This window comes from Asticcacaulis sp. P4_H10, from assembly GCF_056400965.1.
On the sequence record NZ_JBFUKH010000004.1, the window covers coordinates 1 to 57671 of the forward strand.

Sequence of the window (57671 nt, forward strand, 5' to 3'; positions counted from 1 at the left end):
CCGTATTCGCTTTTGCCGAGGGCTTTTGCGAGGACTTCGGCCGAGGGCTTTTGCGAGGACTTCGAGCTGGGCATTGTCGATGAAGTCCTGACGCCAGGCGATTTCCTCGGGGCAGCAGATTTTCATGCCCTGGCGTTTTTCGAGGACGCGAACGAACTCGGCAGCATCAAGCAGGCTGTCGGGCGTGCCGGTATCGAGCCAGGCATAGCCGCGGCCGATGGGCTGGACGGAGAGCTGGCCGCGCTCGAGATAGACGCGATTGACGTCGGTGATCTCAAACTCACCGCGGGCCGACGGCTTGAGGTTGGCGGCGATGTCGACGACCTGGCTGTCGTAGAAGTAGAGGCCGGTAATCGCCCAGTTCGACTTCGGCTGCGCCGGCTTCTCGTCAACCGACAGGGCCTTGAAGCTGTTGTCGAACTCGACGACGCCATAGCGTTCCGGGTCGGAGACCTGATAGGCGAAGACCGACGCGCCAGAGGTCAGCTTGGAGGCTTCATCGAGCGTCTCGGTCAGGTTGGAGCCATAATAGATGTTGTCGCCCAGGATCAGGCACGACGGTTCGGAGCCGACGAAGTCGGCGCCGATCATATAGGCCTGGGCCAGGCCGTCGGGGCTTGGTTGTTCGGCATAGGTCAGCGATATGCCCCACTTCTGCCCGTCGCCCAGCAGCTTCTGGAACAGGGGCAGGTCGTGCGGTGTCGAGATGATCAGGATATCGCGGATGCCGGCCATCATCAGGGTCGACAGCGGATAGTAGATCATCGGCTTGTCGTAGACCGGCATCATCTGCTTGGAGACGCCGATCGTCATGGGATGCAGGCGCGTGCCACTGCCGCCGGCGAGGATAATGCCCTTCATGTGTTTAGTCTCCTAACCTGCCGCCACGCCCGTCAGGCGCGTCAGGCAGTCGTTCAAGGATGTGCGCCACGGATCGAGGCGCAGGTCATAGGTGGCTGCCAGCTTCTCGCCCGACAGGCGGGAGTTGGCCGGTCGGCTGGCCGGGGTCGGATAGGCCGAGGTCGGGATCGGGTTGACCTTGACCAGTTTGCCGCCGCGCATCGAGCTACCGGCGAAGATGGCCTCGGCAAAGCCCGCCCAGGTCGTCTCGCCCTGGCCGGTCAGGTGGAAGGTACCGCGTAGGCCTGCATCGCTGTCCTTKGYRACGCGCTGTGCGATGGTCAGAAGCGCGCGGGCGATCTCCGGCGCATAGGTCGGGCAGCCGTTCTGGTCAGCGACGACATTCAGTTCATCGCGCGTCTCACCCAGACGCAGCATGGTCTTGACGAAGTTATTGCCATAGGGCGAGTAGACCCAGGCGGTGCGCAGRATGACGTGGTYKKGCGTGGCCGCCCTGATCTGCTCTTCGCCCGACAGCTTGGTCTTGCCGTAGACGCTGACCGGRGCMGGCGTGTCGCTCTCATCGTAGATGCCGTCCTTGTCGCCSGMRAAGACATAGTCGGTCGACAGGTGCAGGATGGGGATGTTGAGCTGGGCCGCGATGCGCGCCAGCTGGCCCGGTCCGTCGCCATTGATGGCCTGGGCCAGTTCCGCTTCACTTTCGGCCTTGTCGACCGCCGTATAGGCTGCCGACGAGATGATGACGTCGGGCTTAGCGGCGTTTATCGGCTCTGCCAGGGTTTCCGGCTTCGACAGGTCGATTTCCGGCAGGCCGACGCGGATCACTTCGATGCCCATCGTTTCGCCAAGCTCTGCGAGCGAGGTATCGACCTGGCCTTCCTTGCCTGTGACGACGATGCGCATGATCAGGCCTTCGCTTCGGCCAGGACACCCAGGCGCTCGCCGGTGTAGACTTCACCGCGCAGCGGGCGCCACCAGGCCTCGTTGTCGAGATACCAGCGGATAGTCTTGTCGATGCCGGTGTCGAAGTTTTCGCGCGCCTTCCAGCCCAGCTCGGTCTCAAGCTTGGTGGCGTCGATGGCGTAGCGGTGATCGTGGCCCGGACGGTCGGTCACATAGGTGATCAGGCGCTCATGCGGGGCGCCATTGGGACGCAGCTCGTCCATGATGGTGCAGATGCGGCGCACGACGTCGATATTCTTGCGTTCGTTGCGACCGCCGACATTGTAGGTCTCGCCCAGGCGGCCCTTTGAGGCGATCAGGTGCAGGGCRCGGGCGTGGTCGTCGACATACAGCCAGTCGCGGATGTTGGAGCCGTCGCCGTAGACYGGCAGCGACTTGCCTTCCAGCGCATTGAGGATGTTGAGCGGGATCAGCTTTTCCGGGAAGTGGAAGGGGCCGTAATTGTTCGAGCAGTTCGACACSACGATCGGCATGCCRTAGGTGCGGTGCCAGGCCTTGGCCAGGTGGTCSGAYGCYGCCTTCGACGCCGAATAGGGCGAGGACGGGTCATAGGGCGTGGTCTCTTCGAACAGGCCGGTTTCGCCGAGGCTGCCATAGACCTCATCGGTCGAGACGTGCAGGAAGCGGAAGTTCGCCTTGGCGTCACCCGTCAGGCCATTCCAGTAGTGGCGCGCGGCCTCCAGCATKGTGAAGGTGCCAACGACATTGGTCTGCACAAAATCGCCGGCGCCGGTGATCGAGCGGTCGACATGGCTTTCGGCCGCCAGGTGCATGATGTGGTCGGGCCTGAAGCCTTCGATAGCCGCGACAACCGCATTGCGGTCGCAGATATCGGCCTGGACGAAGCTGTAATTATTGGCGCCTTCGATGGGCTTCAGAGAGTCGAGATTGCCGGCATAGGTCAGCTTGTCGAGGTTCAGCACCTCGGCCTTTTCCTCTGYCACCAGATACCGCACCAGCGCCGAGCCGATGAAGCCCGCGCCACCCGTTACCAATATACGCATGTCATGCCTCTTATAGTCAGGTCCGCCGCGGATCAACGCAGGCTGGAAAGTTTCGGTTGGGCCTTGTCCTTGTCCGACAGGACTGCCGTGGACAGATCGACCGGCCATTCAATGCCGATCTCCGGATCGTCGAACGCTATGCCGCGGTCGTGTTCTGCGCTGTAGGGATTGGTCACCTTGTACAGCACCTCGGTGTCGGGCTCTAAMGTGCAGAAGCCGTGCAGGAAGCCTTCAGGCACCCACAGCTGGCCGGCATTCTCAGGCGTCAATGTCTCGGCGATCCATTGGCCGAACGTGGCCGATCCCGGCCGCACATCGACGGCAACGTCGAAGATCGAGCCCTTCAGGCAGCGCACCAGCTTCCCCTGGCCCATCGGCGGCGCCTGATAGTGCAGGCCGCGAATGGTGGCGGTTTGCGCCGACAGAGACTGGTTGTCCTGAACGAAACCCGTATCCGCGACGTTCTCACGAAACCAAGCGTCCTTGAACGCTTCCATGAAGTAGCCGCGGCTGTCGCCAAACTTCTTAGGCGTGATCAAAACAGGCCCGGAAATCGCATAAGTCTTTATCTGCATAGTAATGTCGTCCGAAAGCGAGCAGCAAGCGTCCCGAGAGCAGGCAATTTATATTGCACTGCAAAATGAAGCTGTCCAATAAAATTGCGTGTCTAGCGGCGTGTTTCTGGCCGATTGGGCTGTGGCCGCGGCCGTAGCTGCGGCCTTGCGGCGGGACGGCGCAGGGCCATCTCCGGACGCGGGCTGGGGTTTACCTGGGCGCGGGCTGCAAGGCTTTCCTGCAACGCATTGCGCTGGCGTCTTGAAAAAAGCTGGTCATAGATGGCGAGGGCAACGACCATCATGATGTAAGTCATCAGCTGTGCGCGGGTAAATGCATTGGATGTCATCCACAGCAGAATGGTTCCGGCCATGAAGGGGTACATGACGAGACCCAGGGTCTGGCCTTTGAGGGCTTGCTTCCAGAAAATGCAGGCCAGGGCACCCATCAGCACGAAGAACGGGTAATACCAGGCGCCGAGGTCCATGTAATAGTAGCCAAAAGCCGTGACCCAGTTGTAGGCGGCGTTCAGGCCGGCCTGGCGTGTGGCGTCAAATTCCGAGTCGAAGACCATTACAGGGTCGGGCAGGCCCAGAATGGCCTGGAAGTTGATGAATTTGTACAGGAACGGCGCCCGGGACAGAAACTCCAGGGTATAGGTGCCGGTGCCGGCATAGGGGAACTTCAAGCGCCCGTCGATCACGGCAGCCAGGTGATTGACCGCGGTCGGGCCATAGCCATAAAGGTTCTGTTCGACGCCCTGGCTGGTATTGCCGCGCAGAAGCGAGAATCCGATAAAAATGGCGACGACGGCAACGAGGCAGCTGAGGCCAATGGCGGTGAGCTTTTTCACGTCCATCGTGCCGCGCCGGGCTGACAGCACAAGATAGACGATCAGCGAACCAACCAGCAAGGGGATCACTTCGTAGCGCGCCACCTTCAGGATCGAAATCAGCACCGCCAGGCACAGGGAGCTGCCGATCAGCGCCGCCGACACCTTGGCTCCGGTCGTTTTCAGGTTGGGGAAAACTACCATGTGCTTGCCCATCGCCCACCAGATCATGGCAATCAGCAGGGGCTGCGCACCCGCCAGCCCGCCCGTGGTGTCGATCACCTGCTTGGCCGTATTGCCGTTTGCAGACAGTACGAGATTAAGCAGGCCCGGCGTGTTCTTCATCATGATCATGACGGAGTAGACGTTTAGCACCGCGACGGCCAGCAAAGGGAAAACGTGGTAGAGCTTGTTGACATTGCCGTCGACGCCGCTACTGCTTTTGAGAAGGCGGCTATTGCCGGAATTACCCCCCAGCAGGAAGAATCCGGCAAGAAAGGCCAGACAGGTTAGGGAAATGAAGCCGATGAGGCTCCAGTTCATGTGCATCAGGTTGGGTTCCTTGACGACAACCTGATAGGACTCAGGGGAGACAAACGTCGATCCGACCAGGAACAAAAAAGCGATCAGAACCATTCCGACCGGCGAAATGGCAGTCAGAATATTGAAGCCTGTACCTCTGAAAATGCCGAACATCTATCACCTGCTCATTGCCTGTGGCGAAATACGTACAGAATATGCTTACGCTAATAGGGTTTCACGCGTTTTCATTTTTGGAGAGGTAAACCGCCTCCTGGAATACGCCGAAGTATTACGTCTCGCAGATGCGAAGGGCAAGGCGTGTAAATTTATCTAAATGACGCCAAGTAAGTCTTGCTTTTTTACAATTCGAGCCGGCGCGCCTACGGCTACGGTATGGGGCGGTATACTGTTCAATACAACCGAATTGGCGCCGATCATAGCACCGTCACCGATTGTGATATCGCCCATGATCTTGACGCCGGGGCTAAGATAGGCGCCGTCGCCGATGCGTGGGGCCGTATGGGTATCGGGCCGGATCCGGCCAATCGTCACCTGGTGCAGCAGGCTGACATTGCGGCCGATGACGACATCTGCGCCGACAACGATGCCGGTCGGATGCGGCACGAACAGTCCGCCGCCGATCATCACGCGCCGTGCCATGTCGCAGGCGAAGAAGCGGTTGGTCCAGTATTGCAGCACCAGCGACAGGAAGGCGCCTATCAGCGGGACGCGGTCCGAAGCTTCGACGATGCGCAGCAGGGTGACGAACTGAAAGCCGCCCTCGAACAGCAGAAGCCGTACGACCATGCCGGCGGATGCCTTTTTCTGCCAGGCGATTTCCCACATGGCGACATCACGTTTCAGCTTGGCGAAAAAACGGTCTTCCGCGGCGCGTGTCGTCATGCGGCGGCCTTTAGCGCAGGCCCATGGCCGCGCAGCAAATCGCCCTGATACAGGCGGTCGAGCAGCTTTTGTGCGCTGCCGTGCCAAGTGTAGGTCGCGACGCGTGCCTGGCCCTTGGCGCTTAAGGCCTTGGCGGTTTCCGGCTCGGCCACAATGTGTGCCATAAGTGCGGTCAGGGCGTTCGCGTCATCCGGCGCAAAGAACAGGGCGGCGTCGGCACAGACCTCGCGGCACGAGCCGATGTCTGATGCCAGAACGGGGCAGTCGTGGACCATGGCTTCGAGCGGCGGAATGCCGAAGCCTTCGTAGAAGCTCGGGAAAACAAAGGCCGCCGCCTGGCGGTACAGACCGGCGATTTCGGCATCGCTGAGACGCCCGGTAAAGACGACATTGTCGGGCACGTCCAGGCCGCCATCGCCAAAGACCTTTGACTTGGCGGCGCCGACCACGACGAAGGTCATGGTGGCGTCGCCCAGTTGGCTAAACGCCTTGAGCGCGGTGGCGAGGTTCTTGTGCGGCGCCGGCGAACCGACGAACAGGAAGTAGCGGCCGCGTTCAAGACCCTTTCGCGCCGTTACGCTGTCATCGGGCGTGACGCGGGCGATATGGTCCGTGCCATTGGGAATGACGGCGATGCGCGCGGCGTCGAGGTCTAGAACCTGGCTCAGCTCGCCCTGTGAAAAATGCGACACCGTGGCGAGGCGCGAGCCCCGGCTGAGCACCCGGCCCAAGGTCTGGTGAAGGCGGCGGTAATTGGCCGAAAAATGCCCCGGCATGCGATAGACGACGGCGTCGTGGATGACGGTCAGTGAGCGTGGATGCAGGACAGGGCCGCTATTGCACAGATTGACCAGCACGCCGCCTGACGCGGCCGCGGCCAGCCAAGTCTGCTCCCACGGATGACCGTTCAAGGGGCCGCCCGTGGCGAAGTCCATGGCTCTGAGCCCGAGATGCCCCGCATCGGCACCCTTGGGCGCCAGAAGGCGGCAGGCAGGTGCATCAGGACCGGCGGCCAGCAGCAATTCATCGAGCGACTTGACGATTTCCGACGCGTAGCGCTGGACGCCGGTCAGGTCCTGCGTCAGGAAGCGGCCATTGATGAACAGGTCGGGCTTGTCACGCGACATCGGCCAAGGCCTTTTCGTCGGCCTTGTCGCGCAGGGCTTCGTCGAACAGCTCTGTCGTCTGGCGGATAATGACGTCGTGGGTAAAGCGCGTCAGCACGTGTTCGCGCGCGTTGGCGGTCAGGCGGTCACGCAATCCCTCATCCTCACGCAGACGGGCAATGGCGGCCGTCAGTTGTTCGGAATTGCCGGGCTCGATGAGCAGCGCCGTCTCTTCGTGGATGGCGACATCGGTGACGCCCGTGCGCAGGTTCGATGCCACGACCGGCACGCCCATGAGCATGGCTTCCAGCTGCGAGATCCCGAAGGTCTCGGTAACTTCGGTCGACGGGAAGACGAAGACGCCGATCGAGCGGTAGAAGGCGATCTTGTCCTTCATGTTGCGGATGTCGCCCAGGAAATCGGCGCGGTCCTTGACCTTGAGCGTATCGGCCAGTTCCTCGGCTTCGGCGCGATAGGGACCGTCGCCGGCGATCCTGGCGCGGACGCCTGGCAGTTTCGACAGGGCATTGAGCATGACACCCAGGCCCTTGTAGCGGGCATGGCGGCCAAGAAAGCCGATCGGCTTGGGACCGGGTGCGGGCGCCTTCAGGGTTTCGACGGCAAATTGCGCCGGATCGATACCGAGCGGAATCACCCGATAGTTTGGCCCATCGTGCAGTTCGTCGGAAATCTCGATCAGCTTGCCTGACGTCACGATGACGAAGGTGCTCCGGTTCAGCACGAAGCGGTACAGCGGCATCAGCAGGTTTTTCAGGAACTTGCGTCCGAAAATGTCGGTGTGATGCGTAATGACGATCTTTGGACGCTTGCCCGTCAGCAGCATCAGGCAGAGACCGGCATTGGCGACGAAGTTCGGCGCATGGAAATGCACGATGTCCGGGTTGGCGCGAGCGATCTCGAAGATCATAGACAGGCTGACAGGCTGGCTTTTCACATTGGCCAGCATGCCGAATCGTTTGACGCGGACGCCGTTGATCGTTTCCGTCTTCGTGCCGCGTTCATGATTGAAGCAGAACACTCTGACATCATGCCCCTTGGCCAGGGCCTCGCTGACATCGCGGGTATTTACCTCGATGCCACCGGAAAATGGTGGATAATATTTTCCGAGAACCAGGACTTGGGGCATGGGGGTCAGCCTCGTGTTCAGGACGCCTTGTTGTTGTACGCGCGGAACCAGTCAACAAAGGCCGTCACGCCCTGCTTGACATCGATACTAGGTAGGAAGCCGGTGAGCGCCTGCAGCAGCCTGGGGCTGGCATAGGTGCGCGGCACGTCGCCCTTTTGCATGGGCAGCATATTCTTGCTCAGCGGCTTGCCCAGCGCTTCTTCGATAGTGTCGATGAAGGGCATCAGGCCGACCGGTTGGCCGCCGCCGAGATTGACGATCCGGAAGGGACCAAGCTTGGACAGGGTTTCGCGCGCCTTGTCGTCCGACACGCGGTTGTCTTCCGACGGAACGACCGGGATCAGCTTGACGATCGCTTCGACCAGGTCGTCGATATAGGTGAAGTCGCGTTCCTGCTGGCCCATGCCATAGACGTCGATGGCTTCGTCCTTGCCGGCGGCGGCGACGAACTTGAACAGGGCCATGTCCGGGCGGCCGTAGGGACCGTAGACCGTGAAGAAACGGAAGGCGGTCGTCGGGATCTTCCACAGATGGGCGTAGGAGTGCGCCATGACTTCCATCGACTTCTTGGTCGCGGCGTACAGTGTCATGGGCTCGTCCGTCTTGTCGGCTTCTTCGAACGGCACTTTTTCATTGGCGCCGTAGACCGACGAGGTCGAGGCCAGCATCAGATGCTTCGGCTTCAGGATGCGGGCGATTTCAAGGATGTTGAACGAGCCGACCAGGTTCGAGCTGACATAGGTGCGCGGCTGTTCGAGGCTGTAGCGGACGCCCGCCTGGGCTGCCAGGTGGACGATCACGTCGGGCTGACAGGCGGTGGCGGCCGTGGTCAGCGTCTCCATGTCTTCCAGCATTGCTTCGGTATGGGTGTAGTTCGCCTCGGCCTTCAGGATGTCGAGGCGGGCGTGCTTCAGGCGCAGGTCGTAATATTCCGTCATGGCGTCATAGCCATGGACAGTGTGACCTTCGCTCAGCAGGCGACGCGCCAGATGAAAGCCGATGAAGCCAGCCGTTCCGGTAATGAAAACGTTCATATTAGTACCGCTCCGTCGTGGCTGTATCGTTATGAGTCAACGCGGTCGCGAAAGATACGCGCGCCCACGGGGCGAAAATAAGGCAAGAAACGAGCATGAAACCCTTTTGGAATGCGGTTTTGGTCTTTAGAGCATCATAACAGTGTAATGTTGCGGCGCAACATAAAACATTGTCAGATGGCTCCGGTGGGTATGTCCGTGCCTTGCAAGGCACGGGCCGGAAATGCTTAGTACAGAACCTTCATTTTTAGCTTAAACGGCGAATATTGAATGCGGTAGGCGTAAATGACGTTTGAAATCGCCAGGCCGGCCAAGAGCAGAATTTCCGGGCCTTCGTTGCTGGTGGCGAAACTGAAGGGGACGAGTGCGGCGAACATGGCGAAGGCCGTGCCCTCGGCCTTGGTGGCGACCCGGGCTAGCAGATAATAAAGCGCCAGGGCCAGCAGCCCGCAGATGGCAAAGTGGTAGAGCATGAAGTTGTCGACAGCCGAGGTGGTCAGGACGTACTTGCCGCTGTAGACCGACGGGCTGCCGAAGGAGCCGTAGCCTGTACCCCACAGATAGGCGCCATCTCCGCCAATTTCCCGCATGCGCAGCAGGGAGGATGGCCAGGTGAAATTCACGCGGTCCTGGAAGCTGTTGTAGGCGAAATAGGGGACGGGCTCACGGGAAAAGCCGATGATCATCGGGATGATGCCCACGGCCAGGAAGAGATAGGACATGCCCTGCTGCACGATGGGTTTTATGTCGAACGACAACATCTGGCGCAGGCGTTCCGGCGGGCTGACCAGATTGCCAGCGATGAAGATCATCGGCAGGCAGATATAGGTGGTCTTGCTGTCGGTCAGGTAGACGCCGTAGGCGCAGGCAGCTACGACCAGCAGCTCGACCCAGATGTTTTTCAGGCGCGTGCGGATCAGGCAGTAGAACATGACGATCAGCGCTGCCGCCGACACGCTGGCCACCGAGGCGCCGGCCAGGCGCACGACGGTCACGCGTTCGGTGGTGCCGTCCTTGAGATAGCCAGCATACCATTGACGGGACATGTCGCGCTCGACGCCGAACTGCGAGAATTTGCTGCCGACCCAGGGATAGTCCATGAACTGGTTGACCGCCAGGAAGATGATCGTCGCGGCCAGCAGGACGCACCACAGGATAAAGTAGCGGCGCGTCATTTCCCTCAGCAGGAAGGGTGTGTTCATACAGAAGACCAGGGGCGCGATGATCTTGTAGCCCGATATGATCGAGAGCGGATTGTTGCCGTTGAGATAGCCTATGACCGCTGGCACCAGCATGAAGGCGATCGACAGGATCATGACATTGCGGCGAAGAGGATCGCGTGACCGGTAGGCTGCCACGAAGCACATGGCGATCCCTACGGATATCAGAGCGTCGGGAATGAACCAGACGAAGTTGAGGCCAAAATTCTGCAGCAACATGCGGATCGCGCCGCCAAAGGTATGCCTCACCAGCAGGATGGCGATAACCGCAGCGCCGAATTTTGCGATGAAAGGAGTGCGGCGGACCGCCTTGCCTTCTGACATGTGTTACCACCTCAAGGTCATTGCGCGACAAAATCAGGCATTGGATCGGTAGCCGCGGCGAAGACCGGATCTTCGGACAGGCCAGGCAAAATTAGAAAGCGTCGAACGAAGCACCCTTGCGGGCAGACCGGCACGTCCTGAACGGCTTGGAAACGCAGTCTTGCTACAAAATCTCGTATATCGGCAATATCATTGTAATGATTGGATATGTTGCTGCCGTCAAGAGTGTAGGCGGCTATGGCCGGTCTGTGAAGGGCAAAAATTTCGCAGATGCGAAAGCTTTGTTGACAGCCGGACGGAAGCGGCTAACGTCCGCCGGTCAGATCGTTCTGCTACCGGTTCGGAGAGACAATGGCCGATTCCAGGAGATTAGCATCCATCGACGTCCTGCGGGGTCTGGCGGCCATCCTGGTGGTCATCCAGCATTCCGTCGAGCACTACGACAACGCCCTCATTCATTATGTCCAGCAGAACGTAATCAATTTCGGCCAGATCGGCGTCCTGGTCTTTTTCATGATCAGTGGCTACGTCATCCCCTATTCGCAGACGGGGTCCGGGCGCGACCTTGGATCCTTCTGGCTGGCGCGGGTCTTCCGCATCTATCCGCTCTATATCTTCGTCATCCTGGTCAACCTGTTCATCACCTTCGCGCTTTTCCGCAGCGTGGTGCCCAATCTGGGCGGGACCTTGCTGGCACATGTGATCTTCGCGCAGGAATGGATCGGGCTGCCGAATTTTGGCGGGCCGAGCTGGACGCTGTTTCTCGAACTGATCTGGTACGGCCTGTTCGCCGTCCTGGTCTTCGCGCGCCGGGAAAAGGACGCCAGCCTGCTATATTGGGGCCTGATGGCCTGCCTTGCCGCGTTCCTTGTCGTCAATCTGGTGCTGCAGCGTCAGTTGCCGTTCGGCAAGATCGCTTTCCTGGTCAGCTTCTTCCTGGGCTACGTTACCTATCTGTTCCGGACAGGAACGTTACCGTTTGCTCGCTACCGGCTCTATTTCAGCACATCGCTTGCGCTGACCCTGGTCATCATGTGCGTTTCCTACGCCGTCTTCCGCGACGATGCGAAGCCGGGCATCTCGTTCCTCTGCATTGTCCTGAACTGGCTAACGGCGACAGCGGTCTTTCTGGGCCTGCTGTTCCTTAAGAGCGGTGGTTACAGCCGCGTCCTGGTCTATCTCGGGACAATCAGCTATTCGATCTATCTGCTGCACGACACCGTGGTTTACCTGTTCCGCTATTCACGCATCGACAGCATGATCTACGTTCCACTGACCCTGCCGATCACGGTCGCGCTGGCCCATCTGACCTATACCTATGTGGAGCGGCCGGGCATCCGGGTGGGCAAGATACTGACGGGCCGGCCCAAGGCGCAGGTGCCGGCGGCGAAGCTCCCGCGGGATTAGGTCGGAATGGTGTTTCCACCATTCCGATCTAGGCCCACGATCTTTACCAGACGGCAGGCACAAAAAAACCCGGTGAACCCCCGGGTTTTTCGTATTTCGTCTGGCATTTGAACTTAGTAAGCGTTCTTGTCCTTGAAGATCATCGGAACCGTCTTGGCCATGATCATGACATCACTCCAGATCGACCAGCTCTCGATATATTCGTTGTCCGCATTGACGCGGCCTTCGATGCAGGCGTGGCTCTTGATTTCGCCGCGGTAGCCGCGGATGGCGGCCAGACCGGTCAGGCCCGGACGCGCCTGGAAGCGGCCCTGATAGGTTGGCACCTTGATGGCGAATTCGCCGTCATGGGCCAGGGCGTGCGGGCGCGGGCCGACCAGCGACATGTCGCCTTTCAGCACGTTAAGGAGCTGAGGCAGTTCATCGATCGAGGTCTTGCGAATGAAACGGCCGACCATGGTGACGCGATCATCATTCTGCTTGGCCTGCACGACCTTGTCGCCATCTTCGGCAACGCGCATGCTGCGGAACTTGTAAATCAGGAAGATCTTGCCGTTCAGGCCAGTGCGGCGTTGCATGAAGAGGGCGCCGCCCTTGGATTCCAGTTTGATCAGCGCGGCAACGATAACAAACACTGGCAACAAAAAGGCCAGCGCCATCGAAGCCACGGCGATATCGAGGGCACGCTTGCAGATGCTACGTGCGACAAGGGGTTCGCTCATTTTGGCCGCCTTTTTCTTCTCACCGCTGTGGGCGATCGGTTGTGCGGCATACAGGGTATGCGTAGACTCAACGGTATCCGGCATGACACACCTCTCGCGTTATCATCGCCCCTTCAAGAATTATGCCGCTATGCATAAAATATTGCAATAGCGAAGGGCGGAAACGCTTTAATTTATTTTTTACGACGTTTCATGATGGCAGGGTTAACGCATTCACCCCTGGCGAAGCCCTTCAGGCTTTTGCCCTCCAGCCGCACCCAATCTTATAACGCATTGAAATTAATCTGCATACGAGACTGGTTGTCGGCAGGGCTTTTCCTGTTTTTCAAACAGCCAGCCACCTGTAACGTTGCGACTATTAATCCTTAACCCGGCTTGTGTGAACTGTTTTCTCCTGATCGGAGAGTGGAAACCTTCGCGGCCGCAGCAAAATGGGGCGGAGGTCGTGCCATTTCAGGTAGAGTGCGGGACAGCGCGCTTCCTTATCAGGCCATTGAGAAAGCGGGTAACGGGCTTTTCAATCACGAGATAAAAGATTGCTGCGGCGCAGAGGGCAGCCACCATGGCCAGGCTCATGAACAGCCAGGGCTGGGTGATGCCTGCCTTCTTGGCCAGCAGCGCCGAGACGTTGATGGCAAACGGGTGGGACAGGTACAGGGCGAAAGATATATTACCGCCGAACACGAGGGCGCGAATGATCGGGTTCGCGGTCCCGGGCGTCTCGATCATGACCAGGCCCGCGCAGGCCATCAGCGCCGGAATGCCCAGCCACAGCGCGCGGGTATTCAGGGCGGTCAGGTCGAGATGATGGTGCTTGCCGAGCATGACGAGCAGCAGGCCGGTTACGAACAGGCCAATCCCGACGAATCGGTTAAGGCGCCAGCCCTTCTGATAGAGCCACGCCAGGCCAATCCCGAATACGAACTCCAGAACGATGGAATTGAACCAGAAGGCCAGCACCGGAACCGTGACCAGACCCGTCATGCCGACAACGCCGAGCGCCGTCAGGCAGGCAATGACGAATATCATGCCTGTGCGGAAATCGAACAGCAGCGCAATGGCAAACAGGACGTAGAAGAACATCTCGTAATTCAACGTCCAGCCCAGGGACAGGACGGGATAGTAGCCGCCATAGGCGTTGACATAGGGAATGAAGAGATAAGAACGGACGACGTCGAGGGCGGACATGCTGCCCTTGTCGACGCTGCCGCTGAACACGGCTGCGGCTATGATCATCAGGGTTGTGAAGACCCAGTAGCTGGGCACGACGCGGACGACCCGGCGCAGCATGAAGTCGGTTGAGGCTTTGGACTTACCGAACTGCTGGCGGCCTATCGTGTACATGATGAAGCCGCTGATGACGAAAAAGATGTCAACGCCGCCCGGCCAGAAGAAGAAATCGACAAGCTGATAGTGGCTGTTGTCGATAAAGGGCCTGGTGGTCGATTCATACTGCGTGTGCTCAAACAGAACACAGGCTGCGGCGATAAAACGAAGAATCTGAAGATTTTTTATAACCGGTTCCGAGACGGATTGGCCGGCGCGATAGCACAGCGCGCGCAACATGTTCGTTGGGCTCACGTCAAATTCCTCTTGCGCTGTCTCTACAAATGACGATATTCCGGTTTGTGCTGCGATGCAATATGGCGAGGCGGGCGCATGTGGCTTTGAAATGGGCCGAACTTGCATGCCCAAACTTGCATGCTACGAAATTGCCCGCATATGATAGGCTGCATTGCACAGACGCCACGTCAACCGCATTCACAGAGTCTCGTGTCCCTTGTTTGGTCTTTTCAAAAAGAAACAGCAGACTTTTAACAATGCCGAGATCGATCGCCTGACCTACGCGATCGGCGACGTCCACGGCATGTTCGACCCGTTCTGCGGCCTGCTGGAAAAAATACGCCTGGACGCACAGGCGTTCCGGGTGACACCACGCGTCGTCCTGCTGGGTGACTACATCGACCGTGGCCCGGCTTCGTCGCGTGTGATCGACGAAATCCTGCGCATGCAGTCCCATATCGAAGCCGGCAGGGGCTGGTGCGAACTCGAAGTGCTGATCGGCAATCACGAGTGGGCGATGATGAACTTCCTGGCCACGGGCGACGCCATGTGGCTCAAATACGGAGGCGACACCTGTGCGACCTCCTATGGCGTGGAAGTGCCGTTCAATCTCGACTTCCGCAGCACGGCCGCCGCGGTCCGCGAAGAGCTGCGCAAGCGCCTGCCGACACAACACCGCGAATTCATTCAGCGCATGAAATACCTGTTCCAGGCCGGCGATTATCTTTTCGTCCATGCGGGGGTCTCGCCCAAGAAGCCGCTGTCTGACCAGGGACCTGAAACCTTCCTGTGGATTCGCGACGAGTTCCTCAGCACGCCCAAGGCCTGCGACTACGTCGTCGTGCATGGACATACGCCGACGATCGAACCGGTCAATCAGGAGTGGCGCATCGGCGTCGATACCGGCGCCTATGAGACGGGCGTCCTGACGGCGGTCCGGCTGAACGGGCGCCAGCGCGACTTCATCAACATCACCATGTAAACCGCTTATGCGGCTTAGGTCGCAGAGCCGGCCGTGAGCGCGGCGGGCTCTGTGCGCTCATGATCTGCTGGCCCGGGCTTCGTCATGGCGATGGCCTGGCGGTACGCATCCAGATACTGATCGAGAATGCGGTCGGGCTTGACCGCAGCGATGACGGCGTCGAACGCCGGCGGCTTCGGCAGGGCAGCGCGGCCGGCCGCCAGCACCTTTTGCATGCGGTCGGCCAGCGCATTGATATCCGAGGCGGGCACGACCCAATCAGGCGTGACGCTTCCGACAATGTCCGGCATGACGCCGACATTCGAGCAGATGACCGGCACGCCGACGGCATAGGACTCGATCACCGTCAGGCCGAAAGGCTCGGCCCATATGGACGGCACGACCAGTACGTCGATCGAAGACAGGAAGTCCGGGGCATTCTGAAAGCCCAGGAATTCGACCGGCAGGCCTTCCGCCTTGGCGGTCCACGGTGCCATGCCCCCAGGCGCATTGCCGGCGATCTTAAGCTGCCAGCCGGTCTTCGGCCTGGAAGCCTCAAGAGCGCGGCACGCCTCGATCAGGACGTCCATGCCCTTTTCGGTCTTGATGCTGCCCAGGTAGCCAAAGGTGAACGTCTCGTCCTTTGGCTGAGCATGCTTCGGTGGCGTCATGGCGACGGGGTTCAGGATGACCCTCTTGCGCTCCGGTGGCAGATTCTTAAACAGGCCGTATTGCTCGTGGATGTCGAGCACATGCTTCGATACGGCGACCACGACGTCGATATTGTTCTGGAATCGCTGTTTCCACGCCGAAACGACGGAGCAGCCGGCGTGCTGGCGCGTGCACGTCTTGCCATTGCGGAACAGGGCGGCGCGGACGCAGAGAAGGTCATAGTCGTGCAGCGTATGGACGACACCTATGCCGCGCTTGCGGGCCTCCGCCCAGACCATGGGGGGCAGCTCGACCATCGAATGGCTATGCAGAACGTCTGGCTTGAAGCGATCCAGGATCGCACCGAGATCACCGGCAATCAACACATTGAAAATGCTGAAAATTTTATTGATGACCCGCAGAGGCGCCGGGAACTTTCCCGTCTCTTCGATCCACAAAAGGTTGCGATGGGCCATGGGCTTGATCTGGACGCCATTGCGTACGGAATCGTGTTGCGGCGCCGGAACCAGATGCGCGACAGCGACCTCATGACCGTCAGCGACCTGATGTTCCGCCAGGATCTCCGTTACGCGCTCAGCCCCGCCAAACGAATAGGGTGCGTACAGGGAGCCCAGATGAAGTATGCGCAAATGTTCACCGCTGCTAGCCAACAGGCCCTCCCCCAATGGGTGTGCAGCTTAGAGCCGTGTAATTTAATATGTCTCTACTCATTTTATAAATTATCGAACCTGTATGCGCTTCTTGCGCACAAGTACTTCATAAAACTTCAATAGCCGTCCATTCCAGGGAATTGAGCGGCGCATCGGGGAGCAAATAATGGTCCCCATGAATATACGCCGGGTAAAGCGGAATGGATCTTCGCGCACTGCAGGGAGATTAGACGACGATCAGCAAATAACAAACACAGAAAGCCGTGCGGATGCAGACATATAGCGGCAATCCCCGGTGGATTGCAATTGCCTTCCGCCCATCCGCGCAGGTCTTACGCCAGGAAGCCCAGGTCTGAAGTGCCGAACCGGCCGATATTCGGGAAGATGGTGCTGATCTCCGACGACGATACGCCGAACCAGCGCGCCAGCGTCGCGGCATACTGATCGACCGAAGTTGTCGGCAGCAGGCGGCCTTGACCGACCTGGTCATCGCTGGTCAGCGATACCTGCGGCGCGGTGCCGTAGTAACGGCCGCCATTGACGGCGCCGCCAACGATGAAGTGGTGCGATCCCCAGCCATGGTCGGTACCTGTGCCGTTGGACGACAGGGTGCGGCCGAAATCCGACGCCGTAAAGGTTGTGACCTGGTCCGCAACGCCCATTTCGACCGTCGCCGAATAGAAGGCGGTCAGCGCCTCGTTAAGCCGGGCCATAGCGACCGGATGGTCCTGGTTCTGGTGGTCGTGGGTGTCGAAACCGCCCAGCTGGACGAAAAACACCTGACGCTTGACGCCGAGCGCGTTCCGCGCGCCGATCAGGCGGGCGACGGTCTTCAGCTGATTGGCAAGGCCGTTCGACTGGCCGTCGAGGTCGAAGCTGGTCGACAGTGAAACCGGAGACAGGGCGCTGTTCACGCTGCCCTCCCAGGCGACCGAGCGGCGCAGGACTTTGGCGTATTCTTCTTCGAAAATGTTGGCGCGCGGCTGGCTGATGAGGCTGCTCAGGGCGTCGGTAACGCCGGAAGAGCCGAATGCGTGGGATTTCAACGCGTTCACCGGTAGGGCGCCACTTGAACCGATCTGATATTGCACGGCCTGGTCGCCCGACAGGAAGACGGCGTTGCCGGAGGCCGAGATGCAGGTCATCAGGCTGTTGCCGTTGCCCGAAAGCGCCAGGTCACCCATGCGGCCGGCCCATCCGGTCGTCGAGCCTTCCGGCGCAAGCGACTGCCAGACCGACTGCTGGTCATTGTGCGAGAACAGGCGCGGCGGCAACGGGTTCGCCGTCCGGTTGGTGCTCTGGTACTGCGACAACGTCGTTGGCTGTATCAGCGGACCGACATTGAGCTGTACGGCCATCCGTCCCAGGTTCCACATGCCCTTGAGGCCGGTGAGATAGGGCGACAGTGCGTATTGCTGATCGTCGGTCAGGGTTTGCGGCGTGCGAGTCGCCAGCGAGGTGTTCGCCAGGTCGGCGCGACCATAGGCGATGCCGCCCGCCGTCTGACCGGCGCCGCCGCCACGAATGGCGCTGTACAGGTCGTAATTGGCCGAGTCGTAAGGAATAAGCGTGCTGCCCTGGTCGTTACCGCCGTGCAGGAAGACGCAGACCAGCGCGCGATAGTCGCTGTTCGTAAAGGCGGCCGCTTCGCCCATGGCGGCCAGGTTGAGCGCGAACGGGGCTGCGCCGCCGACGATAGCCAGGTTACCCAGGCGCGAAAAAAGTGAACGGCGGGTCACGTCCCGCGTTTTGCCGATCATCATGGGAGGATCTACTTCTGAATGAGATATTCGGGGGCAGCCAGGGTCAGGAAGGTGGCGGCCTGGACGCGATTGAGCTTCTGGCTGTCCGTCGTCGCGGGCAAGCCGGCGACGGCGGTCTGGATTACGGTAACGGTCGCGGCCGACAGCTGGTTGGCGGTCAGGCGCAGATTGAGCGCACTGACGAGGCCCACGGCGTCATCAGCCTTGGCCATGAGCGCGGTATACTGCGGCTTCACATCATTGACGCCGGATTTGACGGCGCTCAGCATAAAGTTGAGGTAACCTGCCGTCGTCGTCTCGTTGACGATCTGGAACTCCGGCGCGACCATTTTCCTGTCGGCCATTGCCGTATTGGGTGGCACATAGCCGGGTCGGAAAAAGTTGAAGACAGATGGCGAGCGCAAAGGGCTTTGACCCAGGCTCTGCATGCCTGAAAGGTCGGCAATGCTCCACTTGCCGGTGGATGTCGCGACCTCCGCCGTGCGCGCCCACTGTGCGAAGCGCACGATAGGTTCGCGCAGCTTGCCGCCGGTCACAGCATCGGGAAGCGTGCGCGCCTCGGCATCGGTGAATATAGCGGTCCAAACCGCCTTCAGATCTCCCCGAACACCGGCGCCGTTGTCGTTGAAGGCTGCAGCGACACGCCCCACATAGGCCGGGCTGGGATTGGATGACACCAAGAGCTTGATCATCGCAGACGCAAAAAAAGGCCCGACATTCGGGTGATTGCACAATGTGTCCAAAGCGATTTTCAACGCGGTTTCCGCCACAGTGTTTGCCGGAATTGTCGTGCCCAGGAATGAAACGCTCTCAGTGGAGTGGGCGCCCCTGACAACAATCATTGGACGTCGGGCGTACATTGGGTCGCGGATGGCGAAGGTTTCCCACGATACCGACGTCGTAGGGACATTGGCGACGTCCGCCGCATAGCCAGTGAAGACGTGCGCCAGGTTTGTGACGTCGTCCAGTTTGAAAACATCGCTCTGATTGCCAAACAAATCCGTCTTCGGCGTGCCATCGATGTTCAGCATCGTCAGGCCGGTGGTGAACAATTGCATGCATTCACGCGCATAGTTCTCGTCGGGCCGCCTGCCGGTGCTGTCGGCCTTGCCGCTGCCCACGACGTTCAGAAATATGCCCATCTGCAGGTTCAGGGTCACGGCTTCGAGCAATGCGCGAAACGTTCCGAAAGCATTGGCGTTGAGCATGTCCCAATAGCCGGCGGCTATGTAGGATGGCCACATATTGGTCGAATTGAACGGCGCAACAAAATGCTCCGATAGCGCCAGCGTAATGCGTTTACGCAGCTGATCGGGTGATGCGATCAGTTGATACCAAAGGCCATTTTCGGCGGGTTCGACGTGGAAATAATACTTGTCCTGGGTAATCGCATTGTAGCCATGGCTATCAAGCCAGTCCCAGAGGCTTGTGCTCGTGGCCATTCCGTACTGACTGTTGAGCCACGCGCTATAACCTTGCGTTTTCACCGTCGCAATATCTGCGTCGGACGCGGAAAACTGCGTCTGAAGCAGAAAGCGCGTCGCGTCGGCATCGCTGATCTGTGGTGGTGGCGTAACGACAACTGGCTGGGACGGAGCTGGAGCCGGAGCTGTGCCGCCACCACCACCACCACTGCTTCCGCCGCCACCGCCGCCACCGCCACAAGCGGTGAGGGCCGCGGCCATGACGGCAGAAATACCAGCCGTCGCTACCTTGCGGGGACGTCGTTTAACCTGTTGCGCGTCGCGTTCACGATGGTCCGCGGACGGGGCCTCGAATTTTTCGGGGGCCTCACTAGCTAAATCATCCATACTCGTACTCAACTGCAACGCATTCGCCACCTGACGAACGCTTTCACCACACAGGCGAATTGTTGCAGAAAAGTGTTAACAGGAATCCACTTGTGAGGTGATTTTTAATTATGAAGGCCGTTTGAATTTTGCATTGCAACCGCCATATTTTGGTGCGGATTTGGACCGTTTTTCGACAAATTTATTAAGTAATTTTACACCGGTCATTGACCGTAAAGGCCTTGTTGCGCAGGGCTTGGTATGCGGCATTCCCAGGCATGAGAATACTCGTTACTTGCCATTAGTCTTAACATAAAATATGTGTTAATTGCTGCGGCGCATCAATTGGTGGGACTAAGTGTAATGTTCAATGTGTTTCGTGGGACTGGCTTAAACGTTTTTACCGCTGTTTCACCGGTTGGAATGGTCCTGGTCGCGTACCTGATATGCGTCGCATCCGTTATGATCCCAAAGGATGCGTATGAAGCGGTCATGTACGAGCCCAATCTCATGGCTGGGAACGGCAAGCTCCTGTTCTTGTACGGAATGAGCTGTCTGTCTTTCCTGGCAGGGTTCTTCCTGATGGGAGGAAACGCCCGAAATTCTACGCTGGCGATACAGAACAAGCGGCGCCGGGAAAAGCAGGCTCTCGTCCAGAACAAGCTCTACCATCTCCCACCACTGATTACCGTAGCCGCGCTCAATCTTTTCAGCATGATGCTGATCCTCAAGAACACGCCGGGCCTGATTGGCCTGGTCCTTTCCGGTGACGGCGATGTTGCGAAGCAGGTGATGGATACCACTGGCGGTCTCGCGGGCGTGCAACCGCTCCTGATTGCCCTGGTCTGGTGGTCTATGGGCAAGCACATGGTTGTGTTCGAAAACCTGAATTCGCCTCAGGCCAGGCTATCCGCGCTTAGCATTACCGGCGCCTTGGTTCTGGCCGTGTTGATTTCGGTCGTCAAGGTGGCGCGCTACGAGATCATCCCCCTGCTGGTGGGTTCGTTGATTGTGTATCTGGTAATGAAAGCGACCAGCGGCAAAATCAATGTGCGTAAACTGGTCACACTTTCGGCATTTGCCGCGGTCGGCATGATTGTCATCTTCATGGCGTTCAGCCTGTTGCGCGGCAATACCAGCGAATTTCAGATGCAGCGTACCTTGTATGGCTACGGCCCGGCATCATTCAACCATCTCGTCGCTGTCCTCGAAGGGCGGCTGGTGTTTCCCTATGCCGGCACAGGCACCTATTCATTCGCCTGGCTGAGTAACGCACCCTTTATCTATAAGATTGTCAATTTCCAGGCCCTGCTGGGTTTGCCGGATACGACGAGTGTATTCCTGTCCGAGTTTGACGCCACGCATCAGGCGGGTCTGGCGCGCTCCTTCAACTGGGTCACGGCTTTCGGCTACTATTATCAGGATTGGGGTCCTTGGACCTACCTGTTCATGGCCATCCTGGGTGCGCTGACCTGCATTTTCTGGAAGAAGGCCATCAAGGGTGAGACGACAGGCCTGGTGCTATACCCATTTGCCGCCGGATCGATATTGCTCTGGTTTGCGTTTCCGGTATTTACCCGTCCGCAACTCGCAACCTACCTCATGGCCATTGTTGCGCTGACAATCTACGACGCGCTGTTTTCCAAGCGCAAACGCGATTATCTCAAGGAACGCATGTTCGCGCGCGCCGCCCCTGCGCGGGAAAAGATCATACTGCATCCGCGTCCTGAGATGACGCAACGGCCGCGCCGAAACGCCCGCTCGGGCAATTCGTCATAGCACCAAAACCTGGGCTGATAATCAGTGGCGACTGCCGAGGGCAGTTCGAAAGCCTTCAGCGGGATTCGAAATAAAGGTCGCTGTAGCGGCCAACGACCTCCGCCTCCGAAAAGGCCGAGAAGAAGTCCGGATCGGGCGTGTGCGCGTCCTTCCACCGACCAGCGTCGCGCACGGCAGCGTCCATCAGCCGCGCCAGGGCGGCGATATCGAAGGCGTCGTATTCCGCCACGCACTTGCCCTGTGCGGCGATCTCTGGAATCCCGCCCGAACGCGCGCAAATGGCGCTCCGGCCATAGGCAAAGCTTTCGATCAGGGTCCGGGGCAGGGGTTCGGGCCAGATGGACGCAATCAGCGACGTGTCTATACTGGAATAGAAGGTGTCCGGCGAAGCAAAGCCGAGCCATTCGATGCGCGGGTCATTATATCTGGCCTTGAGGCCTTCGACATATTCGGGAATGCCGCGTCCGGCTATGGCCAGGCGCCAGTTCGACGTCTCCATCGCCCGGGTGGCTTCAAGCACGACCTCGATACCTTTTTCTTCCTCGACGCGGCCGATAAAACCGAAGACCAGGATATCATCAGGGGTATTGGCGCGCGTCGGCTTGGCGCTCAGGTCGGCGATATTGTAGATGACGGCCGATGGCTTGCCCTTGAAGAAGCCGTGTTGGTCGTGCGCAGCTATGACATAGGCGCTGTTGGAGGCGACCTTGTCGACCTCGGTCGACTTCCACTGGCGGATGGCCGTCAGCGCCTTGCAATCCAGGCAGCGGGTCTCACAAAGGTGATTGTCGCGGAACAGCGCCGATCGCCCGCACGCCAGTGAGTAGTCGCGCAGGGTGTGCACGATCGGAATGCCACGCTTGCGGATCTCGTGCCAGACCGCTACCGAAAAACCGGTCAGGTTGTTGGTGTGTACGACATCAGGCTTGAATTCGTCGAGCAATGGCGCGAATCGCCGCGCGGCCTTGACGTTCCACATATCTATAAGGTGCCAGAGGATACGTTTCGCGCCCGATGGCTTGGCGCCGCCGTCATACGGCCAGTAGAGATTGTCGAGCGGCAGCCGCACCACAGTGACGCCGTTACGCTCTTCGTCGATGCGCGAAGGCGCGTCCGTGAGACACACGCAGATGACCCGGTTGCCGGCGCGCACAAGCGCCTCGGCCAGCAGAGAGACCGACTTCTCGGCGCCGCCTACCTGGGACGGGGGATAGAGCGTATTTACGATCAGAATGGTGCGATGCGTCGTCACTGTGCGTTTATACCGCCGAGGTCTCCGGTGTCCGGCACTCGATCCCGAACCGAAGCCATGCGCAATACGTTTTTACACGTACCATTAAATGCATGGAAACAGCCTCTTTAATGCGCCTGGTACGCGGTGACGCAAAAATACTAAAGCGGGAAGCCTTGCAGTTCCCGCAGGGATCGGGTGTCGCGACTGAAATTCAGGTGGCCTTTATAAACGAGAAAGGCGGCGCATTTGCAATGCTTAAATTACAATGCGAGCAGCCGTTTGCCCCAATGAATCAGGAGGCGGCACCCAGATGGCTGTCGTCCGGAAGATAGGTCGGATCGGGCTTGTAGTCGGAGGGCTGAAGCGGGGCGTCGCCGGCGTCCGCCTGAGGGGATTCGCCCGGCGCGGGAGTGCCCTGCCCGGGGGCGCCCGCCTGAGGCAAGGGCGTCGATGGCGGAGCATTATTGGCTGTGGGTGTGCGCGATGCCGTCGCGGACTCGCCGCCACAGGCGGACAGCAGGAGCGCTGCCGGAATGGCTGCGAGGGACAGGCTGATAAGGCGGGGAAGGTTACGCATGATACACACCAAACTTTGAATTCTGATCTGGAAGTCCCAGATGTGGGAAGCTCGAGTCTAAGGGACGCTAAGTCCCGAAGGTAAATTTGCGCCTAAACGACAGGCTTACTCAAACATTACCCGTCGTTTGACGCGGTGGGCCCAGACGATTGACGAACCGCATCAGCGGCCGCTCGACCCATATGTGGTAGGCGACACCGATTGCAAGGGCCAGGATCGCGACACCCAGCACCAGAACGGCTGCAGGCACCTGGTCGCGGAAGCGGGCGGCGACGCGGCCAAGCGCTGATATGATGGGCAAATGGATCAAATATATGGCGTAGGACGCTTCGCCCAGAAGGATCAGCGGGCGGGGCACGCGCAGTCCCGTCTGCGATTCAAGCCCTACCAGGCCGGCTATGGCCACGGCCGCGCCGGTTCCGGCCAGCAGCCGGCAGGTCGGGTCGCCGTGGAGCTGATAATTGAAGGCCAGAATACCCCACATGCCAAAGTAAAGCAGGCTTCCCGCGCCCGTCAGCACGGCCGGATAGCGGATAAGTCCGCGCCGGTAGAGCCAGCAGATGCCCATGCCAAGGCCAAAGAGAAGATGGTGCGTGTCGAAAAACACCGCAGACAGGCCGGTGACGCCGAGATAAGGCAGGACAAGCGACAGCAGGAACCAGCTGCCGAGCACGGCCAATCCCGGCCCGCGCCACAGGATCATGAAGGCGAACAGGGCATAGAAGATGATTTCACGCCGCAGGGTCCATTCGACCGTTAGCAGTGGGTCGGTCGTCGCGGGCAGAATAAGAAAGCCGGCGATGATGTCCCAAACGGAGGGAATGGTCTTCAGCACGAAGACGACCATCAGGCTGGTCAGGAGCAGCGTCACCCATAGCAGAGGATAGATCCGCTTGAAGCGCCGCCACAGAAAACTGAGAACGCGCTCAGGCCGCCCAAGGTCGTTCTCGTGCGCCAGCATGATGACGAAGCCCGACAGGACGAAGAAGAAATCGATGCCGATATAGCCGCCCCTGAAGACGACAAAGGTCTCGTGGCCGAAGTACTTGGCCATCTGCAGCGTCGTTTCGACGTGGAACAGCAGCACGGCCAGGGCGGCAAATCCGCGTCCGGCCTGAAGCGTATCGAGTTTCCTACGGTCCATGGTGCCTCGGCTTGCTGCGCTGCGAGATATTCCCGCATGACGCTGGAAAGTCAAACCATCTGGTGGGTTAAGGGCTCGACCGGATGCCATCTCCGGTATAGTGTGGCGGCATTTAGGGCGATATGGCGAAACCTGCGTGGCGGCTTCGACCTGGATATCGCAACCAAGCAATAAGGCCGGGGAGACGGGCATGCGCATTCTTTTTATTCATCAAAACATGCCGGGTCAGTACAAGTATCTGGCGCCCACCCTGGCCAATATGGGCCATGAGGTCGTTTTCATCACCAAGCAGAAGACGGTCGAGCTGAAAGGCGTACGCAAGCTGGTTTACCAGCCACATCGCGTTGCCCACGCGTCGACGCACCATTATCTGCGCCTGTTCGAAAACTCGATCCTGCACGGCCAGCAGGTCGCGCGCCTAGCCCAGCAACTGCGTCAGGAAGGCTTTATTCCCGACATCATCATCGCCCATCCGGGCTGGGGTGAGACCCTGTTCATCAAGGAAATCTACCCGCGCTCACCGCTCCTGAGCTATTGCGAATTCTACTACACCGCTTTTGGCGCCGATGTTGGCTTCGACAAGGACAAGGAGGTCATGCTCGACGACCTGTGCCGGGTGCGGGCGCGTAACTCCCACCTGCTGATGTCGCTGGAGCTGGCCGATCGTGGCTGGAGCCCGACCCAGTGGCAGAAGTCGCGCCATCCGGCCGTCTTCCAGCCGAAGATCGCCACCATATTCGACGGTATCGACGTCCAGAAGGTGCAGCCGAATGCCGAGGCGCTCTTCACCCTGCCGGACGGCACCGAACTGCGCAAGGGCGACGAGGTCATTACCTATGTCGCCCGCAATCTTGAGCCCTATCGTGGCTTCCATATCTTCATGCGCGCCCTGCCGGAGCTGCTCAAGCTGCGGCCGAACGCCAAGGTCGTCATTGTCGGCGGTGACAACGTCTCCTATGGCGCGGCGCCCAAGGAGGGCGGCAACTGGCGTGAGGTCCTGACGAAGGAGGTGGGGCTGAAGAGCGACCGCGTCCACTTCCTGGGCCAGTTGCCCTATGACAACTACGTCCGCCTGCTGCAGGTCTCGTCGGTCCACGTCTACCTGACCTACCCCTTCGTCCTGTCGTGGTCGTTCATGGAGGCGATGTCGGCTGGCTGCCTGATGGTCGCTTCGGACACGGCGCCGGTTCAGGAGGTCCTGAAGGACGGCGAAAATGGCTATCTGACCGACTTCTTCGATACGGCCCAGTTGAACCGCACCATCGTCAAGGCGCTCAAGGACAAGGACGCGCAGCACCTGCGCGAGGCCGCCCGCAAGACCATCCTCGACAATTACAGCCTGCAGATCTGTCTGCCGCGTCAGTTGCAGCTGATCGAGGAAGTCGCCGGCAAGCCGGTGGTGCAGCGCCAGCTGGCAAGCTGACCCATCAGCGAGTTAAATTAAGAAGGCCCGCACTCATGGAGCGCGGGCCTTTTTTAATAGCGTAGTGCGTGCGAGACCTAGTGCTCGGTGAAGGTGTGCGAGAAGGTCTCGTTCAATGGCTCGAGCAGGTAGGTCAGCATGGTGCGCTTGCGCGTCGGTATGTTGATCTCGACGGGCAGGCCCGGCTTGATGGTGTCTTCCCAGCCGCGCGCCTTCTTGACGACGGCCAGGCTCTTCTCGCTGACCTCGATCTTGGCCTTGAAGAAGGATTGTCCGGTCTTCGGATCGGTGAAGCTGTCGCCCGAGACATCCAGCACCTTGCCGGTCAGGTCGGGCAGGTCGCGTTCATAAAGACCCGAAAAGCGGATGCGGGCGGTCTGGCCGGCGCGGACATCGTCACCGTCCTGTGGCAGAATATAGGCGTCGATGACCAGCGGCGCCTTGTCCGGCACAACGCTCAGGATCTTGTCGCCCGGCGCGATGACGCCGCCTTCGGTATGGGCGGTCAGGCCCAGGACCTTGCCCGTCACAGGGGCGCGGACCTGGATGCGGTCGAATTCGGTATTGGCGGCTGTCATCTGCGGAACGATATTAGACAGCTTGAGCTGCGTGTCGCGCAGGTCGGTGACCAGGTCCTGGAAATATTGCTGGCGCAGGGTCAGCATGCGCATCCGGCTTTCGCCTATGGCACCGTTGGCCTGGGCGACCGAGGCATTGAGCGCGCCGTTTTCGCCCTCGAGGCCGGCAACGCGGCTTTCCAGTTCACGCACGCGGGTCTTGGGCGCATAGCCGCGCTTTTCCAGCGAGTCGACGCCCGCCAGTTCCTGGCGTGTCAGTTCTTGCTGGCGAAGATTGGCGGCGATGCGCTGGCGTGCGCCGGCGATCTGCTGGGAGGTCTGGCCTTGCTGCTGGCCCAGGACCGAGATCTGGCTGCCAAGCGCACCCTGGCCGGCGCGCAGGGCCTGGAGCTGGAGGCGCATGGCCTCATCGACCATCTCCTTTTCGAGACCGGTATAGTCGCGCAGTTCCAGCGGAACCTCGAAGCTGGTGGCGCCGCCCTGGGCCGCCATCAGGCGCGCTTCCTGGACTTTCAGCGTAATATATTGTGCCGTCAGCGAGGTGGCGGCGGCTTCAGACTGGTCACCCGCCAGTTCGATCAGGACCTGGCCCTTTTCGACGTGTGCGCCTTCGCGGACAAGCAGCTTCTTCACGACGCCGCCGGTCTTGTGCTGAACCTCCTGCAGGCTGCCGGACACGACAATGGTGCCGCGCGCCGTCACGGCAGCATCGACCCGCGCCAGCGCCGCCCAGCCGAGGAAAACGCCAAAGAAGCCGAACAGCAACCACCAGCCCAGGCGGATTTCGCGCGATGCGTCAGCGGTTCCGATGCCGTCAGCAGCGGTGGGCGCGACATAGCGGCGGACCATGTCCGCGACTTTGTTCTTGAAGACGACGATTTCGCCGGCCATGCGTGAACCCCCGGGAAATGGCTGGCCACGATCTCATGAGCCAGCTTGCTATTTATGGTCAGGACTAATAAGGAAAAGCAATAAATTGACGGTGATGCTTTTGCCGGAAACGGCGCGATATTTCAACACAACAGATTAGGGGGCGTTATGGTCCTGTTGGGTAAAAAGATCAATGGTGTCCTGGCCAACGCGCTGGAAACCTGCAAGCCGCATTTCGTCAATGTGATGATCTTCAGCCTCTTCCTGAACGTGCTGTATCTGACGCCGACGCTATATATGCTCCAGGTCTATAACCGGGTCATGCCGACCGGCGGCCTGTCCACCCTGTTCTTCCTCAGCCTGATCACCATAGTGGCTTTCCTTGTCCTGGCCATGCTCGACAATCTGCGCACCCGGCTGCTGGTCCGCTCGGGCCTCAAGCTCGACATGGAGCTGTCGGGGCCGATCCTGACCCAGATCCTGTCGATGCAGGTCCGCTCGACCGAAGCGCGCCCGACCGCCAACGTCATGCGCAGCTTCGACAGTTTCAAGCAGGCCATCAGCGGCCAGGGCTTTCTCGCCTTGTGTGACGCGCCGTGGATTATCATCTACATCCTGCTGTGCTTCCTGCTGCATCCGTACCTGGCCCTGGTCTGTCTGGCGGGCGCGGTCATATTGACCATTCTGGCCGTCATGAACGAACGCGCGACCTATAAGCAACTGACCGTGGCGACGCAGGGCATGACGCGCGCCTATGCCGCCCAGGATGTCCTCACTGCCCGGGCAGACATCATTTCGGCCCTGGGCATGCGCGAAGCCATGGTCATGTCGCAGATGCGCAGCCGCCACGAGGCGATGGAAAGCAATGTCCACGCCGGCATGTCGGGCAACCGTTACCGGGCGGCCGCCAAGTTCTTCCGCCTTCTGCTGCAGTCGGTGGGCCTGGGCGTTGGCGCCCTGCTGGCGGTCGAGCACAAGATTTCGCCGGGCGCGGTGTTCGCCGCCTCGCTGCTGATTTCGCGCGCCACGGCGCCGATCGACCAGACGATTGCGTCGTGGAAATCGCTGGTCGCCGGCTATAACGGCTTTTTCTCGCTGAACGACCTGTTCAATTCGGTCGAAGCCAAGCCGGACTATGTCAACCTGCCGCCCCCGCGCGGCCAGCTCGATGTCGAAGGCGTGTCGGTCGCCAACCACCAGCTCAAGACTTACCTGCTGGCCAATGTCAGCTTTGCCATCCAGCCGGGCGAAGTCCTGGGCGTGGTCGGACCCAGCGGGGCCGGCAAGACGACTCTGGCGCGCGTGATCGTCGGCGCCGAGGTCTACGACACCGGCGCGGTGCGCATCGACAGTGGCGAGCGCCGCGAGTGGGATCCCGACCGCCTGGCGCGACACGTCGGCTATTTCCCGCAGGACACGGTTCTGTTCGAAGGCACGGTGCGCGACAATATCTGCCGTTTCGAACACCTGCTGACGACCGATGCCGACGCCGTCGATGCCGGCGTTGTGCGTGCTGCGCAGGCCGCCGGCGTGCATGAGCTGATCATGCGCCTTCCCAATGGCTACAATACCCGTCTCAGCGTCAACGGCCAGGGGCTGTCAGCCGGGCAGGCGCAATTGATCGGCCTGGCGCGGGCCTTCTACGGCGGGCCAAGCCTGCTGGTGCTCGACGAGCCGAACTCCCACCTCGACAGCGCCGGTGAGGAAATGCTGGCCAAGGCGATTGCCGGCTTCCGCGCCGGTGGCGGTTCGGTCGTGGTCATTGCGCACCGCGCCGGTATTCTGGCGGTCGTGGACAAGCTGGTGGTGATGCAGGGCGGCCGCGTCCAGTATTTCGGCACGCGCGAAGGCTGGACCAAGCAGCTGGAAAAAGCCGCCGCCAAGCCCCAGGCCAATCTGGAAAGGTCGCCCGTCTGACGTCTCAGGTCTAAGGTTCGACACCTCATTATTTATGAGGAACGATAGATGGCGCGCGACTAAAAATCCCCTGCAGGATGTATCTTAATCAAGTCTGCGTGGGCGCGTTGCGCATGTCAGAGACCCGTGATATCTGTGCCGCGCGTCGTGTATTCTGACGCCGGCCGTGTGCCGTGAGGTATCATTTTATTTTCCCCGTTCGATACCTCGACCTGATTTTCCAAAGTACCTCTGCATATTCCCCAGTACTCTGCCCGATTTCTCCAAAATAATTACAGGGACATTTCACCATGGCCGACGGTAACGATCTCGACAACATCCTCAATGGCACCGCGGGTCCGGACTCGATCCGGGGCTTTGCCGGCAACGATCATATCGATGGCCTGGAGGGCGCGGATACGCTTGACGGCGGCGACGACAACGACGTCCTGAACGGCAGCGCGGGTGATGACAGCCTGCGCGGCGGGACCGGGATGGACACGCTTGACGGTGGCGCGGACAACGACAGCCTCCTCGGCGAGGCGGGCGCGGACTCGCTGCTGGGCGGTGCGGGCGCTGACACGATCGACGGCGGTACCGAGAATGACACGGTTGGCGGCGGAGCCGGTAATGACTCGGTTCTCGGCAGCGAAGGCAATGACAACCTGTCGGGCAATGAAGGCAGCGACACGCTCACAGGCGGTATTGGTGACGATACGCTTTACGGCAATGCCGGTTCGGACAGCCTGGTTGGCGGTGACGGCAACGATTACATCGAGGACTCTGAATCGATCAATACGCTGATCGGCGGCGATGGCAACGACACCCTTTACGGTCAGTGGCAGGACGGCGGCGCAGGCAATGACCGCCTGCAGAAGTACGGCTACGCCTATGACGGCACCTATCGTGCGGTTAGCCTGTCGGGCGGTGACGGCGCCGACACGATCTACGGCTATGACGGCTACACGACCGACGGCAATCACGACACCCTGTCGGGCGGCGCGGGCGCCGACTACATCCAGGACGATGGCTACGCCAAGGAAATCTACGGCGACGCCGACAACGATACCATCTACGCCTCCAGCGGAGACGACACTGTCTATGGCGGTACGGGCGATGACTCGATCCGTGGCGAGAACAACAATGACAGCCTGATTGGCGGCGACGGCTACGATGAGTTCGACGGCGGCCAGGGCAATGACACCATCGACGGTGGCGATCAGGCGGACACGGTCTACTATTCGGGCGAAGTCGGCGATTATACGATCACCGAAGATGTGGGCGCCGGCACGATCACGGTCGTCGACAACCGTTCCGGGTCGCCCCAGGGCACGGACGTCCTGCGCAACGTCGAAATCCTGAGCTTTACCGACAATGACCTGGTTTACGGCAGCAATCCCGGCACGGTCATCAACGGCACCGTCGATCCGGATACGCTGAACGGCACGCTGGGCGACGACACGATCAATGGCCTGGCGTCGAACGACTCGATCAACGGTCTGGGCGGCTCGGATTCGATTCTTGCCGGTGATGGCAATGATACGGTGAGTGGCGGCAAGGGCGCCGATACCGTTATCGGCGGCCTGGGTGCGGACAATATCAGCGGCAACCAGAGCCATGACAGCCTGGAAGGCAGTGAGGGCAACGATACCCTTTACGGCAACGAAGGCAACGACACCCTGTCCGGCGGCGCCGACAATGACACGCTTTACGGCAATGCGGGCGCCGACAGCCTGATCGGTGGCGCGGGCAACGACTATATTGAGGACTCGGAATCGATCAACACCCTGATCGGTGGCGATGGCAACGACACCCTTTACGGTCAGTGGCAGGACGGCGGCGCGGGCAATGACCGCCTGCAGAAGTACGGCTACGCCTATGACGGTACTTACCGCGCCGTCAGTATCGGGGGCGGCGATGGCGCTGACACGATCTACGGCTATGACGGCTACACGACCGACGGCAACCACGACACCCTGTCTGGCGGCGCAGGCAACGACTACATCCAGGATGACGGCTACGGTAAGGAAATCTACGGCGATGCCGACAACGACACCGTCTATGCGTCCAGCGGCGACGATAGTGTCTATGGCGGTACGGGCGACGACTCGCTCCGTGGCGAGAACGGCAATGACAGCCTGATCGGCGGCGATGGCGACGACTCGATGTCGGGCGGCCAGGGCAATGACATTATCGACGGCGGCGGCGGCACCAACCTTGTCTATTTCTCGGGCAACCGCAGCCAGTACACCATCGTTGGTGATACGACGGGTGTGACGGTCATCGATAACCGTTCGGGCTCGCCGGACGGCACCGACACGGTCACCAACGTCCAGACCCTGGTGTTCGCCGACCAGCAGGTCTCGGTCGAAACCGGCATTGCCGGCGCCAGCATCACCGGCAGCGAAGGCGACGATTCCGGCGCCAGCGCCCTGACCGGCACCATACTGAATGACACGATTTCCGGCCTTGGCGGCAATGACCGCCTGGAAGGCCTGGCGGGTCTCGACTCGCTGCTGGGCGGTGCGGGCAACGATACGCTCGTCGGCGGCGTCGGCAACGACACCATGGACGGAGGCACGGGCGCCAACCAGGCGATCTTCGCAGGCACGCGCGCCAGCTATGCGATCACGACCTCCAGCGGCGTCACGACCGTCACCGACAACCAGCCGGGCACGGATGGCAATGACGGCACCGACACCCTGACCAATATCCGCACCCTGGTCTTCTCCGACCAGACCTTCATCATCAATACCGCTCCGGTCGCGGGCAGCGACTCGACCTCGACGGCCGAGGACAACGCCCTCAACATCTCGATTGCGACCCTGCTGGGGAACGATACCGATGCCGATGGCGACGCCCTGACCATCTCCGGTATTGCCGGCGTGTCGGGCGGCAGCGCGGTCATCAGCGGCGGCAATATCGTGTTCACGCCATCGGCCAACTTTACCGGCCTGGCGCAGATCACCTACACCCTGTCGGATGGCTTCACGACGTCGAACGGCAACATCAACGTCCAGGTCACGCCGGTCAATGACGACCCGGTGGCTAATAACAACAGCTATACCGTCAATGGCGGCGCGGTCCTGAACATTGCGGCGCCGGGCGTGCTGAACAATGACACCGACGTCGACGGCAATCCCCTGACGGTATCGGCGGTCGATACGACCGGCCTGCACGGCACCCTGACGCACAACGCCAACGGCAGCTTCAGCTTCACGCCCGAAGCCGGCTTTGCCGGTGTCACCACCTTCAGCTACACAGTCAGCGACGGCGCCGGCGGCACCGATACGGCCACGGTCAGCATCACGGTGGAATCGGCCGCGCCGAACGGCGTCAACGACAACTACTCGGTCCATGCCGGCGACGTTCTGACCATCGCTGGTCCCGGCGTCCTCGGCAACGACACCGATCCGAACGGCGACGCCCTGACGGTAACGGCAATAAATACGACCGGCACGCGCGGCACGGTGACCTACAGCGCGGATGGCGGCTTCGTCTTCACGCCGGAAGCTGAATTCTCGGGCTCAACGACCTTCAGCTATACGGTCAGCGACGGCGCCCTGACGGATACGGCGACCGTGACCATCTCGGTCCAGAACGCCGCCCCTGTTGTCGGCAACGACAGTTACACCGTCCTGCCGGGCCAAACCCTGAACGGCACCAGCCTGCTGGCCAATGACAGCGATGCGGACGGCGACGCCCTGACCGTTGTCGGCGTCAATACGACGGGCCTCAATGGCACGCTCAGCTGGAACCCCGACGGCACCTTCACCTTCACGCCGAATGGCGGCTTTGTCGGCTCGACCGCGTTCAGCTACCAGGTCAGCGATGGCAATGGCGCGTCGGGCCTGCGCACCGGCTATGCCACGATCGTGGTCGGCGGCGGCAGCTATGACGGCAATGCCGACAACAACAACATTACCGCCAGCCCGCTGGCCGACACCGTCAATGGCTTTGCTGGCAACGACACCCTGTCGAGCGGCGAGGGCGACGACAGCCTGGATGGCGGTACGGAAAACGACAGCCTCTATGGCGGCGGCGGCAACGACACTGCCCACGGCGGCGCGGACAAGGACTATCTGAACGACTACTCGGGTAACAACCAGATGTTCGGCGACGGCGGTGACGACACCCTGCTCGGCACCGGCACGCTGGACGGCGGCGAAGGCAATGACCAGGTGACGGTCTCTACCGGCCAGGGCCTGGGCGGCACGGGCGACGACACCGTAACGGGCGCCTTCGGTGCACAGACCCTGATCGGCGGCGACGGCAACGACAAGCTGGAAGGCCTGCACGGCGACGACAGCCTCGAAGGCGGTGCGGGTTCCGATATCTTCCTCGGTGACTCGAACCTGGACGGCAACGACACCATGAACGGTGGCGCGGGCTATGACGTCGCCTATTACAGCGGCAACAGCACCGACTACACGATCACGACGCTGGCCGGTGTCACCACCGTGGTCGATAACCGTGTCGGTTCGCCGGAAGGCACCGACACGCTTACGAATATTGAGCTGCTGATCTTCGAAGACGGCGAGTACTACCTGTCGCCAACCGTGGCGGGCGCGCTGATCAACGGCACGACCGCCGACGACTCTATCCCCGGCGCGGGCCCGTTCTTCTTCACGGACGTGGATGGTTCCGACACGATCGACGCCATGTCCGGCTTCGACCGCGTCAATGCCGGCGGCGGCCACGACCTGGTGCTGGGCCGCATCGGCAACGACGTGCTGCGCGGTGAATATGGCAATGATACCATCATTGGCGGCTCGGGTGACGACACCCTGCTGGGCGGTACCGGCAATGACGTGCTTTACGGTACCAATGCCACCGTCGGCGGCTTTGCCGACAATGCCGACGGCAATGTCGACGGCAATCCGGACTTCGATAATGACAGCCTGGATGGCGGCGCCGGCAACGACACCGTCTACGGTGGCAATGGCGCGGACCTGATCACCGACAGCCTCGGCCAGAACATGCTGTTCGGCGGCGAAGACGGCGACACGGTCACAGGCACCGGCACGCTGGACGGCGGCGCGGGCAACGATACGGTCAGCGGCACGGGCGTGCTGCAGGGCGGCGCCGGTAACGACGCCGTCAGCGGCTGGGGCACGCTCTATGGCGGCGGCGACAACGACTATCTGGCCGTCTATACCGGCGGCACGGGCTATGGTGAAAGCGGCAACGACACCCTGGTTGGGGCGCATCCCTTCGGTACCGACGGCGCGCAGACCCTTGACGGCGGTTCGGGCGACGACGTCATCTACGCCAACTGGGGCGCGGACAGCGTTGATGGCGGCACAGGCAGCGATACCCTCTATGGCGGCGATGCCAACGACACCATCAATGGTGGCGGCGGTGACGACACGGTCAATGGCGCGCAGGGCAATGACAGCCTCGACGGTGGCGACAGCTACGACGTCGCGACCTACGCCCAGCGCCGCGAGCAGTATTCGATCATGCAGGACGGCGCGGGCGGCTACTATGTCGTTGACAACCGCACCTCCAATGGTGACGAAGGCGAAGACCGCCTGAACAGCTTCGATATCATCCGTACCTACGACATCGAGTTCGAGGTATCGAACGCCAATACCGGCCAGGTCTTCACCGGCACGGCCGGCAACGATACCTTCACCGGCACCTATTACGACGACAGCATCACTGGCGGTGCCGGCGATGACGTGCTGGGCGCGGCCCTGGCCCTAGCGACGACCAGCGTCCCGGGTTCGGCCGACATCGGCAACGACATCATCTTCGGTGGTGACGGCAACGACACCATCAATGGCGCAGGCGGCTTCGATCGTCTCGACGGCGGCATTGGCAATGACGCCATTATCGGCGACACCGGCGAAGATACCCTGCTGGGCCAGGACGGCAACGATACCCTGAGCGGCGGCAGCGACAACGACACGGTCGATGGTGGCGCAGGCGATGACAGCATTCTCGGCGATGCCGGTAATGACCTCATCACCGGCGGTGCCGGCTCCGATACGGTCGACGGTGGTACGGGCAATGACACGATTACAGCTTCGGGTACGGTCGGCGGCGCTGACGGCGACGACTATATCAGCGGCTCCGGCGTTGTCTCCGGCGATGCGGGCGACGACACGATCTTCGGTGCTGGCACGCTCGACGGCGGCCTCGACGATGACCATGTCTACGTTCAGAACGGTGGCACGGGTCTCGGCGGCGAAGGCAACGACACCCTCTATGGCTATACGCCGGGCACCTATGATGGCGGCGACCAGGTCCTCGACGGCGGCCTCGGCACCGACGAACTGAACGGCTATGGCGGCAACGACACCCTGATCGGCGGCCAGAACGACGACACCCTGACCGGCCACCAGGGCGCGGACCTGCTGTACGGCGGTTCGGGCTTCGACAAGGCGCGTTACGGCGGCAACATGCTGGTCCGGACGGAGACCAATGATGGCCTCGGCAATGTCACGATCGAAAGCGCCGACTACATCATCACCTACAACCTGGATAGCGAAGGCTACATCACCGACGGCGCGGTCATCACGGCCAAGACCGGCTCGGAAGGCACCGACACCATCTACGGCGTCGAGCTGCTGGTCTTCGCCGACGACGAACTGGACCTGCCGTTCGGCGGCAATACCGGCATCGTCTATACCGGCACGGCCTTCGACGACATTCTGATCGGCGACTCGGGCGACGACACCATCAACGGCAATAACGGCAATGACCGTCTGGCCGGTGACGACGCCAACGACATCATCCACGGCAATGCCGGCAATGACGTGCTGTTCGGTGACTCGGGCGCGGATACGCTTTATGGCGACGCAGGCCTCGACCACATCTATGCCGGTTCGGGCAGTGACGAAGCCTTCGGCAATACCGGCGATGACACCATCGAAGGCGACCAGGGCTCCGACACCCTGCACGGCAACGAGGATAATGACCGGATCACCGATTACAGTGGTTTCAACCAGCTGTTCGGCGACGAAGGCAACGACTACCTGCAGTCCAACACCTCGACCCTGCGCGGCGGCATCGGCAACGATACGCTCTATGGCTTCGACGACCTGCAACAGGGCGAAGACGGCAACGACTACCTCTATGGCTCGGGCACGCTGCAAGGCGGCAATGGCCAAGACTCGGTCTATGGCTGGGGTCAGCTCGAAGGCAATGACGACAACGATACCCTGGGCGTCGCTGGCGACAGCACAGGAAAGGGTGGGCTCGGCAACGACCTGCTCTTCGGCTGGGCGCCCTACTATGCCGACGGCAGCCAGTACCTGGAAGGCAATGAAGGCTCCGACACCATCCACGGTAACTGGAGCAAGGACACGATCGACGGCGGCGATGCCGACGATACGCTGTCGGGCGACCAGGACGACGACACGATCATCGGCGGCTTGGGCACGGATATCGCGCAATATGCCCGCGACCGCGTCTACTACTCGGTGATCGAAGACGGCGTCGGTGGCTACGTCACTGTTGCCAACCGCTCCAATGAAGGCAGCGATGCCCTGAGCGGTGTCGAAACGGCGGTATTCACCGATATCAGCCTCGGCCTGACGGCAGCCAATGCCGGCGAAATCCAGATCGGCGGCGCAGGTCCTGACTCGCTGACCGGCGGCGGCAATGACGACAGCCTGGTAGGCCTCGGGGCCAATGACACCCTTAAGGGCCTGGCCGGCAACGACCAGATCCGCGGCGGTGATGGCGACGACAGCATCGAGGCGGGCGTCGGCTACGACGTTGTCTACGCCGATGCCGGCAATGACTATGTCTCCGGCGGCGATGGCGAAGACCTGATCTGGGGCGGTGCCGGCATCGACACCCTGGTGGGTGGTGCCGACAACGACACGATCAATGGCGAAGCCGGTACCGACGTCCTGTCGGGCGGCGACGGCAACGACAATCTGAGCGACTTCGACAACGCGGCGAACCTGCTGCAGGGCGAGGCGGGCAACGATACCATCAGCGGCTCGGGCACCGTCCTCGGCGGCGTTGGCCAGGACAACATCTATGCCTCCGGCAGCATCAGCGGCGGTGACGACAACGATGCCATCACCGGCTGGGGCACGATCCACGGCGACGGCGGCGACGATGTCGTCGCGGCCGGTGACGACGCCAAGGCCTATGGCGACGAAGGTAACGATGCCCTTTATGAATATGTCTGGTCGACCGGTGACCAGCACTTCTACGGCGGCAACGGCAACGACACCATCGGTGCGGGCTATGGCTCGGATACGCTGGAAGGCGAAGCCGGCAACGACTCGCTCAGCGGCGGCTACGGCGACGACCAGCTGTTCGGCGGCACGGGTCTCGACACCCTGCGCGGCGACGGCGGTGACGACAAGCTGTTCGGCGATGCCGGCGACGTGGCGGTCTACGCGGGTAACCGCAACGACTACACGGTCGTCGAAACGGCCGGCAAGATCGTGGTCATCGACAACCGCGCCTATTCGCCGGACGGCACCGACACCATCTACGGCTTCGAAGACCTGATCTTCCTCGACGGCAGCTATACCGGTACGCCGAACTACGGCTACGAATATTACGGCACGGCCGGCGCCGACACGATCAGCGACAACTCGTCCGCCGGTGTCACCTCGACGCGTCCGGGCAGCACCAATACCAGCTCGGGCGACGATACGGTCTGGGGCTATGGTGGCGACGATCTCATCAACGGCCTGGCCGGTGCGGACGTCATCTACGGGGGTGACGGCAACGACACTGTCCTGGGCGGTACCGAGCCTGACCGCATCTACGGCGAGGCTGGTGATGACAGCCTGATCGGCGGCGACGAAGACGATCTGATTCTGGGTGGAGACGATCAGGATACGATCACCGGCGGCGCGGGCGAAGACGCCCTCTACGGCGATGACGGCAACGACACGATCGACGGCGGCGACCAGGACGACGCCCTCAATGGCGGCGCAGGCAATGACTCGCTGTTCGGCGGCACGGGCGACGATACAGTCAATGCCGGTGACGGCGCCGACACGATCAACGGCTGGGTCGGCAACGACTCGCTGCGCGGTGGTGCTGGCAATGACGTCATCACCGACATCTACGGCGTTAACATCATCACCGGCGACGAAGGCAATGACACGCTGACCGGCAACGGTGCGCTGAACGGCGGTGTCGGCGACGACAGCATTACCGGCGGCGCCGGCGACGATACGCTGGACGGCGGCGACGGCTTCGACGTGGTGCGCATCAATGGCAACCGTGGCGATTACTCGGTTGTCGACCTGGGCAGCGGCAGCTTCGCGGTCATCGACCATGCCGGCAATACCGGCTCAGATACGGTCCGCTTCGCCGAAAGCCTCGTCTTCAATGACGTGACCTTCACGCCGATCTCCGGTGGCTCGGTCATCACCGGCACGGATCTGGTCGACAACCTCGTTGGCACGGCATCGGATGACTCGATCTCGGCGCTGGATGATGCGGATACGGTCACTGCCGGCGACGGCAACGACTTCGTCTTCGGCGGTGGTGGCGACGACAGCCTTATCGCCGGCAACGGCAACGACTATGTCGACGCGGGTTCGGCCAATGACGTTGTTTCTGGCGGTGGTGGCAACGACACCCTGCTTGGCAATGACGGCACCGATCTGGTCAATGCCGGCGATGGCGCGGACCGCGTCCTCGGCGGCTTCGGCAACGACACGCTGAACGGCGATGCCGGCAACGACACGATGCAGGGCGACAACAACGACGACCAGATCAATGGCGGCGCCGGCAATGACAGCCTGTCGGGCAACCATGGCAATGACTCGCTGAACGGCGGTGACGACGACGATAATCTTTATGACGTCGAAGGCACCAACTTCCTGAACGGCGGCAACGGAAACGATACGCTGGTTGGCTCGGGCAACCTCTACGGTGGCGCGGGCGCGGACAGCGCGACCCTGTGGGCAACGGCAGGTGTGGCGCTGGGGGAAGCCGGCAACGATACGCTGAGCGGCAGCGCCGGCAACGACACCTTGTCGGGCGGTGACGACAACGACCTGGTCTATGCCAACCAGGGCAATGACACGGTCGATGGCGGTATCGGCAACGACACCCTGTTTGGCGGGGCAGGCCAGGATACGCTCAACGGCGGCACTGGCGACGACTTCATCACCTCCAACGAAGGTCACGATATCGTCAACGGCGGTGACGGCAACGACATCGCGCGCTTCAATGGCCTGCGTTCACAGTACACCATTACCCAGGATGGTTCGGGTGGCTATTACGTCATCGACAACTTCCCGGAAAATGGCGATCAGGGCCAGGATCGCGTCACGGGCGTCGAAACCTTACGCTTCGACGACATGGACTTCATTCCGTCGGCGGCCAATACTGGCGTCTACCAGAACGGCAATATCACGCCGGATAACTTCACTGGTGGTGCGGGTGGCGACTCGCTCTCAGGTTTCGGCGGCAATGATACGCTGCGCGGCCTGGACGGTAACGATACGCTGCGTGGCGGCGACGGCAACGACTCGATACATGGCGGCAATGGCAATGACCGTCTCGACGGCGGTTCGGGTCGTGACAGCCTCTACGGCGGCGCTGGCGCCGACCTGTACATCATCGACGATGTCAACGACGTGATCGACGAAACGGTTGATCAGGCGGTGGACGACGGCGCGATCGACCAGGTCCAGGCAGACGCAAGCTGGACGCTCAGCGCAAACCTTGAAAACCTACAGCTTATTGGTGTCTCGAACATCAACGGCACGGGCAATGGCGGCGTGAATATCATTCGTGGCAATGTGGGCAACAACGTCCTGGATGGTGCGGCGGGCAATGACACGGTCGAAGGTGGAGCGGGTCACGATACCCTGTTCGGCAGCGCCGGCAACGACTCGCTGTCCGGTGGCGAAGGCTCCGACTCGCTGGAAGGCGGCGCGGACAACGATGTGCTGAACGGCGGCGTGCGCTGGGATACCCTGCGCGGCGGTGACGGTGACGACATCCTGGATGGCGGTATCGACAACGATCAGATGTATGGCGGTGCCGGTAACGACACCTATGTCGTCGATCACGTCGGCGACCGGGTCTATGAGAACTTCGGCGAGGGCACCGATACGGTCAAATCCTCGATCAGCTTCGCGCTGACGCCGGACACCGAAATCCTGTATCTGACCGGCATCGCCGACATCAGCGGTACGGGCAACGGCCTGGCCAACCAGCTCAACGGCAATGTCGGCAACAACACGCTGACCGGTGGTCTCGGTAACGACACCGTCAACGGCTGGGACGGCAATGACAGTCTGGTCGGCGGCAACGACCACGACAAGCTGTCGGGCGGCGTAGGCTCCGACACTCTCGTCGGCGGTCATGGCAACGACGTGCTGGGTGGTGGGGCGCAGGCGGACGACTTTGTTTTCTCGTCAGTCGCCATCAATGGTCACGACCACATCACCGACTTTGCGCATGGTGTGGACCGCCTGGTCTTCTCCGGCGCCGATTACGGCTTTGCGGCTGGCCATGTGCTGACGGCGGCGGAATTCACGGTCGGTGCGGCAGCGGTCGGGTCCGGCGCCCAGTTCATCTGGGATGGCGTGGCGCACAAGCTCTACTGGGATGCCGATGGCAACGGCGCGGGCGCGGCTTTTGAGCTGGCCCTGATCTCCGGTGGTGCCACGGTCACCAAGGACGACCTCTACTTCACCTGAGGATAGTCCTTGGATGCATAGAACTTGCAAGGCCGCCGGCTTTTCCGGCGGCCTTTTGCATTGTCAGAGTGTTTCACGCAACAGGCGGATTCCGTGCAGGGTTGTATACGGTAGCTTCTGTCGGATTCCCATGCAGAACATGTGCAGCGGACTTTCAGCGCCAGACTGAATTCGCTCACAGGATGAAACGTCAGCGTAAACGACCGTTTACTTTATCTTTTTAGCGGATCGCAAGCATAGCCAGGTATGCTAAGGGCATGAGTATTCCATACCGTCTGCAATTGTTGGGGGTCGATGTCGACGTCGTAAGGCCTGATCAGGTCATGGACTTCGTGTCCGAGCGCGTCGGCAAGGGCGTGCGGACGGTCATCGCCAATCACAATCTGCACAGCGTCTACCTGTTCCACAAGCATCCCGAAATGCGCGCCCTGTATCGTCGCGCCGATCTCATCGAAATCGACTCGACGCCGCTGATTGCCTGGGGGCGGTTGCTGGGCTACGACGTATCGACAGAACATCGCTGTACCTATCTCGATTTCCGCGAAACCTTCTGGACCCTGGCCCAGGAAAAGGGCTGGAAAATCTTCCATATCGGCGGTTGTCCGGAGCATATTCAGGCGTCGCATGACAGCATCGTCGCGCGGTATCCCGACCTGCATCTCCGCGTCCATAGCGGTTATTTCGACATCAATGGTCCAGAAAATGACGCCCTGCTCAATACACTGGCTTCGGAAGCACCGGATGTGATCCTCATCGGTATGGGTATGCCGCGTCAGGAAGTCTGGGTCGAACGCAACTACCGCAACCTGCCGTCGGCGGTTATCCTGCCGGTCGGTGGCGCTTTCGATTATGAGGCGGGTGTCACCTTCACGCCGCCGCGCTGGACCGGGCGCGCCGGCCTTGAATGGCTGGTGCGCTTTGCCCACGATCCGCTTCGCCTGTTCGGACGCTATTTCATCGAGCCGTGGAGCCTGGTTCCTCTTGCGGTCAGTGACATGATCCGCCACCTCAATCCGCAGAAGAAACCGGCCCGGTCGATCGCGCCTGTCGTAGATCTGCAGATGCGCAAGGATGCGTTGACGCGGACAGTTGCCGTCGACGCGCGCTCGACCTCTGGCAACGGCCTGCCTCAGGATGCGGCGTAATTAACGCCCGTTTACCACGTCCTTTCACCGTAAATTCGGGTGAACGCAGTAGGGTCGCGGCAAATGGAGTTCACATGTCCCGCGCCGCCAAAATCACCTTCCTGATCCGCGCCAGCCTGCTGGTCCTGACCGCGACGGTTGCCATCCTTGTATTCGGCCCGTTCAGTGGCGCCGAGGAAAGACTTGGCCTGACCGACAAGGAATCGCACATCCTGGCCTTCTACGCACTGGCCGCGCTGAGCCTTCTGGCCATGCCACGCATGCGCAAGTGGGACGTCGTGCTGATCTGCCTGGCGATTGGCGGCGTCATTGAAGTTATCCAGCCCTTTATCGGCCGCAGCGGCAGCATCCTTGACTGGCTGGCGGACGCGATGGGCGTCTTTCTGGCCGTGGTTCCAATGATGTTCGAGGCCGCACGCCGTTCGCTCAGGGGCGAGGGCCGGGAACGGACGCGCCTGCGCCGTCGCTCTGACACGCCGCACGCTGAGCCCGTAGCCGAAGATGCTGCCGCGCCGGTTCCGGCCGCACGGACACGCGGTCTGCGGCACCCCACGCACGGCCCCCGGTCCTGGCGATAGGTCAGGACTTGCCTCCCGCCCCGACAGGCTGAGAGACTTTTGGCAGCGGCATGAGACAAAAGCTCCCGCCTGAGTCAAATCCGGTTGCAACTGTCATGAAAATGCTAATAAGTCTCTCTATCTGTTTTTAGTTCCGTCCGCTTTTGCGGACGTTTTTGTGCGTCCGGTACGGATAGTCACGCTCTGCGTTTCTATTTTATCGCAATGTTCAGCGAAAAACCGCTGCACATGTTTCGCACATTGCTTAAGGGTTCCAGAGGTCCTGCATGCCGGCACCGCTCGTTGAGGTCAGATCGATCAGCAAGACCTTTACCCGCAAGGCGAAAGCAGCGGGCGGATCGGCGACTCACAAGGCGCTCGACAGGGTTTCCTTTTCCATGGCTACGGCCGAACGCATCGCCCTCATCGGGCCGTCCGGATCGGGCAAGTCGACCTTGCTGCGATCGATCTCAGGCCTGCACACCATCGATCGCGGCGAAGGCGTGGTGACTGTCCTGGGCAGCACGGTCCAGTCCAATGGCCGCCTGTCGTCCAATGTCCGCGCGACCCGGTCGCGCATGGGCATGATCGCCCAGCAGTTTAACCTCGTGGGCCGCCTGACCCTGTTTACCAATGTCGCCCTGGGGTTCCTCGGCAAGATCTCCGGCATGCGCAGCCTGTTTGGGATGTGGACGTCCCAGGAGAAGCAGACGGTCATGCGCGCGCTCAACCATGTCGGTGTCGCCGCCATGGCCGGCCAGCGCGCCAATACCCTGTCGGGCGGCCAGCAGCAGCGCGGCGCCATTGCCCGCGCCATTGTCCAGGGCGCTGAAATCGTGCTGGCTGATGAGCCGGTGGCGTCGCTCGACCCGGTGACGGCGCGCAAGGTCATGAAGCTTCTGGTCGATCTGAACGAACGCGACAAGGTCGGCGTCATCGTCACGCTTCACCAGGTCGACTACGCCAAGACCTATTGCAATCGCATCCTGGCACTCAAGGACGGCAAGATCGTCTATGACGGTCCTGCGGCCGGGCTGAGCGACGACATTCTGAGGGATATTTACGGGGCGGAGATCGAGGACGCCTATTGGGGAGAACCGCATGCTTAAGTTTGTGAAGACGGCTGCCATCCTGGCGCTCGGCGCCTGCGCCCTGACGCTGGTCTCGTGCGAGGAACAGAAGGCGACGTCCGCCAAGAGCACCGACATCACCTTCTCGATCCTGTCTGTCGAGAAATCGCAGAAGCTTGAAAAGCTTTGGCAGCCGATCCTGGCTGACATGGAAAAACAGACGGGTCTGAAGGTAAAGCCCTATTATTCCTCGTCCTATACGGCCCTGATCGAAGCCATGCGCTTTAATCAGGTGCAGGCCGGCTTTTTCTCCAGCTCGTCGGGCCTTGAGGCTGTCAAACGCGCTCAGGCCGAGGTGTTCGCGCATAACACCAATCCTGATGGGACCGACGGCTATACCAGCGTCGTTATCGTGCCCAAGGATTCGAAGGTGACGGTTGCCGATATCCTGAAGTGCGACCACAAGCTCAATTTCGGCATGGGTGACGTCAAGTCGGCTTCCGGTACGATCGTGCCAAAGGCCTTCCTGTTCCTGCCTGCCAAGGTCGATACCAACAATTGCTTCAAGACGGTTAAGTCCGGCTCGCACGGCGTCAACATCGAAAGCGTGGCAGCGGGCGTGCTGGACGCGGCCACGGCCAATTCCGATGCGCTGAACGAGTTGCGCGACACGCCAGAGGGCCAGGCCAAACTCGCCAAGATCAGGATCATCTGGCAGTCGCCGATGATCCCGAAGGGCGTGATTGTCTATCGTTCGGATCTCGATCCGGCCGCCAAGGAAAAGATTCGCTCCTTCTTCCTGTCCTATGGCACGGGCACGGGCCCCGAAGCGGACCGTCAGCGCGCCAACCTGCGCGCTTTCCAGTGGGGGCCGATGCGCCCCAGCGACGCCAACTATCTCCTGCCGGCGCGGCTGATGGAAGCACGTGTTGCGCTTCAGGAAGCGCAACTGGCCAATGACGAAAAGGCTGCGGCTGCGGCCCAGGCTGAAATCACAGCGGTCGAGAAGCAGCAGGCAAAGCTGGCATCGCCGACCGCGCCTGCCGACGCGCCGGCGGCTCAGTAAAGGATTATCATGGCTTCGGTTTCAGACGATCGCGGGATTCTTGCGCCGCCGACAGCGCCGCTGATGACGCGTCTGGCGAACCTTCTGGTTCTGCTGGTCGTCGGGTCGTTGTTCATCATCAGTTTCCAGGGCGCCGGTATCCCGGGCCTGCATAAGCTGGTGACCAACTCAGCCAATACCGGCAACTATCTCAAGGACTTTCTGCGTCCGGACTTTGGTGATTGGAAGCTCTACGTCACCCGGATGTGGCAGACGATCGAGATCGCGATCTGGGCGACGGGTTTATCGATCCTTGTGGCGGTGCCTTTGAGCTTTTTGTGTTCGCGCAACATTGTTCCTGGCTGGATTATGCAGCCGATGCGCGGTCTGACAGCCTTGATGCGTGCCTTTCCCGACATCGTTCTGGGTACGGCCTTTATCGTCGCGGTTGGACCCGATCCACTGGCCGGCGTGCTGGCTTTGACGATCAGCAATGCAGGGACTCTCGCCAAGCTGTTTTCGGAAGCCGTGGAGAATATCGAGACGGCGCCGGTTGAAGGCGTTCGGGCAACGGGTGGTTCCAAGCTGCATGAAATTATCTGGGGTGTCGTGCCTCAGGTGGCGGCTTTGTGGACCTCGTTCGCACTGTATCGGTTTGAGTCGAATGCGCGTTCGGCCACGGTGCTGGGCCTTATCGGCGCCGGCGGCATTGGTCAGTTGCTGTTCGATAACCTGAATGGCTTTGCCTACAGCCAGGTGTCGGCCATTGCGCTGATCATCGTTGTGGCTGTGACGCTGATCGATATTCTGTCGCAGCAGATACGCAAGCGACTGGTGTAGGCTTGAGGCCTAAGAACGCTTTAAAAGTAAAAAGCCTGGCCTCTATAAGGCCAGGCTTTTTATTTGGTATCAGTAAGGCTTATGGGGCCGCAGGCCCCAAGTCCCATTAGCTTAGCCGTGGCCGGCGAAACCGAACCACCACACCAGGCCGCCGACGCCGACCACCACGCGCCACAGGGCGAAGAAGCCATAGCCGCGTTGCTGCACGAAGCTGATAAACGGCTTGATGACCAGCAGGGCGGAGATAAAGGCAACGATAAAGCCGATGGCGACAATGATATAACGGTCAGACGTCATCAGCTTGTAGCTGTCGGCGAATTCGACGGCAAAAGCGCCGATCATGGTCGGGATGGCCAGGAAGAAGGAGAATTCTGCGCCGGCCTTCTTGTCGACCTTGCACACCATGGCGCCAATCAGGGTCGATCCCGACCGCGACATGCCCGGGATGATGGCCAGGCACTGAAACAGGCCGATGGCCAGCGATGTCTTCCAGCTTAGCTTCTGGGCATCGTCGTGCACAGGCTGGGGCGCGTACTTATCGACCGCCCACAAGGCCACACCGCCAACGATCAGGGCGCCGCAGATCAGCGGGATATTATCGAAGAAACCCGCCAGCAGGCCCGACTTCTTCATGATGACGCCGATGATGACAGCCGGGAAGAAGGCGACCAGGACGCTGATGGCGAATTGGCGGGATTCAGCCGAGGTTGGCAGGGTAATGACCGCCTTCCATAGGCGGGCGAAGTAGAGCACCACGACAGCCAGGATGGCGCCCAGCTGAATCATGACGGTGAAATTGCCGCCCGGGTCCTGGAATTTCATCGCCTCTTCCGCCAGCAGCAGGTGCGCGGTGGAAGACACGGGAAGGAATTCTGTGAGCCCTTCGATGATGCCCAGCAGTACGGCCAGTAAATAGTCCATGTTTTGCCCTCGAGGTGATTAAGCCGTCTTAGAGCAAAACGTGGACCAAGTTAATTAGCAACCGCAATATTTTCGTCGAACTCGGGATCAGCCAGGGCGGGGGCTACGCCGATATAGCGCAGGCGAGCCTTGGGCGCTGAGCCGGTGTGGACCTGCTCGATGGCGTGGGCCAGCCAGCCGGCGCTGCGGCCAATGCCATAAAGGGTTACAGGGGCTTCGCGCGGTAGATCGAGGTGGCGGCCGATCAGGGCCAGGGCCAATGACATGCCGACCGGCTGACCCGTCAGGTCTTCACCGACCTTCAGGATGGTCTTCAGGTCTTCGCCGATGTGCGGTGCGGCATTGATCAGGTTGCGCGCCCGCAGATATTCCGACGGTGCGTGGTCTTTTTCAAAGCCCGGCAGTTCCAGGCCCTGGTTGAGCAGGGTGCGGGCGACAAGCTGTGGGTTGCCTGAGCGGCGGACCTGGGTGACGTACAGTTCGGCGCGTGAAATGCGGGCGCCGAGACGCGGACCCATGACGGTGGCAAACCCGGCCATCAGCGGCACGGCTAGCGGACCCATAGACGCCGCGGCGCTGCGCACGGCGAGGGTCGACTCGTCGAGGCCGACATCGGCGCAAAGGACCAGGGCGCGACGCAGCAGGTCGATGTCGCGGTTCTCATAAACCTTCCAGGCACGCGCCAGGCGCTGATGGAAGAACAGGCGCGGCCCGCCATTGGTGACCGAATCGACCATTTCATTGATCAGGCTGGCGGCTTCGAGGTTCAGGTCGCGATCCGGATTGATGTCCGGCTGGGCGTCCTCTTCAATACGGCGGCTGAGCACGGAAAAGACACGCAGGCGCGGCCCGCCGGGAAAGTTGACGTCCGGGCGCGGCTTCAGCGGCCCAAACGGGTTCTGGCTGGCGCTCTGCCACAGCAGGGCGGCGACGGCTTCGAAATTTTCACTGTCGGCCAGGGCCACGCAGTCGCGGCCGCGATAATAGTGACGGCCGTTGAGGGTCAGCGAGATTTCGCTGTCGATGGCCGCTTCGCCGCGTGTGATGGTGCCGCCGCTTAAGGCAGGAACCGCCGGCAGCATGGGCTGGCCCGTGCGCTGGCCCGGCATCCGGCCGGGGGCACGGCGCGACAGCCGCTCGACGTCGTCCAGCGCATAAAGGCTCTTGCGCGGATGGCTGGGGTCACTTTTGGCCGCGATGCGCTGACGGCTCACATAGGCGTAGAGCGTCTGCGGCTTCACTTCCAGGCGCTGCAGCGCCTCTGTGCGGCTGATCCAGATACGAGACATGGGCACACCTTCGATGTTCACCACGACAAGACTCCGCGAATGAGGCGGTTTATTGTCAAGATTGATTCTGCGCTGCACCCTATGCCGATTTGGCCGGCGTTGACACGCGCTATTTACCTTTTATTAACAGTTTAAGACGCTTGCCATTTTGCGGTGCAGAACGGCCCTGTTTGCGATGGAGAAAAGCCATGTTACACAAGGACATGAGCGCATCGCGGAGCACACAATCGGGCACGATTTCGCCGGTACTACTGGCGTCGATCCTGTCTGTGGCCGTGGCAAGCATACTGACGATTACCAAGACACTCGTGCTCTACCTGTCGGGATCGCCTTCAGTCCTGGCCTCGCTGACGGATTCAGCCCTGGACCTGCTGGCTTCGGTGGCCACCCTGTTCGCCGTTCGGTATGCTCGTACGCCACCCGACAAGGAGCATCCGTTCGGCCACGGCAAGGCCGAAGCCTTCAGCGCTCTGTTTCAGGCGGCTTTGGTCTTTGCGTCGGCGGCGATCATCCTGCAGGAATGTTTTCGCGACCTTGCCAACCCGCATCCGGCGCGCGCCTCGGGTCTGTCCCTGGCTGTACTTGTGCTGTCCATAGCCCTGACGGCTGTACTGGTCTGGTTTCAGAACCGGGCTCTCCGCGCAGAAAATTCGGTCGCTGTACACGGCGACCGCATGCACTACCTGACCGATTTTGCGACCAATATCGTTGCCATTATCGGTGTCGGCCTGGCGGCCCTGGGAATGCACCTGTTCGACGCCATCGCCGGTGTCCTGATGGCGGCCTGGTTCGTCTGGGGGGCCGTTGGCGTCCTGCGTGAGGCGTCAGGACACCTTATGGACAAGGCGCTCGACGACAAGGATGTTGCGGCGATCCGCAGATTGACGCTTGAAGATGCGCGGGTGCTCGGTGTCCACGACCTGCGCACGCGCCAGGCCGGGCCTTACGTACTGATTCAGATGCACGTCGAGCTCGATCCGCTATTGACCTTGGATGCTGCCCACAGGATCATCATCGCGGCGGAAAACAGGCTCATTGAGGTCTACCCGAATGCCGATATAATCATCCATCCTGATCCGAGGGGGCTTGCCGAACCGCATACAGGCGTGTTTCAGGATAGTCCGCCTTCGGAACAGGCGCAGGGATAACGCCAAAGGGACCTTGGATGACCGCCTATTCGCGCCAGCTCTACCATTTCGCCTTCGATCCCCATTCCCGCGCCGTCCGTCTGGCGCTCGGCGAAAAGAAGCTGGCATTTGAGGAAACCAATGTCCGCTACTGGGAGCCGGATGATAACATCTTGCGCCTGAACCCATCGGGCCTGCTGCCGATCCTGGTGGAAACGCCTGAGCCCGGCTCGATCGGCCAGACGCACAAGGTGTGCGAAGACCGCGCCATCCTGGAGCATCTCGACGAGTGCTACAAGGAGCCGGTGCTGTGGCCTTCCAATGTCAATGAACGCGCCGAAGCGCGCCGGCTGGTCGGTTGGTTCGACCGCAAGTTCGATTATGAGGTCAATGCGCTATTGCTCCACGAAAAGATGGAGAAGCGGCTGATGGGGCGCGGGGCGCCGGACATCGCTTCGATGCGCGCCGGCCGCGAAGCCTTGAAGGACCATCTGCGCTATTTCGAAAGCCTGCTTCAGGTACGCAACTGGTTGGCGGGGCATTCCCTGTCCAATGCCGATTTCGCCGCAGCCGGTCAGCTGAGCGTGCTCGACTATCTCGATGAGATCAACTGGTCGCGTTACCCGGCGCTCAAGACGTGGTACATGGTCATCAAGTCGCGGCCCTGCTTCCGGCCGCTGCTGAACGACAAGATGCCGGGTGTGCCGGCGTCGGCGCATTACCGGGAGCTGGATTTTTAGAGCATGCGTCGAAAAAGTGGAAACCGGTTTTTCGTATTAAGCATGCGACCACTAAAAAACCTAGACCGTGCAGCGTTTCCTTTAAAACGCAGCACGGTCTAGGCCCCATGGGCGCGCCTTTTCAACCCCGTACTGACTTAGGCGAGGCGATCCGTCAGGAGGCCTTGGCGCTTGGTTTTTCGGCTGCGCGCTTCGCTGCCTTGCCCGAAGTGTGGGACGCGGCCGACCGCTTGACTGCCTTTATCGACGCGGGTTTCCACGGCGAGATGCAGTGGATGGAAGAGACGCATGAGCGTAGGCGCCACCCACGCAATATGTGGGACGACGCCAAGGGCGCTTTGGTCCTGGCCTATAATTACGGTCCGGATAGCGATCCGCGCGAGGGGCTGGCGCATCCCGAGACCGCCAATCTCAGCGTCTATGCGCGCGGCGACGACTATCACGAACTGATCAAGAAGAAGCTGAAAAGCCTGGCAACCTGGATCGTGGCGCAGACGGGTTGTGAGCTGAAGGTCTTTGTCGATACGGCGCCGTTGATGGAAAAACCACTGGCGCAACTGACGGGTCTTGGCTGGCAGGGGAAGCATACCAACCTGGTGTCGCGCGAACTGGGCTCGTGGTTCTTTCTGGGAGTCATTCTGTTTGACAGGGTATTGGGCGACGATGGACCTGAGCGCGATCACTGCGGATCGTGTTCGGCGTGTCTCAATGCCTGTCCGACCGATGCCTTTGTCGGGCCGTACCAGCTGGATGCGCGCAAATGCCTGTCCTACCTGACGATTGAACTGCGTGGCCCGTGGCCTGAGCCGTTTCGGCACCAGATGGGCAATCGGATCTATGGCTGCGATGACTGTCTGGCGGCCTGCCCGTGGAACAAGTTTGCTGTTGCTGCGCAGGATATGAAATTACAGGCGCGCGAAGGTTTTACCGGGTTGAAGCTGACCGAGTTGACCCGGCTGACCGATGTGGAATTCCGGGCACTGTTCAGCAAATCGGCGATCAAGCGGATCGGGCGGGAATCCTTTCTGCGCAATGTGAATTATGCGCTGGGTAATGCCGGTAAGACTTCGCAGGATCCGGAAATTGAGGCGGCACTACTGCAGGGTTTGGCCGATGAAAGTGCTGCGGTGCGGGGGGCTGCGGTGTGGGGGTTGAAGCAAGCGTTGGGGGAGGAAAGGTTTCTCGACTTGAAAGCTATTCGTCTGCTTGAAGAAACAGATGAAGCCGTTCGAGCGGAATGGAAAGGCGAATATGCACGTTGACACAAGCCCCTCACCCCAGCCCTCTCCCCTCAAGAGGGGAGAGGGGGCTAAAGATTGGGCGAGTGCGCTTTTAAGTCCCCTCTCCCTGTTTACGGGGAGAGGGTTAGGGTGAGGGGCATGCCGTCAGAGACACAGACATCAACCTTTAGCCTGATCATCCTGAGCTATAACAGCGGCGCCTATATCGAACGCTGTCTCGACGCCGCGACCGCATTGGGTGCCGACGAAATCATCCTGGCCGATAATGGCTCATCCGACATGGACCTAGCCGGGCTGCGGGCGAAGTACCCAGCCATAAAAATCATCGATAACGGCGGCAATCTCGGTTTCGCTGAAGGCAATAACCGCGCCGCAACTCAGGCAACCGGCGAGTGGATGGGCTTTATCAATCCCGATGCCTTTGCCGACGCCAACTGGCTCGATGCCATGCGCACAGCCATCGCGGCGCATCCCGAAACAGCCATGTTCACGGCCTTGCAGATCGAGGACAATAACGCCTCAAAGCTGGACGGCCTCGGCGACAGTCTGACCTTTTTCGGTTTCCCCTATCGGTCAAGTTTTGGTCAACGACTGCCGGAAAATGTGCGAGCCCGCGAAACCTTTTCACCGTGCGGTGCGGCCTTTGTCATCCGCGCCGATCTTTACAGAGAACTGGGCGGCTTCGATGCGCGCTTCTTCTGTTACTGCGAAGACGCCGATCTCGGTTTCCGCGCGCGCCTGCTGGGCCACACCTGCCGCCTGGTGCCCGAAGCCCGCATCCGCCATATCGGGTCGGCCGCCACGGGCGTGCGTTCCGACTTCGCCCTCTATCACGGCTATCGCAACCGCATCTGGCTCTACGCCAAGAACATGCCGCTTCCGCTCCTACTCCTGACCTTGCCGATTCACGTCGTGGTCACATGCGTCGGCGCCGTCAAGGATACACTGAAAGGCAAGGGCGGACAGGTCTGGCGTGCCATCCGTGACGCCTTCGTCGGCATGGGACCAATTCTTCGCGACCGCAAAAAAATTCAGGCGTCACGACGAATCGGCGCTTTACGGCTGGCGAAAGTTTTGACATGGAACCCTTTGACGATTGCCCGTCGTGGCTAAGTGATCGGGCGCCCCTTAAAATTTTCAGGATGTCCGCATGACCAACACTGCCCTCGACGCCCTCAAAACCCAGGCCTTTGTCGATAACAACGCCCGCATCGTCGATCAGTTCCGTACCGATCCGGAGCGCCTGGCGCGCATGAGCCTCGACATCTGCGGCCTCTATATCGACGTCTCCAAGCAAAGCTGGTCGAAATCCGGCTTTGACCGCGCGATCGAGCTGTTCGAAAAGTCGGGCGTGACCGAAGCCCGCGAGCGGATGTGGACCGGCAAGGCGATCAACGTTTCCGAAGACCGCGCGGTGCTGCACGTTGCCCTGCGCGACAACGACGCCGAGAACAAGCGCCTGCGCGGCGATGAGATCGCTCACGACGTCAAGTCGGCGCGCGACGCCATGCGCGACTATGCCGGCGCCATCCGTTCGGGCATCATCACCGGCGCGACCGGCAAGCCCTTCAAGACCATCATCCATATCGGCATCGGCGGCTCCGACCTCGGGCCGCGTCTGGTTTTCCAGGGCCTGACGGCGCTGAACCCGCAGATCGATATCCGCTTTGTTGCCAATGTCGATGGCTCGGAACTGGCCTTGGCCTTGGCCGGCCTCGACCCGGCTGAGACGCTGGTTATCGCTGTGTCCAAGACCTTCACGACGCAGGAAACGCTGGCCAACTTCCTCGCCGCCCGCGACTGGCTGGTCAAGGGGCTCGGCGAAGAGGGCGCGAAAAAGCACCTGGCCGCCGTCTCGGCCGCGCCCGACAAGACCGGCGCCTTCGGCATCGCGCCTGACCGCGTCTTTGGCTTCAAGGACTGGGTCGGCGGCCGATATTCGCTGTGGTCGGCCGTGTCGCTGTCGGTCATCATCGCGCTGGGCTACGACATCTATGAGCGCCTGCTGGTCGGTGCCCGCCAGATGGACCAGCACTTCCTGACCGCGCCGTTCAACAAGAACGCCCCCATCTTGCTGGCGGCCGCGCAAGTTTATAACCGCATCGGCCTCGACCGCCCCAGCCGCGCCGTCATCCCTTACGTCCATCGCCTGCGCCGCCTGGCCGCCTTCCTGCAACAGCTGGAGATGGAATCGAACGGCAAGCGCACCTCGCCGCACGGCGACCTGCTGGGTCTGAAGACCAGCCCTGTCGTCTTCGGCGATGAAGGCACCAACGCCCAACACGCCTTCTTCCAGATGCTGCACCAGTCCGAAGACGTCGTGCCGCTGGAATTCATCGCCGTTCAGTCGAACGCCGAAGCCTCCGACGACATGCAGAAGAAGCTGTTGTCGAACGTGATCGCCCAGGGCGAGGCCTTCATGGTCGGCAAGTCGATTGAAACCTCGGAAGCCGAGTGCCGGTCCTTAGGCTTCGACGACGCCAAGACTGCCCAGATCGCACCGCAGAAGGTCTGCCCGGGCAACAAGCCCTCGACCCTGGTCCTGCTCGATGCACTGACACCGGAAACGCTTGGTGCTTTGCTGGCGCTCTATGAGCACAAGACCTTTGCTGAGGGCATCGTCATGGGCCTGAACAGCTTCGACCAATGGGGCGTGGAATTGGGCAAGACCCTGGCCAGCGCGGTTCTTAAGGATTTCGCTGCGGCTGAGCCCGCGGAGCACGATCCGTCAACGGCTGCCCTGATTGCACGCGTCAAGGCCTAGGTTTCGTAAAGTTCATTTGTAAGTTTTCCACGCCTCTGGCTACTAATTGGTCGAGAGGGAGAAACCTGCAATGACCATGACCCGCCGCACCGCTGCTGGAGGCCTGATCCTGGCCTCCAACCTCTTGGGCTTATCTGTGCGCGCTGCCGAGCCGCCATCGCCGGATTTGATTGGCACGTGGTCGGGACGGCTGAATGTCGGGGCGGTGTCGTTGCGCCTGCGCCTGGTCGTCAGCGATGCCAACACAGCGAAGGTTATCAGTCTCGATCAGGGCAATGCCGAGATTCCAGCCAGCAAGGTCGCACTGAGCGGCACATCGATCGTGCTGGAGTTCAAGGCCATCGGTGGCAAGTTCGAAGGCAAGCTGAAAGGGCGCGACATAATCGAAGGCGTATTCACGCAAGGCAGCCCCATACCGATCACCATGAAGCGCGGCGAGGCGATAGACGATGCGCCGCCCGCCGAGCCCCTGACCCAGGCGATTCTCAACGACGCCCGCCGCAATGTGCGCGCTCCCGGCATGATCGCTGGCTGGGAGAAGCGCGGCGGCACCCAGATTATTCTGTGTGATGGCGACCGGTCGGCCGAAGCCAATATCCCGGTCACGGTGGGGGACCAATGGCACTGGGGCTCGATCACCAAGTCGATGACGGCGACCATCGCGGCGCGTATGGTCGAAGCCGGAAAGATCAAATGGACCAGCACGGTCGGCGAAGTTCTGGGTCTTAAAGGCAAGATCCGCGACGAATATAAGGCAGTCACCCTGCTGCATCTGATGAGTCATCGCGCCGGCCTTCAACCCAATCTCGATATGGCGGCCATGCTGCTCTATACGCGCGACGCGCTGCCCGATGCGCGTGCCGAGCGTCTGCGTTATGCGCTGGCGGCGCTTGACCAGAAGCCGGCCGCCGGATTGGCGGAACAGATGATCTACAGCAATAACGGCTTCATCGTCGCCGGCGCCATGCTGGAAGCCGTGACTGGCAAGCCATGGGAGGCGCTGATCAAGGCCGAACTGTTCGGGCCTCTGGGGCTCAAAAGTGCCGGCTTCGGTGCACCTGGCACCATGGGCAAGGTCGATCAGCCGTTTGGCCATATGGTGCAGGGCGAGCGCCGTGTGCCGGCCAAGGTCGGACCGGGCGCCCTGAACGACAATCCGACAGCGCTGGGGCCCGCGGGACGCGTGCATATGTCGGTCGGCGACATGCTGACCTATCTGGCGGCGCATCGCGACCAGCCGGAAAGCTTCCTCAAGCCAGATAGCTGGGCGAAACTGCACACGCCGCCGTTCGGTGGCGATTATGCGCTGGGCTGGATCGTCAAGGGCGACGGCACGCTGTGGCACAACGGCTCCAACACCGTGTGGTATGGCGAAGTCTTGTTTAATCCTAAGACGGGTATAGCGGCGGCAGCCTGTGCGAACGACGCGGCGCCGCCGACGCAATTGGCTGTCGCCAAGGTGATCAGCGGAGCCGTCACGGCCGGATTGAGCTAGCCGGCATTGACCGGGCGCGCTATCCGCCGTTTAATATCGGAAAACAGGCGAGTGACGTGCCCGGACAATCCCATAAACCCACGGTCGGCGGCGGCGCCAAGAAGGTGCTATATGCGCTGCAAACCGCGACGCGCATCGGGCTCGACAACACCGCCAAGGCGCTGACGGCCAAGAATACCTGCAAGGCCTGCGGTCTCGGCATGGGCGGCCAAAAGGGCGGGATGACCAACGAGTCCGGCGACTTCCCGTCGGTGTGCAACAAGTCGATCCAGGCGCAATCGACCGATATCCAGCCGGGCATTCCGCTCGAGGTCCTGACCCATCCACTGGCTGACCTTCAGGAATTGGACGGCCACGAACTGGAGCACCTCGGGCGGCTGGCCTTCCCGATCTACAAGCCCAAGGGTGCCGACCGCTTCGAAGCCATCGACTGGAACGCGGCGCTCGATCTGGCTGCAGCGCGGTTCAAGGCGACATCGCCCGACCGCAGCTTCTTCTACTCATCGGGCCGGTCATCGAATGAAGCGGGCTTCGTGCTGCAACTGCTGGCGCGGGCCTATGGCACCAACAATGTCAACAACTGCTCCTATTATTGCCACCAGGCGACAGGCGTAGGGTTGGGCACCACCATCGGCACCGGCACGTCGACGGTCGAGCTGGAAGACCTTGATCGCTGCGACTTCGTGCTGGTTGTCGGCGCCAACCCATCGTCCAACCACCCGCGCTTTATCCACAAGCTGAAGGGCGTGCGCGATCGCGGCGGCGAGGTCGTCATCCTCAACCCGGCCAAGGAGCCGGGGCTGGTCCGCTTCGCCATTCCGAAAAGCCCAAGGTCGATGCTGAAGGGTGGCGACTATATCGCCTCGGATTACCTGCAACCGCGCATTGGCTCGGATCTGCCGCTGCTGAAAGGTTTGGCGAAAGCTGTGCTGGAAGCGGGCGCGCAGGACGACGGGTTTATCGCCGGCCATACGCTGGAGTTTGAAGCTTTCCGCGATGATATCGCCGCGACGCCGTGGTCGGAAATCGAGGCGCGGACAGGACTGGCGCAAGCCGATATCGTCCGCGTGGCGGCACTCTACGCCAAGGCCAAGGAGGCTGTCATCGCCTGGGGCATGGGCGTTACCCATCACCTGAACGGCAGCGACAATGTCGAATATATCGCCAACCTGGCCCTGCTTCGCGGTCAGATCGGCCGGCCGGGGGCGGGGCTGCTGCCTCTGCGCGGCCATTCCAATGTTCAGGGCATCGGTACGATCGGCGTCAAACCGGTACTGGCCGCTGAGGTCCTGAAACGCATGGAAGAGGCGTTCGACATCGAGCTTCCGAAGGGCGGCGGCATGGACACTATGTCGTGCATGCAGGCGGCGCACGAGGGCCATATCGACGCGGCGATGCTGATGGGCGGCAATCTCTATGAGGCCAGTCCCGACAGCCGTTTCGCCGGTGAGGCGTTTGCGCGTATCGGCTTCAAGCTGTACCTGACCACCACGCTCAATCGCGGTCATGTCAACGGTCTGGGTAACGGCGAAGTGCTGATCCTGCCGGTGACAGCGCGTGACGAGGAATGGCAGCCGACGACGCAGGAATCGATGTTCAACTTCGTCCGCCTGTCCGACGGCGGCATAAGGCGCTTAGGGACTGTGCGGCCGGAAAGCGATATCCTGTGCGATCTGGCGACGCGTATGCTCGATACGCCGATCGACTTTCAGGCCTTCAAGCAGCACCGCACTATTCGTGAAGCCATTGCCCGCATCGTACCGGGCATGGAGGATCTGGCCGATATCGATGTGGCGCGGCAGGAGTTTCATGTCCGTGGCCGGCTGCTGCACACACCCGACTTTCATACGCCGTCGGGCAAGGCGCACTTTGTCGTCCGGCCGCTGCCGCAGCGCCAAGAGGCTGAACTGCTGCTCAGCACGATCCGGTCGGAAGGCCAGTTCAACACCATCATCTATGAGCGTACCGACAGCTATCGCGGCAAGATCGGCCGCTGGAGCGTCATGATGAATGCCGATGACATGCTGGCGCGCGGGATCAGCGACGGCGATATGGCGACCGTCGAATCCGATCATGGCGTGATGGAAGATGTGAAGGTGCATGCCTTTGACGTGGCGCGCGGTGGTGTCCTGGCCTACTTTCCGGAAGCCAATGTGCTGACCGGCACGCACGTCGATCCACGCAGCAAGACACCGGCGTTCAAGGCGACACCGGTGCGGATACGCTGACTACTTGCCTTTGACACCCAGCAGCTGGATACGGAAGATCAGAGTGCTGTTAGGCGGAATTTCG

40 protein-coding genes (1 of these 40 running past the window's edge) are annotated in these 57671 nt (G+C 60.9%); 18 read left to right on the top strand and 22 right to left on the bottom strand.

Going from position 1 to position 57671, the window contains the following annotated elements:
- From rfbA to AC1DON_RS08255, 10 genes are all read right to left on the bottom strand, one after another.
- Nucleotides 1-861: glucose-1-phosphate thymidylyltransferase RfbA (gene rfbA / locus AC1DON_RS08210; RefSeq protein ID WP_476934297.1), on the bottom strand; the 861-nt coding region annotated here is incomplete at its 3' end.
- Nucleotides 862-873: 12 nt separating this feature from the next.
- Complete coding sequence (rfbD, locus tag AC1DON_RS08215) at nucleotides 874-1764, bottom strand: dTDP-4-dehydrorhamnose reductase (protein ID WP_476934298.1); 891 nt, start codon at nucleotides 1762-1764, stop codon at nucleotides 874-876.
- 2 nt (nucleotides 1765-1766) lie between these two features.
- Nucleotides 1767-2828, bottom strand: coding sequence for a dTDP-glucose 4,6-dehydratase (gene rfbB / locus AC1DON_RS08220; RefSeq protein ID WP_476934299.1), 1062 nt, complete (start codon nucleotides 2826-2828; stop codon nucleotides 1767-1769).
- A gap of 32 nt (nucleotides 2829-2860) precedes the next feature.
- Nucleotides 2861-3403 (bottom strand): dTDP-4-dehydrorhamnose 3,5-epimerase, encoded by a 543-nt coding sequence (gene rfbC, locus AC1DON_RS08225; protein WP_476934300.1) that lies wholly within the window; start codon nucleotides 3401-3403, stop codon nucleotides 2861-2863.
- A gap of 92 nt (nucleotides 3404-3495) precedes the next feature.
- Nucleotides 3496-4911, bottom strand: a complete 1416-nt coding sequence (locus AC1DON_RS08230; RefSeq protein ID WP_476934301.1) for an O-antigen polymerase — start codon at nucleotides 4909-4911, stop codon at nucleotides 3496-3498.
- Nucleotides 4912-5067: 156 nt separating this feature from the next.
- Complete coding sequence (locus tag AC1DON_RS08235) at nucleotides 5068-5640, bottom strand: serine O-acetyltransferase (protein ID WP_476934302.1); 573 nt, start codon at nucleotides 5638-5640, stop codon at nucleotides 5068-5070.
- Nucleotides 5637-6767: a glycosyltransferase family 4 protein gene (locus AC1DON_RS08240; protein ID WP_476934303.1), complete on the bottom strand. Its 1131-nt coding sequence runs from the start codon at nucleotides 6765-6767 to the stop codon at nucleotides 5637-5639. Before AC1DON_RS08240 ends, AC1DON_RS08235 begins: the two co-directional genes overlap by 4 nt.
- On the bottom strand, nucleotides 6757-7893 hold the full coding sequence (locus AC1DON_RS08245) for a glycosyltransferase (protein WP_476934304.1): 1137 nt from the start codon (nucleotides 7891-7893) through the stop codon (nucleotides 6757-6759). The genes AC1DON_RS08240 and AC1DON_RS08245 overlap by 11 nt, the downstream gene beginning before the upstream one ends.
- A gap of 17 nt (nucleotides 7894-7910) precedes the next feature.
- Nucleotides 7911-8927 carry an NAD-dependent epimerase/dehydratase family protein gene (locus tag AC1DON_RS08250; protein WP_476934305.1) on the bottom strand — a complete coding sequence of 339 codons (1017 nt, stop codon included), beginning with the start codon at nucleotides 8925-8927 and terminating at the stop codon, nucleotides 7911-7913.
- Between the two features lie 227 nt (nucleotides 8928-9154).
- On the bottom strand, nucleotides 9155-10471 hold the full coding sequence (locus AC1DON_RS08255; protein ID WP_476934306.1) for a hypothetical protein: 1317 nt from the start codon (nucleotides 10469-10471) through the stop codon (nucleotides 9155-9157).
- A gap of 351 nt (nucleotides 10472-10822) precedes the next feature.
- Between AC1DON_RS08255 and AC1DON_RS08260 the strand changes: the two genes are divergently transcribed.
- The gene (locus AC1DON_RS08260; protein WP_476934307.1) at nucleotides 10823-11878 is read left to right on the top strand and encodes an acyltransferase family protein; all 1056 of its coding nucleotides are present in this window, start codon (nucleotides 10823-10825) and stop codon (nucleotides 11876-11878) included.
- Between the two features lie 113 nt (nucleotides 11879-11991).
- Here AC1DON_RS08260 and AC1DON_RS08265 read toward each other — a convergent pair whose 3' ends face one another.
- Nucleotides 11992-12600: a sugar transferase gene (locus tag AC1DON_RS08265; RefSeq protein ID WP_476934308.1), complete on the bottom strand. Its 609-nt coding sequence runs from the start codon at nucleotides 12598-12600 to the stop codon at nucleotides 11992-11994.
- A 453-nt stretch (nucleotides 12601-13053) separates the two neighbouring features.
- Nucleotides 13054-14181: an acyltransferase family protein gene (locus AC1DON_RS08270; protein ID WP_476934309.1), complete on the bottom strand. Its 1128-nt coding sequence runs from the start codon at nucleotides 14179-14181 to the stop codon at nucleotides 13054-13056.
- A gap of 199 nt (nucleotides 14182-14380) precedes the next feature.
- Here AC1DON_RS08270 and AC1DON_RS08275 point away from each other — a divergent pair, with 199 nt between their 5' ends.
- Complete coding sequence (locus AC1DON_RS08275) at nucleotides 14381-15145, top strand: metallophosphoesterase (protein WP_476934310.1); 765 nt, start codon at nucleotides 14381-14383, stop codon at nucleotides 15143-15145.
- A 14-nt stretch (nucleotides 15146-15159) separates the two neighbouring features.
- Here the strand turns inward: AC1DON_RS08275 and AC1DON_RS08280 are convergent, their stop codons facing one another.
- The 3 genes from AC1DON_RS08280 to AC1DON_RS08290 form a co-directional block, all read right to left on the bottom strand.
- Complete coding sequence (locus AC1DON_RS08280; protein WP_476934311.1) at nucleotides 15160-16446, bottom strand: glycosyltransferase family 4 protein; 1287 nt, start codon at nucleotides 16444-16446, stop codon at nucleotides 15160-15162.
- Nucleotides 16447-16778: 332 nt separating this feature from the next.
- Nucleotides 16779-18209 (bottom strand): DUF1501 domain-containing protein, encoded by a 1431-nt coding sequence (locus AC1DON_RS08285; RefSeq protein ID WP_476934312.1) that lies wholly within the window; start codon nucleotides 18207-18209, stop codon nucleotides 16779-16781.
- A gap of 8 nt (nucleotides 18210-18217) precedes the next feature.
- Nucleotides 18218-19894 carry a DUF1800 domain-containing protein gene (locus AC1DON_RS08290; RefSeq protein WP_476934313.1) on the bottom strand — a complete coding sequence of 559 codons (1677 nt, stop codon included), beginning with the start codon at nucleotides 19892-19894 and terminating at the stop codon, nucleotides 18218-18220.
- Between the two features lie 468 nt (nucleotides 19895-20362).
- Here AC1DON_RS08290 and AC1DON_RS08295 point away from each other — a divergent pair, with 468 nt between their 5' ends.
- On the top strand, nucleotides 20363-21778 hold the full coding sequence (locus AC1DON_RS08295; protein ID WP_476934314.1) for an O-antigen polymerase: 1416 nt from the start codon (nucleotides 20363-20365) through the stop codon (nucleotides 21776-21778).
- A 55-nt stretch (nucleotides 21779-21833) separates the two neighbouring features.
- Here AC1DON_RS08295 and AC1DON_RS08300 read toward each other — a convergent pair whose 3' ends face one another.
- The 3 genes from AC1DON_RS08300 to AC1DON_RS08310 all read right to left on the bottom strand — a co-directional run bounded on the left by AC1DON_RS08300 (nucleotide 21834) and on the right by AC1DON_RS08310 (nucleotide 24733).
- Nucleotides 21834-23030 carry a glycosyltransferase family 4 protein gene (locus tag AC1DON_RS08300; protein WP_476934315.1) on the bottom strand — a complete coding sequence of 399 codons (1197 nt, stop codon included), beginning with the start codon at nucleotides 23028-23030 and terminating at the stop codon, nucleotides 21834-21836.
- A gap of 274 nt (nucleotides 23031-23304) precedes the next feature.
- Nucleotides 23305-23589: a hypothetical protein gene (locus tag AC1DON_RS08305; protein WP_476934316.1), complete on the bottom strand. Its 285-nt coding sequence runs from the start codon at nucleotides 23587-23589 to the stop codon at nucleotides 23305-23307.
- A gap of 109 nt (nucleotides 23590-23698) precedes the next feature.
- Nucleotides 23699-24733: an acyltransferase family protein gene (locus AC1DON_RS08310; protein ID WP_476934317.1), complete on the bottom strand. Its 1035-nt coding sequence runs from the start codon at nucleotides 24731-24733 to the stop codon at nucleotides 23699-23701.
- Nucleotides 24734-24923: 190 nt separating this feature from the next.
- On the opposite strand from AC1DON_RS08310, the gene AC1DON_RS08315 reads away from it, so the two are divergent.
- On the top strand, nucleotides 24924-26156 hold the full coding sequence (locus AC1DON_RS08315; protein ID WP_476934318.1) for a glycosyltransferase family 4 protein: 1233 nt from the start codon (nucleotides 24924-24926) through the stop codon (nucleotides 26154-26156).
- A 77-nt stretch (nucleotides 26157-26233) separates the two neighbouring features.
- Here AC1DON_RS08315 and AC1DON_RS08320 read toward each other — a convergent pair whose 3' ends face one another.
- Nucleotides 26234-27625, bottom strand: a complete 1392-nt coding sequence (locus tag AC1DON_RS08320; protein WP_476934319.1) for an HlyD family type I secretion periplasmic adaptor subunit — start codon at nucleotides 27623-27625, stop codon at nucleotides 26234-26236.
- A gap of 147 nt (nucleotides 27626-27772) precedes the next feature.
- Between AC1DON_RS08320 and AC1DON_RS08325 the strand changes: the two genes are divergently transcribed.
- The 7 genes from AC1DON_RS08325 to phnE all read left to right on the top strand — a co-directional run bounded on the left by AC1DON_RS08325 (nucleotide 27773) and on the right by phnE (nucleotide 45802).
- Nucleotides 27773-29521 carry a type I secretion system permease/ATPase gene (locus tag AC1DON_RS08325; RefSeq protein WP_476934320.1) on the top strand — a complete coding sequence of 583 codons (1749 nt, stop codon included), beginning with the start codon at nucleotides 27773-27775 and terminating at the stop codon, nucleotides 29519-29521.
- A 290-nt stretch (nucleotides 29522-29811) separates the two neighbouring features.
- Complete coding sequence (locus tag AC1DON_RS08330; RefSeq protein WP_476934321.1) at nucleotides 29812-41145, top strand: cadherin-like domain-containing protein; 11334 nt, start codon at nucleotides 29812-29814, stop codon at nucleotides 41143-41145.
- A 257-nt stretch (nucleotides 41146-41402) separates the two neighbouring features.
- Complete coding sequence (locus AC1DON_RS08335; protein ID WP_476934322.1) at nucleotides 41403-42290, top strand: WecB/TagA/CpsF family glycosyltransferase; 888 nt, start codon at nucleotides 41403-41405, stop codon at nucleotides 42288-42290.
- A gap of 74 nt (nucleotides 42291-42364) precedes the next feature.
- Entirely contained in the window at nucleotides 42365-42868 is a 504-nt protein-coding gene (locus AC1DON_RS08340; protein ID WP_476934323.1) for a VanZ family protein, read from the top strand.
- A 266-nt stretch (nucleotides 42869-43134) separates the two neighbouring features.
- Nucleotides 43135-43956, top strand: a complete 822-nt coding sequence (locus AC1DON_RS08345; RefSeq protein ID WP_476934324.1) for a phosphonate ABC transporter ATP-binding protein — start codon at nucleotides 43135-43137, stop codon at nucleotides 43954-43956.
- A complete protein-coding gene (gene phnD, locus AC1DON_RS08350; protein WP_476934325.1) occupies nucleotides 43949-44983 on the top strand; it encodes a phosphate/phosphite/phosphonate ABC transporter substrate-binding protein in 1035 nt (344 codons plus the stop codon). The genes AC1DON_RS08345 and phnD overlap by 8 nt, the downstream gene beginning before the upstream one ends.
- A 9-nt stretch (nucleotides 44984-44992) precedes the next feature.
- Nucleotides 44993-45802, top strand: a complete 810-nt coding sequence (gene phnE, locus AC1DON_RS08355) for a phosphonate ABC transporter, permease protein PhnE (protein ID WP_476934326.1) — start codon at nucleotides 44993-44995, stop codon at nucleotides 45800-45802.
- A 111-nt stretch (nucleotides 45803-45913) separates the two neighbouring features.
- Here phnE and AC1DON_RS08360 read toward each other — a convergent pair whose 3' ends face one another.
- Both AC1DON_RS08360 and AC1DON_RS08365 read right to left on the bottom strand, forming a co-directional pair.
- The gene (locus AC1DON_RS08360) at nucleotides 45914-46723 is read right to left on the bottom strand and encodes an undecaprenyl-diphosphate phosphatase (protein ID WP_476934327.1); all 810 of its coding nucleotides are present in this window, start codon (nucleotides 46721-46723) and stop codon (nucleotides 45914-45916) included.
- Nucleotides 46724-46773: 50 nt separating this feature from the next.
- On the bottom strand, nucleotides 46774-48012 hold the full coding sequence (locus AC1DON_RS08365) for a citrate/2-methylcitrate synthase (protein WP_476934328.1): 1239 nt from the start codon (nucleotides 48010-48012) through the stop codon (nucleotides 46774-46776).
- Between the two features lie 188 nt (nucleotides 48013-48200).
- Here AC1DON_RS08365 and AC1DON_RS08370 point away from each other — a divergent pair, with 188 nt between their 5' ends.
- From AC1DON_RS08370 to AC1DON_RS08400, 7 genes are all read left to right on the top strand, one after another.
- Complete coding sequence (locus AC1DON_RS08370) at nucleotides 48201-49160, top strand: cation diffusion facilitator family transporter (protein WP_476934329.1); 960 nt, start codon at nucleotides 48201-48203, stop codon at nucleotides 49158-49160.
- A gap of 17 nt (nucleotides 49161-49177) precedes the next feature.
- Nucleotides 49178-49879, top strand: coding sequence for an FtsZ-binding protein FzlA (gene fzlA, locus AC1DON_RS08375; RefSeq protein ID WP_476934330.1), 702 nt, complete (start codon nucleotides 49178-49180; stop codon nucleotides 49877-49879).
- A gap of 107 nt (nucleotides 49880-49986) precedes the next feature.
- A complete protein-coding gene (gene queG, locus AC1DON_RS08380) occupies nucleotides 49987-51141 on the top strand; it encodes a tRNA epoxyqueuosine(34) reductase QueG (RefSeq protein WP_476934331.1) in 1155 nt (384 codons plus the stop codon).
- Nucleotides 51142-51258: 117 nt separating this feature from the next.
- Nucleotides 51259-52233 (top strand): glycosyltransferase family 2 protein, encoded by a 975-nt coding sequence (locus tag AC1DON_RS08385; RefSeq protein ID WP_476934332.1) that lies wholly within the window; start codon nucleotides 51259-51261, stop codon nucleotides 52231-52233.
- A 37-nt stretch (nucleotides 52234-52270) separates the two neighbouring features.
- A complete protein-coding gene (pgi, locus tag AC1DON_RS08390) occupies nucleotides 52271-53884 on the top strand; it encodes a glucose-6-phosphate isomerase (RefSeq protein ID WP_476934333.1) in 1614 nt (537 codons plus the stop codon).
- 70 nt (nucleotides 53885-53954) lie between these two features.
- A complete protein-coding gene (locus tag AC1DON_RS08395) occupies nucleotides 53955-55379 on the top strand; it encodes a serine hydrolase domain-containing protein (RefSeq protein WP_476934334.1) in 1425 nt (474 codons plus the stop codon).
- 56 nt (nucleotides 55380-55435) lie between these two features.
- Entirely contained in the window at nucleotides 55436-57607 is a 2172-nt protein-coding gene (locus tag AC1DON_RS08400; protein WP_476934335.1) for an FdhF/YdeP family oxidoreductase, read from the top strand.
- Here AC1DON_RS08400 and AC1DON_RS08405 read toward each other — a convergent pair whose 3' ends face one another.
- Nucleotides 57608-57671, bottom strand: partial view of an FKBP-type peptidyl-prolyl cis-trans isomerase gene (locus AC1DON_RS08405; RefSeq protein WP_476934336.1) — the final stretch only. The gene runs 392 nt beyond the window's last position; only the last 64 of its 456 coding nucleotides appear in the window; its start codon lies beyond the right edge, outside the window; it ends in the stop codon at nucleotides 57608-57610. It abuts the gene before it with no gap.

What these genes read in the sequence shown, in the direction of transcription:
- AC1DON_RS08230 (WP_476934301.1), bottom strand. Translation starts at nt 4,911, where the DNA reads ATGTTCGGCATTTTCAGAGGTACAGGCTTCAATATTCTGACTGCCATT.
- AC1DON_RS08235 (WP_476934302.1), bottom strand. Translation starts at nt 5,640, where the DNA reads ATGACGACACGCGCCGCGGAAGACCGTTTTTTCGCCAAGCTGAAACGT.
- AC1DON_RS08240 (WP_476934303.1), bottom strand. Translation starts at nt 6,767, where the DNA reads ATGTCGCGTGACAAGCCCGACCTGTTCATCAATGGCCGCTTCCTGACG.
- AC1DON_RS08245 (WP_476934304.1), bottom strand. Translation starts at nt 7,893, where the DNA reads ATGCCCCAAGTCCTGGTTCTCGGAAAATATTATCCACCATTTTCCGGT.
- AC1DON_RS08250 (WP_476934305.1), bottom strand. Translation starts at nt 8,927, where the DNA reads ATGAACGTTTTCATTACCGGAACGGCTGGCTTCATCGGCTTTCATCTG.
- AC1DON_RS08255 (WP_476934306.1), bottom strand. Translation starts at nt 10,471, where the DNA reads ATGTCAGAAGGCAAGGCGGTCCGCCGCACTCCTTTCATCGCAAAATTC.
- AC1DON_RS08260 (WP_476934307.1), top strand. Translation starts at nt 10,823, where the DNA reads ATGGCCGATTCCAGGAGATTAGCATCCATCGACGTCCTGCGGGGTCTG.
- AC1DON_RS08265 (WP_476934308.1), bottom strand. Translation starts at nt 12,600, where the DNA reads ATGAGCGAACCCCTTGTCGCACGTAGCATCTGCAAGCGTGCCCTCGAT.
- AC1DON_RS08285 (WP_476934312.1), bottom strand. Translation starts at nt 18,209, where the DNA reads ATGATGATCGGCAAAACGCGGGACGTGACCCGCCGTTCACTTTTTTCG.
- AC1DON_RS08290 (WP_476934313.1), bottom strand. Translation starts at nt 19,894, where the DNA reads ATGGCCGCGGCCCTCACCGCTTGTGGCGGTGGCGGCGGTGGCGGCGGA.
- AC1DON_RS08295 (WP_476934314.1), top strand. Translation starts at nt 20,363, where the DNA reads ATGTTCAATGTGTTTCGTGGGACTGGCTTAAACGTTTTTACCGCTGTT.
- AC1DON_RS08305 (WP_476934316.1), bottom strand. Translation starts at nt 23,589, where the DNA reads ATGCGTAACCTTCCCCGCCTTATCAGCCTGTCCCTCGCAGCCATTCCG.
- AC1DON_RS08310 (WP_476934317.1), bottom strand. Translation starts at nt 24,733, where the DNA reads ATGGACCGTAGGAAACTCGATACGCTTCAGGCCGGACGCGGATTTGCC.
- AC1DON_RS08315 (WP_476934318.1), top strand. Translation starts at nt 24,924, where the DNA reads ATGCGCATTCTTTTTATTCATCAAAACATGCCGGGTCAGTACAAGTAT.
- AC1DON_RS08320 (WP_476934319.1), bottom strand. Translation starts at nt 27,625, where the DNA reads ATGGCCGGCGAAATCGTCGTCTTCAAGAACAAAGTCGCGGACATGGTC.
- AC1DON_RS08325 (WP_476934320.1), top strand. Translation starts at nt 27,773, where the DNA reads ATGGTCCTGTTGGGTAAAAAGATCAATGGTGTCCTGGCCAACGCGCTG.
- AC1DON_RS08330 (WP_476934321.1), top strand. Translation starts at nt 29,812, where the DNA reads ATGGCCGACGGTAACGATCTCGACAACATCCTCAATGGCACCGCGGGT.
- AC1DON_RS08335 (WP_476934322.1), top strand. Translation starts at nt 41,403, where the DNA reads ATGAGTATTCCATACCGTCTGCAATTGTTGGGGGTCGATGTCGACGTC.
- AC1DON_RS08340 (WP_476934323.1), top strand. Translation starts at nt 42,365, where the DNA reads ATGTCCCGCGCCGCCAAAATCACCTTCCTGATCCGCGCCAGCCTGCTG.
- AC1DON_RS08345 (WP_476934324.1), top strand. Translation starts at nt 43,135, where the DNA reads ATGCCGGCACCGCTCGTTGAGGTCAGATCGATCAGCAAGACCTTTACC.
- phnD (WP_476934325.1), top strand. Translation starts at nt 43,949, where the DNA reads ATGCTTAAGTTTGTGAAGACGGCTGCCATCCTGGCGCTCGGCGCCTGC.
- phnE (WP_476934326.1), top strand. Translation starts at nt 44,993, where the DNA reads ATGGCTTCGGTTTCAGACGATCGCGGGATTCTTGCGCCGCCGACAGCG.
- AC1DON_RS08360 (WP_476934327.1), bottom strand. Translation starts at nt 46,723, where the DNA reads ATGGACTATTTACTGGCCGTACTGCTGGGCATCATCGAAGGGCTCACA.
- AC1DON_RS08365 (WP_476934328.1), bottom strand. Translation starts at nt 48,012, where the DNA reads ATGTCTCGTATCTGGATCAGCCGCACAGAGGCGCTGCAGCGCCTGGAA.
- AC1DON_RS08370 (WP_476934329.1), top strand. Translation starts at nt 48,201, where the DNA reads ATGTTACACAAGGACATGAGCGCATCGCGGAGCACACAATCGGGCACG.
- fzlA (WP_476934330.1), top strand. Translation starts at nt 49,178, where the DNA reads ATGACCGCCTATTCGCGCCAGCTCTACCATTTCGCCTTCGATCCCCAT.
- queG (WP_476934331.1), top strand. Translation starts at nt 49,987, where the DNA reads ATGGGCGCGCCTTTTCAACCCCGTACTGACTTAGGCGAGGCGATCCGT.
- AC1DON_RS08385 (WP_476934332.1), top strand. Translation starts at nt 51,259, where the DNA reads ATGCCGTCAGAGACACAGACATCAACCTTTAGCCTGATCATCCTGAGC.
- pgi (WP_476934333.1), top strand. Translation starts at nt 52,271, where the DNA reads ATGACCAACACTGCCCTCGACGCCCTCAAAACCCAGGCCTTTGTCGAT.
- AC1DON_RS08395 (WP_476934334.1), top strand. Translation starts at nt 53,955, where the DNA reads ATGACCATGACCCGCCGCACCGCTGCTGGAGGCCTGATCCTGGCCTCC.